This window comes from Pseudomonas sp. GW822-FHT06D10 (genome assembly GCF_058799535.1).
This window is the reverse complement of record NZ_JBXALN010000004.1, coordinates 718,368-772,868: the sequence shown is the minus strand read 5'-3', so window position 1 is coordinate 772,868 and position 54,501 is coordinate 718,368. Positions and strand designations below refer to the sequence as shown.

Here is a 54,501-nt window from a genome sequence, read left to right as displayed (position 1 = left end):
TTTCCAGGAAGAAGACCTGGAACTGCAAGTGGAAAAAGGCGTGTTGACCGTGAGCGGTGGCAAGCGCGATGCCAATGAAAGCGTCACTTACCTGCACCAGGGCATTGCCCAGCGTGCATTCAAGCTGTCCTTCCGCCTGGCCGACCATATCGAGGTCAAGGCCGCGGCCCTGAGCAACGGTCTGTTGAATATCGACCTGCTGCGGGTCGTGCCGGAAGAGGCCAAAGCCAAGCGCATCCCGATCAACGGTGCGCAGCAAGCGGCTCTGCAACACTAAGACCGCTGCAATAAAAGGGCGCCCTGGTGGCGCCCTTTTTCGTGCCTGTCATTCCAGCAGCTTCTTGAATTCGCTCAGCGGCAACGGCCTGCTATGGAGGAAACCCTGGTACAGGTGGCACTCCAGTCCCTGGAGGAACTCGAGCTGCTGCGGGGTTTCCACGCCTTCGGCGATGACCTTGAGGTTCAGGCTGCGGGCCATGGCGACAATGGCCCGGATGATTTCCGCATCGTTGGGGTCGTGGGTCGCATCGCGGACGAAGGACTGGTCGATCTTCAAGGTGTCCACCGGCAAGCGCTTGAGGTAGGTCAGGGACGAGTAGCCGGTGCCGAAATCGTCCATGGCAAAGCTCACTCCGAGTTTCTTCAGCCGGCGCATCTTGTTGATGGTGTCTTCCAGGTTCTGGATCACGATGCCTTCGGTGATCTCCAGCTTCAGCAGGCTCGAGGGCAGTGCGTAGGCGTGCAGGCTGTGTTCGACCCGCTCGACAAAGTCGGTCTGGCGGAACTGCCGCGGGCTGATGTTGACGCACAGGCTGAAGTGCTGGGGATCCACCAGTTTCTGATCGATCAACTGGCTGAAGGCCAGGCAGGCCTCGTCGAGAATCCAGGTGCCCACCTCGAGGATCAGGCCGCTGTCCTCCAGCACCTTGATGAACTCGGTCGGCGACTGTGCGCCCAACTCCGGGTGTTGCCAGCGCACCAAGGCTTCGGCGCCGACGATGCGGTTGTCGCGGGCGTCCACCTGGGGCTGGAAGTGCACGCTGAATTCGCCCCGGGACAGGGCCAGGCGCAGGTCGGTTTCCATGCGCAGGCGTTCGCTGGCGGCTTTTTGCATGGTGTTGTGGAACATCTGGGTGGTGTTGCGCCCTGAATCCTTGGCCCGATAAAGGGCGATGTCGGCGCGTTTGAGCAGGTCGGTGGGGGTCGAGCCGTGGTCGGGAATCAGTGCCACACCGATGCTCGGGGTGACCTGCAGGCGCTGACCATCGAGGAACATCGGTTCGGACAGCAATTCGCGCAGGGTGTCGGCCAGTTGGCGGACCTGTTCGCTGACTTCGTTGCGCGTGCCCTCAAGGCCACTCAGCAGGACCACGAACTCATCGCCGCCCAGGCGTGCCACGGTGTCTTCCATGCGCACGCTGGCTTCGAGCCGGGCGGTGATGATTTTCAACACGGTGTCGCCCACCGGGTGGCCCAGGGAATCGTTGATGTGCTTGAAGTGATCGAGGTCGAGAAACAGTAGGGCGCCGCGCAGGTTATGACGCTTGAGCAGGGCAATCTGCTGGCTCAGGCGGTCCATCAGCAGGGCGCGGTTGGGCAGGTTGGTCAGGGGGTCGTGGTAAGCCAGGTGGCGGATCTGCGCCTGGGCGTTCTTCAGCAGGCTGACGTCCCGGGCGGTCATTAGCAGGCAGGGCGTTTCGTTGAGGGTGATGGGCTCCACCGAGACTTCCAGGGTGAGGATTTCCCCGCGCTTGTTGCGTCCGAGCATTTCCAGGTGGTGCACCCGGCCCTTGATCTGGAGCTCCGCCAGCAAGGTGGAGAGTTGCGCTTCTTCGGCCCAGATGCCGATCTGGTACATGGTGCGGCCGATCACCTCGTCGTTGCGGTGGCCGGTCAGGCGGCAGAAACCATCGTTGACTTCCAGATAGCGGCCCGTGTCGCGCTCGGTGATGCTGATGGCATCGGGGCTGGAGTGAAAGGCCTTGGCGAACTTCTCTTCGCTGGCCTTGAGGGCCGCCTCCGAGCGCTGCTGCTGGGTGATGTCCCGCAGGTTGGTGACGATGCAGGGCTGCTTGTCCACGGTGATCAGGCGGCTGGAAATGATGCAGGTCAGCGGCTGGCCGTTCTTGTGGTGGACCACCACTGCCACATTATTCAGCGCCTGTTCACGAATCACCTGCTCGATGCGCCGCAGGCGCGGCGCGGCGTCTTCCCAAAGGCCGATCTGTTCGGCGCTGCGGTTGAGCACTTCGTCCAGGGTCCAGCCGAAGGTCTGGGTGAAGCTGGAGTTGATCTCGATGAACTGACCGGTTTCCAGCAAGGTCACGCAGATTGGGTCGGGGCTGACCTGGAACAGGCTGGCGAACTTCTCTTCGGAGGTGATCAGGCGCTGTTCCCGTTCCACCTGCTCGGTGATGTCCAGCAGAGTGCCGGCCATGCGCAGCGGGCTGCCCTGTTCGTCGCGGTAGAGGCGGGCGCGGCTTTCCAGGTAGCGCGAGCTGCCGTCCTCCAGTTGCACCCGGTAGGTCAGTTGATAGTTGCCCGCCGGCCCTTCGCGCAGGCTGCGGTAGGCATCGCGCATGGAGTTGCGCTCTTCGGTGGGTACGCCTTCGAAGAAGGCGTCGAAGGATTCATGGAAAGGGATGGGTTCCAGGCCGTGCAATTGCGCGGCGCGGGCCGAGCCGTAGAGCATGCCGCTGGGAATGTGCCAGTCCCAAGTACCCAGTTGCGCCGAATCCAGGGCCAGGTCCAGGCGCTCCTGGCTGTCCTTGAGTGCCTGTTCGGATCGTTTGCGCTCGCTGGTGTCGAGAAAGGTGCTGAGCAGGTAGGCCTTGCCCTCCAGTTCAACCTTCTGGGCACTGAGGATGCCGTCATGGATCTGCCCGTTGCTGGCGCGAAATTGCACTTCGAGGCTGGCGGCCTGGCCCTTCTTCTGGACCGCCTTGATCAGCTGGGGGCGCTGTTCGGGGTTGACCCAGAGGCCGATCTCCAGGGTGGTACGGCCGATCACGTGCTCGGCGGGCCAGCCGAACTGGCTTTCGAAGTACTGGTTGGCCTCGCTGATCAGGCCATCTTCCAGGCGGGTCAGCAGCACGGTGTTGGGGCACAGGTGAAACAGCGTGGCAAAGCGCTTTTCCGAACTGCTGAGGGCTTCTTCGCGTTGGCGTTGGTGGGTGATCTCGCGGATTACCCCGATCATTCGCGGCTTGCCGTGCTTGTCCGGTAACACGCTGCCGTTGATCTCCAGCCAGTGCAGGCTGCCATCGGGCCAGCGAATGCGGTGGTGCATGGCGTGTTCCAGCGGCGCGCCGGCCAGCACTGAATGAAAGGCGCGAATCGTCCTGGCCCGGTCCTCGATGGGCAGCAGGTCGAGGTATTCGAGGTTTTCCGGCAAGGGCTGGCGCGGATCGAAGCCGAACAGCGCCTGGGTGCCCCGGGACCAGCTGATCTGCCCGCTTTCAATATCCCAATACCAGGCCCCCAGGCGCGCACCATTGAGGGCGGCGAGCAACTGCGGTGCGCTTTCCCAGCTTTGCTCCGACTCCCGGGGGTCGACAGCATGGATACGCGGCAAGGGCGGAATACGGTCAGCGGGTTTGGGCATGGAGGTCAGGCCTTGAGCTGAGTCATTCGTCGGGTGCGGGATACTCATGGCGCTGCAGCGTGGCACGGGCGATACCCGGAGTGTTATGCCGGGTTCCCTGGCCAATCGACTTGTGCATCCAGTAAGGCCATGAAAGCCCGCGCAGCGTTCGAAAGTGTCCGTTCGGTATGCAGGATATAGCCTAGCTGGCGGTGCAGCTGTATGCCCGGTAAAGGAATGCGCGCCACCTGGTCGTCGAGCATGGTGCGTGGCAGCACGCTCCAGGCCAGGCCGATGGACACCATCATCTTTATAGTTTCCAGATAGTTAGTACTCATGGCGATGTTCGGCGTCAGGCCCTGGGCTTCAAACAGGCGTTGGACAATATGGTGGGTAAAGGTATTGCCGCCGGGGAAAACCGCGGGATGCAGGGCAATATCCGCCAGGCTCACCTGGCCGCTGCTGACCAGCGGGTGTTCCGGCGCGGCGACGAAGTCCAGCGGGTCGTCCCAGACCGCAGTGGCCTTGACCAGGGAGTGGGGCTCGGGGGCCAGGGTGATCACTGCCAGTTCGGCGCGGCCATGGAGGATTTCCTCGTAGGCCACTTCGGAGTCGAGGAACTGGATGTCCAGGGCCACTTGCGGGTAGCGCCGGGTGAAGGCCCGCAGCAATGGCGGCAGGCGGTGCAGACCAATGTGATGGCTGGTGGCCAGGGTCAGGCGCCCACTGACTTCGCCGGTGAGGTTGGTCAGGGCGCGGCGGGTGTCATCCAGCACATTGATGATCTGGTAGGCCCGGGGTAGCAGGGCACGCCCGGCCTCGGTCAGGCCGATCTCCCGCCCCAGGCGGTCGAACAGCCGCACGTTGAGTTGCTGCTCCAGGCCGGCGATGCGTTTGCTGATGGCTGGCTGGGTCAGGTGCAGGCGTTCGCCGGCGCCGGAAAAGCTGCCGGTCTCGGCGATGGCTATAAAGGCGTTGAGGTTGGCCAGGTCCATAGTTGCATTCCAGTTGGTTATCCAAAGCATGAAAAATATGAATTTGAGTTATTTAATCTAACGCCATAGGATCGGCCTCACAAGCCAAAGGGTTATTGATCGGCGCACGATCGGAGCCCGGGGCATAGAAACAAGCTGATGAGGAATGGTCCGATGGCCGGCAAGACGCTCTACGACAAGCTCTGGGATTCGCATTTGGTCAAGCAGCGCGACGATGGTTCGGCGCTGATCTATATCGATCGTCACATCATCCACGAAGTGACCTCGCCGCAAGCCTTCGAAGGCCTGCGTCTGGCCGGGCGCAAGCCATGGCGCATCGATGCCAACATCGCCACCCCGGACCACAACGTACCGACCACGCCGGAGCGCAAGGGCGGGATAGAAGCGATCGCCGACCAGGTTTCCCGCCTCCAGGTGCAGACCCTCGACGACAACTGCGATGAATACGGCATTGTCGAATTCAAGATGAACGACGTGCGCCAGGGCATCGTCCACGTGATCGGCCCGGAGCAGGGCGCCACCTTGCCGGGCATGACCGTGGTCTGTGGTGACTCCCACACCTCGACCCACGGTGCTTTCGGCGCCCTGGCCCATGGCATCGGCACCTCCGAGGTAGAGCACGTCCTTGCCACCCAGTGCCTGGTGGCCAAGAAAATGAAGAACATGCTGGTGCGCGTGGAAGGCACCTTGCCTTTCGGCGTGACCGCCAAGGACATCGTCCTGGCCGTGATCGGCAAGATCGGCACCGCCGGCGGTAACGGCCATGCCATCGAGTTCGCCGGTAGCGCGATTCGCGAGCTGTCCGTCGAAGGCCGCATGACCATCTGCAACATGTCCATCGAAGCCGGTGCCCGTGTCGGCCTGGTGGCGGCGGACGAAAAGACCGTGGCATACGTCAAGGGACGTCCGTTCGCCCCCAAGGGCGCCGAATGGGACTTGGCCGTCGAGGCCTGGAAGGACCTGGTGTCCGATGCCGACGCCGAGTTCGATACCGTGGTCGAGCTCGATGCCGCACAGATCAAGCCGCAGGTCAGCTGGGGTACGTCCCCGGAAATGGTCCTGGCGGTGGATCAGAACGTACCGGACCCGGCCAAGGAAATGGATCTGGTCAAGCGCGATTCCATCGTCCGCGCCTTGAAGTACATGGGCTTGAGCGCCAACCAGGCGATCACCGACATTCAGTTGGACCGCGTCTTCATCGGCTCCTGCACCAACTCGCGGATCGAAGACTTGCGCGCCGCCGCGGTCATCGCCAAGGGCCGCAAAGTGGCTTCCACCATCAAGCAGGCGATCGTGGTGCCGGGCTCGGGCCTGGTCAAGGCGCAGGCCGAATCGGAAGGCCTGGACAAGATCTTCCTCGAAGCCGGTTTCGAATGGCGTGAGCCGGGCTGCTCGATGTGCCTGGCGATGAACCCGGACCGCCTGGAGTCCGGCGAGCATTGCGCCTCGACCTCGAACCGCAACTTCGAAGGGCGCCAGGGTGCCGGTGGGCGTACCCACCTGGTCAGCCCGGCCATGGCCGCCGCCGCCGCTGTCAGCGGTCGTTTCGTCGACGTCCGTGAATTGATCTAAGGAGCGCAGCATGAAAGCTTTCACTCAGCACAATGGTTTGGTCGCGCCTCTGGATCGTGCCAACGTCGACACCGACCAGATCATCCCCAAGCAGTTTCTCAAGTCGATCAAGCGCACCGGCTTTGGCCCCAACCTGTTCGACGAATGGCGCTACTTGGACGTGGGCCAGCCCTACCAGGACAACTCCAAGCGCCCGTTGAACAAGGATTTCGTGCTCAACGCCGAGCGTTACCAGGGTGCCAGCGTGTTGCTGGCCCGGGAGAACTTCGGTTGCGGTTCCAGCCGCGAGCACGCGCCGTGGGCCCTGGAGGAGTACGGTTTTCGCAGCATCATCGCGCCCAGCTACGCCGACATCTTCTTCAACAACAGCTTCAAGAACGGCTTGTTGCCGATCATCCTGAGCGACGCTGAAGTCGACGAGCTGTTCCAGCAGGTCGAGGCTACTCCGGGCTACCAATTGCGCATCGACCTCCAAGCGCAGACCGTGACCCGCCCCGACGGCAAGGTGCTGAAGTTCGAGATCGATGCCTTCCGCAAGCATTGCCTGCTCAACGGTCTGGACGACATCGGCCTGACCCTGCAGGACGGCGACGCCATCGCCGCCTTCGAGGCCAAGCATCGCGCCAGCCAGCCCTGGCTGTTCCGCGACGCCTGATTGCCTGATCGACGGCAAGCCGGCCCCTACGGATGGCGTTGTAGGAGCTGGCTTGCCAGCGAACGCCGTTTCCCTTGCCCAAAAGGATCGCCCCATGACCAGCAACGCCCACAGCCAGGTAGTACAGAAGCAATTTGGCGAGCAGGCTTCGGCTTACCTGAGCAGCACCGTGCACGCTCAGGGTGCCGAATTCGCCTTGCTGCAGGCCGAGGTGGCAGGCAAGGGCGCAGCCCGGCTCCTGGACCTGGGTTGCGGTGCCGGCCACGTCAGCTTTCATGTCGCGCCGCAGGTCAGGGAAGTGGTGGCCTACGACCTCTCCCAGCAGATGCTGGATGTGGTGGCAGGGGCGGCGCAGGAGCGCGGGCTGGGTAACATCCGCACCGTACTGGGCGCCGCCGAGCGCCTGCCGTTCGCCTATGGCGAGTTCGACTTCGTCTTCAGCCGTTACTCGGCCCACCATTGGAGCGATCTGGGCCTGGCCCTGCGGGAAGTGCGCCGGGTCCTGAAGCCGGGCGGCGTGGCGGCGTTCATCGATGTCTTGTCGCCGGGCAGTCCGCTGCTGGACACTTACCTGCAAAGCGTCGAAGTGCTGCGCGATACCAGCCATGTGCGCGATTATTCGGCGGGTGAATGGCTGCGCCAGGTCAGCGAGGCCGGCCTGCACACCCGCAGTACCAGCCGCCAGCGCTTGCGCCTGGAGTACAGCTCCTGGGTCGAGCGCATGCGCACTCCCGAGCCGTTGCGGGTGGCGATCCGCCAGTTGCAGCAGGCAATGGGTAACGAAGTGCGTGAATATTTTGAGATTGCCGCCGATGGTTCGTTCAGTACAGATGTACTGGTGCTGTGGGCCGAGCGATAGACTTTTTCCGGGTGCGCCTGCGGGCGTGCCGACAGAGCAAACGAGGAACGCATGAGCAAGCAGATTCTGATTCTCCCCGGTGACGGTATTGGCCCGGAAATCATGGCCGAGGCGGTCAAGGTCCTGGAATTGGCCAACGACAAGTACAGCCTGGGCTTCGAGCTGAGCCACGACGTGATCGGCGGTGCGGCCATCGACAAGCACGGTGTGCCCCTGGCCGATGAGACCCTGGATCGTGCCCGGGCCGCCGATGCGGTGCTGCTGGGCGCCGTGGGCGGCCCGAAGTGGGACAAGATCGAGCGTGACATCCGCCCTGAGCGCGGCCTGCTGAAGATTCGTGCGCAACTGGGCCTGTTCGGCAACCTGCGCCCGGCGATCCTCTACCCGCAATTGGCCGATGCTTCGAGCCTGAAACCGGAAATCGTCTCCGGCCTGGACATCCTCATCGTTCGGGAGCTGACCGGTGGCATCTACTTCGGCGCGCCACGGGGCACCCGCGAACTGGAAAACGGAGAACGCCAGTCCTACGACACCCTGCCGTACAGCGAGAGTGAAATCCGCCGTATTGCCCGGGTCGGCTTAGACATGGCCCGCGTGCGCGGCAAGAAGCTGTGCTCGGTGGACAAGGCCAACGTCCTGGCGTCCAGCCAACTGTGGCGTGAAGTGGTCGAGCAAGTGGCCAAGGACTACCCGGATGTCGAGTTGAGCCACATGTACGTGGACAACGCCGCCATGCAACTGGTGCGTGCGCCGAAGCAGTTCGATGTGATCGTCACCGACAACATGTTCGGCGATATTCTTTCCGACGAAGCCTCGATGCTCACCGGTTCCATCGGCATGCTGCCGTCGGCGTCCCTGGACGCCAACAACAAGGGCATGTACGAGCCATGCCACGGTTCGGCGCCGGACATCGCCGGGCAGGGCATTGCCAACCCGCTGGCGACCATCCTCTCGGTGTCGATGATGTTGCGCTACAGCTTCAACCTGACCGAGGCCGCGGACGCCATCGAGCAGGCCGTGAGCCGGGTCCTGGACCAGGGTTTGCGCACCGGCGACATCTGGTCGGCCGGTTGCACCAAAGTCGGTACGCAGGAAATGGGCGATGCAGTAGTCGCCGCGCTGCGGAATCTGTAATCTTTCGGGCCCACTGCACAGACAGTGGCCCACTTTTGTATAGGTGTAGTTGCGATGAAACGTGTAGGTCTGATCGGTTGGCGCGGTATGGTCGGTTCCGTGCTCATGCAGCGGATGCTGGAAGAGCAGGACTTCGATCTTATTGAACCGGTGTTTTTCACCACTTCCAATGTCGGTGGCCAGGGGCCGTCGGTGGGCAAGGATATTGCTCCGCTGAAGGACGCCTACAGCATTGAAGAGTTGAAAACCCTCGACGTGATTCTGACCTGCCAGGGTGGCGACTACACCAGCGAAGTCTTCCCCAAGCTGCGCGAAGCGGGTTGGCAGGGCTACTGGATCGATGCCGCATCCAGCCTGCGCATGGAAGATGACGCGGTGATCATCCTCGATCCGGTGAACCGCAAGGTCATTGACCAGCAGCTGGATGCGGGCACCAAGAACTACATCGGCGGCAACTGCACCGTCAGCCTGATGCTGATGGGCCTGGGCGGCCTGTTCGAAGCCGGCCTGGTGGAGTGGATGAGCGCCATGACCTATCAGGCCGCCTCCGGCGCCGGCGCGCAGAACATGCGCGAGCTGATCAAGCAGATGGGCGCCACCCACGCTGCCGTCGCTGATGAACTGGCCAACCCGGCCAGTGCCATCCTCGACATCGATCGCAAGGTGGCCGAGGCCATGCGCAGCGATGCCTACCCGACCGAGAACTTCGGCGTGCCACTGGCCGGCAGCCTGATTCCATGGATCGACAAGGAGCTGCCTAACGGCCAGAGCCGTGAAGAGTGGAAGGCCCAGGCCGAGACCAACAAGATCCTCGGTCGCTTCAAGAGCCCGATCCCGGTGGACGGCATCTGCGTGCGCATCGGCGCCATGCGCTGCCACAGCCAGGCGCTGACCATCAAGCTCAACAAGGATGTGCCGATCGCCGATATCGAAGGGCTGATCAGCCAGCACAACCCTTGGGTCAAGCTGGTGCCGAACCAGCGTGATATCAGCATGCAGGAGCTGAGCCCGACCAAGGTCACCGGCACCCTGAACATTCCGGTGGGCCGCCTGCGCAAGCTGAACATGGGCTCGCAGTTCCTGGGCGCCTTCACTGTCGGCGACCAGTTGCTGTGGGGGGCGGCCGAGCCGCTGCGCCGCATGCTGCGGATCCTGCTGGAGCGTTGATTCTCTGAGCGCTTGAAATAGCCCGCCCCTTGCACAAGGCGCGGGCTTTTTCATGCCCACCGCAGGAGTGGGCTTGCCCGCCAAGAGTGCTTCGTTCCAGCCACAGCTCCCCCCGCGAATTGCCTCGCCACCCCGTGCCGGGTAAAGTGCCGCTCCCCCCGTTTCGCCTGAGGTAGCACCATGACTCCTTCCCTTGATATTGCCGTGATCGGTGCCACCGGTACTGTCGGCGAAACCCTGGTGCAGATTCTGGAAGAACGTGACTTCCCCGTTGCCAACCTGCACCTGCTGGCCAGTAGCGAGTCGGCCGGTCATTCGGTGCCGTTCCGCGGCAAGAACGTGCGGGTGCGTGAAGTCGACGAGTTCGATTTCAGCAAGGTCCAGCTGGCGTTCTTCGCGGCCGGCCCGGCGGTGACCCTGAGTTTTGCCCCGCGTGCCACGGCGGCCAACTGCGCGGTGATCGATCTTTCCGGTGCCTTGCCTTCGGCCCAGGCGCCCAATGTCGTTCCCGAAGCCAATGCCCAGGTGCTGGCCGGCTTGAAAAAACCATTGCAACTGAGCAGCCCGAGCGCTTCGGCTACCGCCCTGGCCGTGGCGCTGGCGCCGTTGCAAGGCTTGCTGGACATCCAGCGGGTCAACCTGACCGCCAGCCTGGCGATCTCCAGCCAGGGCCGTGAGGCCGTCAGCGAACTGGCCCGGCAGACGGCCGAACTGTTGAATGTGCGCCCCATGGAGCCACGCTTTTTCGATCGGCAAGTGGCCTTCAACCTGCTGGCCCAGGTCGGCACTCCAGACGCCCAGGGCCATACCCTGCTGGAAAAGCGCCTGGTCCGGGAGTTGCGCGAGGTGCTGGGGCAGCCTTTATTAAAGATTTCTGTCACTTGCATTCAAGCGCCGGTATTTTTTGGCGATAGCTATAGCGTGACTCTGCAGTCAGGCAGCGCCGTTGACCTGGCGGCAGTCAATGCGGCGCTGGAAGCGGCCCCCGGCCTGGAGCTGGTGGAGGCGGGCGACTATCCGACTGCCGTGGGTGACGCCGTGGGCCAGGATGTTGTCTATGTGGGGCGGGTTCGTTCCGGGGTCGACGACCCGACGGAACTGAATCTGTGGCTGACCTCGGATAACGTACGCAAAGGTGCGGCCTTGAACGCTGTGCAGCTGGCTGAATTGTTGATAAAAGACCTGCTGTAAAAGATACTTGGCAACAATTTGCAGAATGAATCTAGCCGGGCGCTATGCTTGGCAAGTTGCTGGAGGTGAGTGGCCGTCAGGTGCTCCCGGGGCATGCAAGAAATAATCGCGCGTCGTGGTCGTTGATGGTCCCGCGCAATGCCTGTTGGCAGCCGCTACAAAACCTTCTCGCTGGCCGAGGAATGTTCAAACAAAGGATGAGGCTATGGTTCAAGTTCGCAAACTGGTGTTAGCAATAGCGGCCGCCTCGGCGCTGTCCTCCGGTATGGCGCAGGCGCTTGGGCTTGGGGAGCTGACCCTGAAGTCGAGTCTGAACCAGCCTCTGGTAGCAGAAATCGAATTGCTCGATGTCAAGGACCTCACTGCCGCCGAGGTAGTGCCCAGCCTTGCGCCGGCAGAAGAGTTCGCCAAGGCCGGCGTTGATCGCCAGGCCTTTCTCAACGACCTGCGTTTCACCCCGATTCTCAATCCCGGCGGCAAGAGCGTGCTGCGGGTGACCTCGAGCCAGCCGCTGTCGGAGCCGATGGTCAAGTTCCTGGTGCAGGTGATGTGGCCCAACGGCCGCCTGCTGCGCGACTACAGTGTGCTGCTGGACCCTTCGAAATTCTCCCCGCAGGCCGCCGCCGCTGCGCAGAGCGCGCCAGTGGGCGCCCCGGCGGTGAGTGCCCCGGTCACCCGCGCCAACAAGTCCGGCAAGCCGGAGCAGTACACCACCTCGGCCCGTGACACCTTGTGGGAAATCGCCGCCAAGAACCGCAACGGTGCCTCGATCCAGCAGACCATGCTGGCGATCCAGGCGCTGAACCCGGATGCCTTTATCGATGGCAACATCAATCGGCTGAAGACCGGCAAGGTGCTGCGCCTGCCCGATGTGGTGCAGAGCACCGCGCTGCCGCAGCCCAAGGCAATTGCTGAAGTGGCGGCGCAGAATGCTGCCTGGCGCCAGGGCCGCCGTGCCGGTGCCCGTGGCCAGCAGCAGGTGGACGCGACTCGTCGCGCCGGTGCCGACAAGGCGCCCAAGCAGGTCAACACCAAGGACAACCTGAGCCTGGTGTCCGCTGAGAACGGCAAGACCCGGGGCAAGGGCGCGGCCGGCGATGCCAAGGCGCTGAACAACAAGCTGGCGGTGACTCAGGAAAGCCTCGACGCAACCCGTCGTGACAACGCCGAGCTCAAGGAGCGCATGGCGGACCTGCAAAGCCAGCTGGACAAGCTGCAGCGCCTGATCGAATTGAAGAACAACCAGTTGGCCAAGATGCAGGCCGAGGGCGCAGGTACTGCGGTACCTAATGCCCAGCCAGCTCCGGCAATGCCAGCTGAGTTGGTGGCCAAGCCCGAAGCGCCAGCCCCAGTGGTGGCGCCAGCGGCCCCGGCCAGCGAGCCGGCTGCCAAGCCTGCTGAGGATGCCGTTCCCGCCAAGAGCGACGAGGATAAATACTCCGATCTGCTGTCCAACCCGATCCTGCTGGGGCTGGTGGGTGGCGGTGCGGTATTGGCCTTGTTGCTGCTGTTGCTGTTGCTGGCTCGTCGCCGCAAGGCTCAGCAGGAAGCGGAGAAGCACTTGCGCATGGCGCGGGCACTGTCGGAGGAAAGCGATTTCACCGAGGAAATGGACCTGCCGGAAAGCAGCTTCGAAGGCCTTGAGGTTCCAGCCCCAAGCGTTAATCTCGCTCCAGCTCCAGCTCCAGCTCCAGCTCCAGCTCCAGCTCCAGCTCCAGCTCCAGCGCCGGTGGCGGCGCCCGCTCCGGTAGTCCCGGTCGAGCGGGCCACCGATGTGCTGGGCCAGGCTCAGAATCACATCGATGCCGGCCGCCTGAACCAGGCCGCGGCGATTCTCGAAGAAGCGGTCAAGTTGGAGCCGCAACGCAGTGATCTGCGCCTGAAGCTGATGGAGGTCTACGCGCATCAGGGTGACCGCAGCGCCTTTGTCGCCCAGGAACGGCAGTTGGTGGCCAATGGCGATAACCACGCTCAGGTCGAGCAACTGAAAAGTCGCTTCCCGGCAATGGTCGCGGTAGCGGCGGCAGCTGGCCTGGCCACTGCGGCCGTGGCAGCCGAACTGGATGCCGAGTACGTCAAGGAGCTGCTGCAGGACGAGCCGCCAGCGCCTGAGCCGGCTGTTCCGGTAGAAGGCCTGGATGCGGATTTTGACCTGAGCCTGGATGACCTGGAGGCGGCTTCGCCGGCAGTGCTCACCCCTGAACCTGAAACCGAGCTGGAAGACTTCCCGCTGGATGACGACCTGAGCTTTGGCTCGGTGCTCGAGCAGCAGCTTGCTCCCGAGGAAAACCTGGACGACCTGGGTGATTTCGATCTGGACCTGGGGGCTGATCTACCGGCGGCGAAGCCGAGCGATGAAGATTTCCTGCTGAGCCTGGACGACGACCTCAAGGACCTGCCGGCAGGCGACGTGCCTACCGTCACCGACCCGGCCCTGGACGACCTGGACCTGTCGGCGGACTTCGATCTGTCCCTGGCCGATGAGCTGGATGCTGGCGCGGACTCCAAGGACGCCTTCACTTCCGAGCTGGATGATGTCAACGCTGAACTGGACCGTCTGAGCCAGAGCCTTGATCAGCCGGAGCCGGCGATCCCCAGCTTCACTGCCGAGGATGCCGCAGCAGCGCCTGATGAGGCGGACTTCGACTTCCTCTCCGGCAGCGACGAGGTGGCCACCAAGCTCGATCTGGCCCAGGCCTATATCGATATGGGGGATAACGACGGTGCGCGGGACATCCTCGGTGAGGTGCTGAACGAAGGTAACGAAGGGCAGAAGAGCGAAGCCCAGGAGATGTTGGGGCGACTGGCCTGAAGCAACCTGATGCTTGAACAGAACGGCAGCCGATGAGGCTGCCGTTTTTGTTGGTGGCGCTGCGGTGGCGGTGAGGCTCAGGCCAGCAGGTCTTCGTAAAAGGCGCCGAAGGGCCGGGTAGGGTGGGCGATCTGGATTTCCAGGATCCACAGACCCACTTGCGGGCAGGCGGCGAAATCTCCCAGGTCCCCGGCGCGGTAGATGGCGTGGGGAAAGTCGCTGACCCGATGGCCCTTGATATCCAGATTGAGTACCCAGCCCATGGCTCGGGCCTGTTCCTGTGCGTAGCGATAGAGTTCAGGGCCAGCCACCTGGTGGCTCTGCCAGTGGTCGTGGACCTGGTCGAACAGGCTTTTCGCCGCGGCGGCACAGGCATGCATTTCAGCGTCGTCGCCGACCACGAACGTCGCCCCGCAATCACCTTCATGGCGATCCCAGACTACGCCCAGGTCGATGAAGAACAGATCGTTTTCCTGGAGTAGCGGATCGCCATCGGAGCGTTGCTTGAAGGTTTTCAGGGTATTGGCTCCAAAGCGGATCAGCAGCGGATGCCAGATTCGCTCCATACCCATCTCCCGCAGGACTTGCAGGCCCATTTCCCTGGCGGCGGATTCCTGCATGCCCGGCTTGACCTGCAGGGCGATCTGCCCGATGGCCTCCCAGGTCATGCGCTTGGCATGGAGCATGCCCTCCAGGCTGTAGGCCAGGCCTACGGCTTCTTTGCTGGTTGCGATCATTCATCGGTTCTCGATCAGGGGGGGGGCTTTGTTGTTTTCGATATATAAAAAACTATATAGCGTTTGCCTGGGGGCGGATGCAATCGCCCTGTGGGCGGCTGTATGGCTGATCAATCTGCAAACAAAGCCCGACAGCCCGTGGCGTCTATTATCTACGGCCCTATAATGAGCGCCTTTGCGCATATCAGCAGGCTGTAAGTTCTTGGCAAATATAGATAACCCGGCCGCCGAAATGGCAGCCGAAGGCTTTTCCCGAATCGCCCTGGGTGTGGAATACAAGGGCTCGCGCTACCGCGGCTGGCAGCGTCAGGCCTCCGGTGTGCCCAGTGTCCAGGAAACCCTGGAGAAGGCCCTGTCCCGGGTCGCGGATTCTCCGGTGGTGGTGTCCTGTGCCGGACGCACCGATGCCGGGGTGCATGCCTGCGGGCAGGTGGTGCATTTCGATACTCAGGCCGTGCGTTCGATGAAGGCCTGGGTGATGGGGGCCAATATCAATTTGCCCCATGACATCAGCGTCAGCTGGGCCAAGGAGATGCCCGCGCATTTTCACGCACGGTTCAAGGCGATCGCCCGGCGTTACCGTTATGTGATCTACAACGATCAGATCCGTCCAGCCCATCTCAACGAAGAAATCACCTGGAACCACCGGCCGCTGGATATCGAGCGCATGGCCCAGGGCGCCGCGTTCCTGGTGGGCACCCATGATTTCAGCGCGTTCCGGGCCGGGCAGTGCCAGGCCAAGTCGCCGATCAAGGAGATCCATCACCTTCGAGTCACCCGGCACGGCAAGATGATCGTCCTGGATATTCGTGCCAGCGCCTTCCTGCATCACATGGTGCGCAACATCGCCGGGGTGCTGATGACCATCGGTGCCGGCGAGCGGCCGGTGGAGTGGGCGCGAGAAGTGCTGGAAAGCCGGATCCGGCGTACCGGCGGCGTCACCGCCCATCCTTTTGGTCTGTACCTGGTGCAGGTCGAATACAAGGACGAGTTCCAGTTGCCCGAGCGATACATCGGGCCACATTTCCTCAGCGGATTCTCGGAACTTGACGGCTGACGCCCGGAAAAGCATTTGCTACCATCCGGGACTTTCCGGATTTGCCCCCGAGGTTCATGACATGCCAGCTGTTCGCAGCAAGATCTGCGGGATTACCCGCATAGAAGATGCGCTGGCAGCAGTGGCGGCGGGGGCCGATGCCATCGGCCTGGTGTTCTATGCCAAGAGCCCGCGGGCGGTGAATGTGCAGCAGGCGCGGGCAATCATCGCCGCCTTGCCGCCGTTCGTGACCAGCGTTGGCCTCTTCGTCAATGCCAGTCGTTGCGAGCTGGGGGAGATCCTCGACGCCGTACCGCTGGACTTGCTGCAGTTTCATGGCGATGAGTCGGCGGCTGATTGCGAGGGCTATCACCGGCCCTATATCAAGGCGTTGCGGGTCAAGGCCGGGGATGACATCGCGGCGGCCTGCCTGGCCTATCCGCGGGCCAGCGGGATTCTGCTGGATACCTATGTCGAAGGCGTGCCGGGTGGAACCGGCGAGGCGTTCGACTGGTCCCTGGTTCCTCAGGGGCTGAGCAAGCCGATCATTCTTGCCGGTGGCCTCACGCCAGATAACGTGGCGGCAGCCATCGCCCGGGTGCGCCCGTATGCGGTGGATGTCAGCGGCGGGGTGGAGCAGGGCAGGGGCATCAAGGACCCGGCAAAGATTCAGGCATTTATGCAGGCAGTGCGTCGCAGCAACGAGTCGATGTGACGGCTGGCAGTCTGCCGCCGTCCATAACACCACTGTACAAAACAGGCAGGCGTCGCCTTCAGGCGGGGTCGGAATCGAGTGGCAACCGCTCTGGAGCGGGTTGTCGGGATGGCTGAGGAAAGGTTCGTTGCAGGCAGGTCGAGCCCGGTGCTGACCGCGGCAGCGAACTGATCATCGCCGCACACATGAATTTAGCTCAAGGGCATACGCGGGGCTGCGAACCAGAGCGTTCGGGCCGCCGGTACTGGAGAAAGAAAGCATGAGCAACTGGTTAGTAGACAAACTGATCCCTTCGATCATGCGTTCCGAGGTGAAGAAAAGCTCGGTGCCTGAAGGTCTTTGGCACAAGTGCCCATCCTGCGAGGCGGTGCTCTATCGTCCGGAGCTGGAAAAGACCCTGGATGTTTGCCCCAAGTGCAACCACCACATGCGCATCGGTGCGCGTGCCCGTATCGATATCTTCCTCGACGCCGAAGGTCGTGCCGAACTGGGCGCTGACCTGGAGCCAGTGGACCGTCTGAAGTTCCGCGACGGCAAGAAGTACAAGGACCGCCTGACCGCTGCGCAGAAGCAGACCGGCGAGAAAGATGCGCTGATCTCCATGAGTGGCACCCTGCTGGGCATGCCGGTGGTGGTCTCGGCTTTCGAATTTTCCTTCATGGGGGGCTCCATGGGCGCCATCGTTGGCGAGCGTTTCGTGCGTGCCGCCAACTATGCTCTGGAAAATCGCTGCCCGATGATCTGCTTCTCCGCCTCCGGTGGTGCGCGGATGCAGGAAGCCCTGATCTCTCTGATGCAGATGGCCAAGACCTCCGCGGTACTGGCGCGTCTGCGTGAAGAAGGCATCCCGTTCATCTCTGTGTTGACCGACCCGGTCTACGGCGGCGTTTCCGCCAGCCTGGCGATGCTGGGCGACGTGATTGTCGCCGAGCCAAAAGCCCTGGTGGGCTTCGCCGGTCCTCGAGTGATCGAGCAGACCGTGCGGGAAAAACTGCCTGAAGGTTTCCAACGCAGTGAGTTCCTGCTGGAGCATGGTGCGATCGACATGATCATTTCCCGTCAGGAGCTGCGTCCGCGCCTGGGCAACCTGCTGGCCCAGCTGATGGGCCTGCCGACGCCGGAATTCGTCGCGGCACCGGTCGAGCCGATCGTGGTGCCGCCGGCTCCAGCAAACCTATGACCCAACGTACCCTGGGCGAATGGCTCGCCTACCTCGAGCAGTTGCACCCCTCGGCCATCGACATGGGGCTGGCGCGCTCGCAGCAGGTAGCGTCCCAGATGGGGCTGGGCAAGCCGGCGCCCCGGGTGGTCACGGTCACCGGTACCAATGGCAAGGGCTCTACCTGCGCTTTTGTCGCTTCCCTGCTGCGGGCCCAGGGCCTGCAGGTGGGGGTCTACAGTTCGCCGCACCTGCTGCGTTATAACGAGCGGGTGCAGATCAATGGCGTCGAGGCCACTGACGAGCAGTTGTGCGAAGCCTTTGCTGCGGTAGAGGGGGGGCGCGGCGAAGTCACCCTGACTTACTTCGAGATGGGCACTCTGGCAGCGTTCTGGCTGTTTCAGCAGGCGGCGCTGGATGCCGTGGTCCTGGAGGTGGGGTTGGGTGGCCGCCTGGATACGGTCAATCTGGTGGATGCCGACCTGGCGCTGGTGACCAGTATTGGTGTCGATCACATCGAATACCTGGGCGATTCCCGCGAATCCGTGGCCTTCGAGAAGGCCGGGATCTTTCGTCCTGGCGCTCCGGCGCTATGTGGCGACCTGGATCCGCCGCAACCCTTGCTGGACAAGGCGCGGGAGCTGGGCTGCCCGTTTTTCCTGCGGGGGCGGGACTTTGATCTTGGGGTCACTGACCAGCATTGGCAGTGGCGTGGCCTGGATGCCCAGGGCAAGCCGGTCGAGCTGCAAGGCCTGCCATTGCTGGATCTGCCTATGGAAAATGCCGCTCTGGCGTTGCAGGCCTATCTGCTCACCGGTTTGCCATGGCAGCCGGAGCGGATCAGCGCAGCCTTGCGCCAGACCCGGGTTACCGGGCGTCTGGATCGCCGGCAGGTCGACTGGCAGGGCAAGCGCCTGAACCTGCTGCTGGACGTCGGTCACAACCCCCATGCCGCCCAGTACCTGGCTGAGCGCCTGGCGCGCCGGCCTGTGCCGGGCAAGCGTCTGGCGGTGTTCGGGCTGCTGGCGGACAAGGATCTGGAGGGCGTGATTGGCTGCCTGAAAGGGGCGGTCCGGCACTGGGCGGTAGCGCCTCTGGACACGCCGCGGGCGCGCCCGGTGGAGGATTTGCAGCAGGCTCTGGAGAACCTTGGTGCTCCGGTAGCGTCCTATTCCAGTGTGGCTGCCGCGCTGGAAGCGCAATGCGCGCAAGCCACTGCAGATGACGAAATTCTGCTGTTCGGTTCTTTTTATTGTGTTGCCGAGGCGCTTGAGTGGCTCGCCCGGCGCTCCACGGAGGAAGCTGCACATGGCAATGCTGGATAACGTCTACAAGCAGCGAATGGTCGGAGCACTGGTGTTGGTGGCCTTGGCGGTGATCTTTCTGCCAATGCTGTTCTCGCGCGAGGATGAGCAGCGTCATGTGACGGTGGATGTGCCGTCGGCGCCGCAAGCCGCGGCCATGCCGCAGGTCCAGGTCGAGCCGGTGGTTGTGCCTGAGCCTCAGGTGCTGCCCGAGGGCTCTGTGCCAGCCGACGAGCACGAACCTGTGGTGCAACAAGCGCCATCGACCCCGATCGCACCGGCCCCGGTGGTGGCTCCTGCTCCGACCGTGGCCAGCAAGCCTGCGCCTGTGGCCAAGCCTGCGCCGACACCGGCTCCGGTTCCGCCGCAGCCCGTGGCCAGTGCCAAGCCCGATACCAGCCAGAGCCGGGTCGATGCCAATGGCCTGTCCGTCAGTTGGTCGGTGCAACTGGCCAGTCTGTCGAGCCGTGAAAGCGCGGAAAACCTGCAGAAAACCCTGCGCAGCCAGGGTTATAACGCCTATATCCGTTCCGCCGAAGGCAAGAACCGGGTATTTGTCGGGCCGCTGATCGAGCGCGCCGAAGCTGATCGCCTGCGTGATCTGCTGGGGCGTCAGCATAATCTCAAGGGCTTCGTGGTGCGCTTCCAGCCAGAGCGTGGCTGAGGCTATCCGCTTGATTTTAAAAGCACAGTGAATCGCAGCTTACCGACAGCCAAGCGCTCTGTTAAAATGCGCCGCCTTATCCGTCTGTAGGCTGCACTGTGCCATTTACCTGGGTTGACTGGGCGATCGTTGCAATAATCGCCATCTCCGCTTTGATCAGCTTGAGCCGCGGTTTCGTCAAAGAAGCCTTGTCGTTGCTTACCTGGATCATCGCAGGAGTCGTTGCCTGGATGTTTGGTGGCTCACTGTCCGAGTACCTCGGCGGTTATATCGAAACTCCCTCGGCTCGCGTGATCGCGGGCTGCGCAATCATGTTTGTCGCCACCTTGCTGGTGGGGGCAATGGTCAACTATCTCATCGGCGAGTTGATTCGCGTCACCGGCCTCTCCGGGACCGATCGATTCCTCGGCATGGCTTTCGGCGCTGCGCGTGGCGCGCTGCTGGTGGTCGTGGCGATCGGGCTCCTGAGCCTGGGGCCGGTACAGCAGGATTCCTGGTGGCAACAGTCGCGACTGGTGCCACAATTTCTATTGGTTGCAGACTGGTCCAAGAACCTCATATTGGGGTGGAGCAGTCAGTGGCTGGCCAGCGGTATCAGCGTACCCGCTGAAATACCGTTCAAGGAGCACCTCTTACCGGCCAAAACGCCTCAGTAAGATGGGTTCAGTTCAGTTTCATTAAGTAGGGGTTGCGTCGCATGTGTGGCATCGTCGGTATCGTCGGTAAGTCGAACGTCAATCAGGCGCTGTATGACGCGCTAACCGTCCTCCAGCACCGCGGCCAGGACGCTGCCGGTATCGTGACCAGCCATGATGGCCGGTTATTCCTGCGCAAGGACAACGGCCTGGTGCGTGATGTGTTCCAGCAGCGGCACATGCAGCGCCTGGTAGGCCACATGGGCATCGGCCATGTCCGCTATCCAACCGCGGGCAGCTCGACCTCGGCCGAGGCTCAGCCGTTCTACGTCAACTCGCCTTACGGCATCACCCTGGCGCACAACGGCAACCTGACCAATGTCGAGCAGTTGGCCAAGGAGATCTACGAGTCCGACCTGCGCCACGTCAACACCAACTCCGACTCTGAAGTGCTGCTCAACGTGTTCGCCCACGAGCTGGCCCAGCGCGGCAAGTTGCAGCCTACCGAGGAAGACGTGTTTGCCGCCGTCACCGACGTGCACAACCGTTGCGTGGGTGGCTACGCGGTGGTGGCCATGATCACCGGCTACGGCATTGTCGGTTTCCGTGACCCCCACGGTATCCGTCCGATCGTCTTCGGCCAGCGTCATACCGACGAAGGCGTGGAATACATGATCGCCTCGGAAAGCGTTTCCCTGGATGTGCTGGGCTTCACCCTGATTCGCGACCTGGCTCCGGGCGAAGCGGTCTACATCACTGAAGAGGGCAAGCTCTACACCCGCCAGTGCGCCACCAACCCGCAACTCACGCCGTGCATCTTCGAGCACGTATATCTGGCCCGCCCGGATTCGATCATTGATGGCGTCTCGGTGTACAAGGCGCGCCTGCGCATGGGCGAGAAGCTGGCAGAGAAGATCCTGCGCGAGCGCCCTGAGCACGATATCGACGTGGTGATCCCGATTCCGGATACCAGCCGCACTGCGGCGCTGGAGCTGGCGAACCATCTGGGGGTCAAGTTCCGCGAAGGTTTCGTCAAGAACCGCTACATCGGTCGTACCTTCATCATGCCGGGCCAGGCGGCGCGGAAGAAATCCGTACGCCAGAAGCTCAATGCGATCGAACTGGAATTTCGCGGCAAGAACGTGATGCTGGTGGACGACTCCATCGTCCGTGGCACCACCTGCAAGCAGATTATCCAGATGGCCCGTGAAGCGGGCGCGAAGAACGTCTACTTCTGCTCGGCTGCACCTGCCGTGCGTTACCCGAACGTGTATGGCATCGACATGCCGAGCGCCCACGAGTTGATCGCCCACAATCGTTCGACCCAGGACGTGGCAGACCTGATCGGCGCCGACTGGCTGATCTACCAGGACTTGCCGGACCTGATCGAGGCGGTCGGTGGTGGCAAGATCAAGATCGAGAACTTCGACTGCGCGGTGTTCGACGGCAAGTACGTTACCGGCGACGTCGACGAGGCCTACCTGAACAAGATCGAGAACGCTCGTAACGATGCGTCCAAGGCCAAGACCCAGGCGGTCAGCGCCATCATCGATCTGTACAACAACTGATCCGAGCATTTTAAGAAGACATTAGGAGTAGGCGGCATGAGTCAGGATTGGGATGCCGGTCGGCTGGACAGCGACCTTGAAGGCGTAGCGTTCGATACCCTGGCGGTGCGCGCCGGCCAACACCGCTCGCCGGAAGGCGAGCACGGTGACCCGATGTTCTTTACCTCCAGCTATGTGTTCCGCACGGCCGCCGATGCGGCGGCGCGGTTTGCTGGCGAAGTGCCGGGCAACGTCTATTCGCGCTATACCAACCCCACGGTGCGTTCCTTCGAAGAGCGCATCGCGGCGCTGGAAGGGGCTGAGCAGGCTGTGGCGACCGCCACTGGCATGGCGGCCATTCTCTCGGTGGTCATGAGCCTGTGCAGCGCCGGCGATCATGTGCTGGTGTCGCGCAGTGTGTTCGGCTCCACCATCAGCCTGTTCGAGAAGTACTTCAAGCGCTTTGGTGTTGAAGTCGATTACGTGCCCCTGGCGGACCTGTCCGGCTGGGATGCGGCGATCAAGAGCAATACCAGGCTGCTGTTCGTCGAGTCGCCCTCCAATCCGCTGGCCGAGCTGGTGGATATCGCCGCGTTGGCGGAGGTGGCCTATGCCAAGGGCGCAATGCTGGTGGTGGATAACTGTTTCTGCACTCCGGCCTTGCAGCAGCCGTTGAAGCTGGGGGCGGACGTGGTGGTGCATTCGGCGACCAAGTTCATCGACGGCCAGGGTCGTTGCATGGGCGGCGTGGTGGCCGGGCGCAGCGAGCAGATGAAAGAAGTGGTGGGTTTCCTGCGTACCGCGGGGCCGACCCTGAGCCCGTTCAACGCCTGGATCTTCCTCAAGGGCCTGGAAACCCTCAACCTGCGGATGCGTGCTCATTGTGCCAATGCCCTGGCCCTGGCTGAGTGGCTGGAGCAGCAGGATGGCGTCGAGAAGGTGCACTACGCAGGCCTTGCCAGCCATCCGCAGCACGAACTGGCCAAGCGTCAGCAGCGTGGTTTTGGCGCGGTGGTGAGTTTTGAGGTCAAGGGCGGCAAAGAGGGCGCCTGGCGCTTTATCGATGCCACGCGACTGATCTCCATTACCGCCAACCTCGGCGACAGCAAAACCACCATCACCCATCCGAGCACCACGTCCCACGGGCGCCTGGCGCCTCAGGAGCGTGAAGCGGCGGGCATTCGCGACAGCCTGATCCGCATTGCGGTGGGGCTGGAGGACGTGGTCGACCTGCAAGCCGACCTGGCTCGCGGCCTGGCAGCCTTGTGATCGAGTTGTCCACGCCCCAGGGCGGCGGCAACGGGCGTGTCGCGCTGGTGACCGGCGCGGCCCGGGGTATCGGCCTGGGTATTGCTGCCTGGCTGATCAGCGAAGGCTGGCAGGTGGTGTTGACCGACCTCGATCGTGAGCGCGGCTCCAAGGTGGCTAGGGTGTTGGGTGAAAGTGCCTGGTTCATCACCATGGACGTGGCCGATGAAGTGCAAGTGGCCCAGGGGGTGGCTGAGGTGCTGGGGCAGTTCGGGCGCCTCGACGCCCTGGTCTGCAATGCCGCTGTGGCTGACCCGCACAACATCACCCTGGAAAGCCTGGATCTGGCCTACTGGAATCGGGTCATGGCGGTGAACCTGGGCGGGCCGATGCTGCTGGCCAAGCACTGTGCGCCGTATTTGCGCGCCCATGGCGGCGCCATCGTCAATCTGGCCTCTACCCGCGCCAGGCAATCGGAGCCTGACAGCGAAGCCTACGCGGCGAGCAAGGGGGGGCTGCTGGCCTTGACTCATGCCCTGGCGATCAGCCTGGGGCCGGAGATTCGGGTCAATGCGGTAAGCCCCGGCTGGATCGATGCCCGGGATCCTGCGGCGCGTCGCGCAGAGCCATTATCCGATGCCGATCATGCCCAGCATCCGGCAGGCAGGGTAGGGACGGTGGAAGATGTGGCCTCCATGGTGGCCTGGCTGCTCTCCCGCAATTCGGGCTTTGTCACCGGCCAGGAATTCGTGGTGGACGGTGGCATGACCAAGAAAATGATTTATCAGGAATAAGGGTGGTAGCGAGTTTGTGGCTGCAAGCCCAAGAGGAGCGCCTCTGGCTCTTGGTGCGAAGTTTCTGCTTGCTGCTGTTTTTGAAAAAAACTTCAAGCCTGCTATTGACTTAGCTTCGTTACCTGCGTAAATTTCGCGGCCTCAGCGAAGCAAAGGGTGATTAGCTCAGCCGGGAGAGCGTCTGCCTTACAAGCAGAATGTCGGCGGTTCGATCCCGTCATCACCCACCATTCCCTGAGTCTCTTTCGCAAGAAAGAGGGAAGCTTCCAAGGAAGCCTCCAACCGACGCGCAGCGGTAGTTCAGTCGGTTAGAATACCGGCCTGTCACGCCGGGGGTCGCGGGTTCGAGTCCCGTCCGCTGCGCCATATTTTCCAAGTCGGGTTCGCCTGGCTTGAGATTGAGGAAGCCTCGAAGCTCTTCAATCAGATGATTTAAACGGTTCACATGGACGCAAGTCCAAGCGATACGCAGCGGTAGTTCAGTCGGTTAGAATACCGGCCTGTCACGCCGGGGGTCGCGGGTTCGAGTCCCGTCCGCTGCGCCATATCAGCCTCAAGGATCACTGAACGCCTTGAAGCAACGAAACAAGCCAACAGCTTGTTTCGCATCGATAGCAAAGACCCTGGTCGCAAGACCGGGGTTTTTTGTTTTCGGGATTCGCTCTTTGGCAGCGTCTTTTGCTTGCTGCTGATCGAACACAAAAAAACCGCCTGCTCGGCGGTTTTTTTGTGCTTGTGAGGTTTGGCTTTCAGAAGCCGAGCTTGTCCCGAAGGCTGTAGTACCAAGCGCCCAGGGCGGTGAATGGCGTGCGCAGCAACTGGCCGCCGGGGAAGGGGTAGTGAGGCAGGTCGGCAAAGGCGTCAAAGCGCTCAGCCTGGCCGCGCAGGGCCTCTGCCAGGACTTTCCCGGCCAGGTGGGTGTAGGTCACGCCGTGGCCGCTGCAGCCTTGGGAGTAGTAGATATTGTCCCCCAGGCGCCCAACCTGGGGCAGGCGCGACAGCGTCAGCAGGAAGTTGCCGGTCCAGGCGTAATCGATCTTCACGTTCTGCAGTTGCGGAAAGGCCTTGAGCATCTTCGGTCGGATGATGGCCTCGATGTTCGCCGGGTCGCGGGCGCCATACACCACGCCGCCACCGAAAATCAGGCGCTTGTCGCCGGAGAGACGGTAGTAGTCCAGCAGGTAGTTGCAGTCTTCGACGCAGTAATCCTGGGGCAACAGGCTGGCTGCCAGCTCATCGCTCAGGGGTTCTGTGGTGATGACCTGGGTTCCGCAAGGCATGGACTTGGCTGCCAGCTCCGGAACCAGATTGCCCAGGTAGGCATTGCCGGCAATGATGATGAATTTGGCGCGGACCTTTCCTTGGGGCGTGTGGACCACCGGATTGGCGCCGCGCTCGATGCGGATTGCCGGGGACTGCTCATAGAGGGTGCCGCCCAGCGACTCCACGGCAGCCGCTTCACCCAGTGCCAGGTTCAGTGGATGGATGTGGCCGCCGCTCATGTCGAGCATGCCGCCCTTGTATTGATCGCAGGCCACGATTTCGCGGATACGCCGCTCATCCAGCAATTCCAGCTGGGTGTGGCCATAGCGCTCCCACAGGCGCTTCTGCGACTCCAGATGACCCATCTGCTTGCTGGTCAGCGCTGCGAATACACCGCCGTCCTTCAGATCGCACTGGATCTTGTATTTGGCCACCCGTTCACGAATGATCCGGCCACCCTCAAAGGCCATCTGCCCCAGCAATTGTGCCTGCTTGGGGCCGACGCTGCGTTCAATCACGTCGATATCGCGGCTGTAGCTGTTGACGATCTGCCCGCCATTGCGCCCTGAAGCGCCAAAGCCGACCTTGGCGGCCTCCAGTACGGTCACACGAAAGCCGTTTTCCAGGAGGAACAGGGCGCTGGACAGGCCGGTATAACCCGCACCGATCACGCAGACATCGGTTTCAATCTCGCTTTGGAGCATCGGACGTTCCGGAGCCGCATTGGCCGATGCCGCGTAATAGGACTGTGGGTAGGGAATGTTCGCCATCCTGCGACCTCATGTGTTTAATATATTTTACGAGTGCGCCGATGCTACCTGAGTTGCAAATGAGCTGCCAGACAGAAGAAAAAACTTCTTCATCCCGCGAAAATTAAAAAATTCGCATATTCATAGGCTTAGCTGCAAAAAAGGTGTTGACACCCCTTTGGAATTCCGTAGAATGCCGCCTCACAGCAGGCACGTAGCTCAGTTGGTTAGAGCACCACCTTGACATGGTGGGGGTCGTTGGTTCGAGTCCAATCGCGCCTACCAAACAAAATCCGCTCTGCTGGGCGGTCTAGAAGGGGTTCACCGAAAGGTGAGCCCCTTTTTTGTTTCTGGCCATTTTGATGGCTTTGCACGATCCGCCAAGAAGCCCACTGGCATTGCAGCGCTCACTGCGATCTTGGCCAGTGATCAGTCGGGGCGGATGTGCTCCTGCCAATGTTCAAACAGCGCCTCGACATTGGCACTGGTCATCAGTGGCATCACTGCTTTCAACTGCTCGCTGCTCCAGTTCCACCACTGCATTTCCACAAGCATTTCGATACGCCGATCATCGAAGCGCTTGCGAATCGTCTTGGCGGGGTTACCGCCGATGATTGCGTAGGGCTCCACGTCCCGTGTCACCAGGGCTCGAGTGCCTATCACGGCGCCATCGCCAATCCTGATGCCCGGCATGACAATGGCTTCGGAACCGATCCAGACGTCATTGCCGATCACCGTGTCGCCTGCGGCTTGATATCCATTCTGCGCGCCCGCGAAGACCGGCTCCTCGGGCATCCAGTAGAGCGGAAAGGTGCTGATCCACTCGCTTCTATGCCCCTGGTTGCCAGCCATGATGAATGCGGCTCCCGAGCCGATTGAGCAGAAGGAGCCGATTATCAGCTTGTCCGCGCCTTCCTCGTGGGGCAGGTAACGCGCGCACTCATCGAAACTATGGCCGTGGTAGTAGCCTGAGTAGTAGCTGAAACGACCTACTCGAATATTCGGGTGGGTGACTTGCCGATCAAGCGTGATGCCCTTGAAGGGGCTTTCGAAGTAGTTGTTCATCGGGACTCTGCTCCATGTCTTCAGCGTCCTCTGCATTTGCCGCATCGGTCACCGGTTCAAGATCTTTTACGTATTGCCCTCTGTAGCCACCAACCTGGTTCGGGGAGCCGTCGTGACGAGCGGCTTCCCGTACCAGGGCGGGTCAGTCCAGAGGGGTGAAGGCGCTGCCACTGAAGGTGCGCACGGCATTGCCCCGTTCAACCCGGTGATGGGCGTCACGACGCTGCAAGCGCAGTTCCTGTACGGATTGCTCTTGCCGATCGGCAAGCCGTTGCTGGATCAGTAGACGAGCCAGGCGCTTGTTATCGTGCTGGCTGCGTTCGGACTGCACCTTGACGCTGATGCCGGTCGCTACATGGGTGGCACGTACCGCGGAGTCGGTCTTGTTCACGTGCTGCCCGCCGGGGCCGGAAGCGCGCATGGCCTCGAAGCGGATCTCGCCGCCCTCGGCTTCTTCCAGGGCGCAGAATGGTTGGCCGGCGAAATACCAGTTCTTGCGTCGATGTGCGGGCCGCAGAGGGCTTTTGCAGATCCACAGCAGGGTGCCTGTCCAGCGTCGAGCCAGGTTTGCGGCGTGCTCGCCATCCAGGCTGACCAGTACCGAGCGATGGGCGTCGCGAGCCTGGCTGGCAACCTGCTCGATGATGCCGAGGCGCACGTTCTGCGCTTCGGCTTCGTGATGCAGGCGGCGTAATGCGTGGGTTACTGCCAATTCGCATTCGGCAGGCCCTTGGGCGGAGGACAGCTGTAGCAACATCATCATCAGCAGCACCCCCGGCGTTTGTAAGTCAGTACCGGTTTGAGTCGGGCGATGATCTTCACCAGGCCGGCGTCGCGCAGGCTGCCCACCACGCTGTCGATGCTCTTGTAGGCTTCGGGAGCCTCTTCGTACATCAGGCCGCGGTCCTCGCAGATCACTCGGCTGCCCAGCCGGGTGCGCTTGAGTTGATCGAAGCTCAAGCGCGTTGCCAGCCGGCCCTTGCAGTCGCTGCGCAGCCACTTGCGCCCGGCGCCGTGCGCCAGGGAGTAGAGGCTGAACGATTGGGGGAGCGGTTGCACCAGGTAGCTGTAGTCGCCACGAGAGCCGGGAATCACCACCGGACCCTGGTCCGATGGTGTGGCGCCCTTGCGATGCAGCCAGCCCGATACGCCGTCGACCTGCGCCGCAGACACCAGGTTGTGATTGATATCCAGCAGCGGATGGCCCTTGGCCCGCAGATTGTGCAGCAGGCGCTCGGCGATCAGCCGTCGATTGGCCTCGGCAAAGCGCAAGGCCTGGTCGTGCTGCTCCAGGTACTGGGCGCCGGCGGTGCTGGTCATCAACAGGCCGTTGTGGCCGTGTTGGTCGACGTGGCTGCGCAAAATGGCCTCTCCCAGGCCTCGGGAGCCGCTGTGCACCAGCAGCAGCAAGGCTTTCGGGTCCAGTGCCAGCGCTTGCAGGGCGTCGGCGTCATGGACCTGATCGAGTTGTTGCAGTTCGGCGAAGTGGTTGCCGCCGCCGATGGTACCCAGGGAGTGCTCATGACCGCTGACGGGCAATGCCAGTTGCGCGCGTTGTTCATCCCACTGCTCATCCAGAGGCAGGTCGATATTGCCGATTTTCTTTTCCAGCTTGTCGAGGTTGAGGCGAGTGCTGGAGAGGTCGGTTTGCCACAGCGCCATGCCGCAGCCGATGTCGTTGCCCACCAGTGCCGGGTAGGCCACTTCGGTGGAAAAAAATGCCGCGCCCACCGGATAGCCCCGGCCTGGATGCAGGTCGGGCATGCCGACGACCTGGCGCATGCCGGGCAGTTGTGCGGTGGTGTGCAGTTGCTGGAGCGCTTTGTCTTCGATCCAGGTGGTGTCGGAGGCGATTAGAGAGACGCCGTTCGACAAATGACGGATGCAAGTGTCCATGTCCAATTCCTGATTGGAAAAAATATTCAGGTAGTGGCAGGACGAAGCGGGGGTTAAGCGAAGGCGCTAGCGGGTAGCGGTTGCAGCGTTTAAACCAGGCACGTCCTGCAAGGGGTGATCAGCTGTTGCATGGTGGATCTCCTTGGCAAAAGTGTGGAAAGGGCGCGCAGGTTAATCTTTTGCCCGGGGACTGGCAATGGTGTGGGCAAACAAAGTGCACCTTCTGCGGCCGTTACGGTCGTAAAACCATCACCTTGTTGAATGAGGATGGTTATGCAGACCTTTGGTGAGCGCTTGAAAGAACAGCGCAAGGCGTTGGGGCTCTCCCAGCAGGAATTCGGTGCCATTGGCGGTGTTGAAGCCAACGCCCAGGGCCGTTACGAGAGCGGTGAGCGGGTGCCCAAATCGGATTACCTGATGGCCATCGGGCGCCACGGCGTTGACCTGCTTTATGTGTTGACCGGCGAGCGCTCGCGCTTGTCCGAGGGCAGCCTGAGCCTGGATGAAAGCACCATTATTCAGAACTACCGCCACCTCGGAGATGAGGACCAGGAGGCGATCGCCCAGCTGGCGTCCTCCCTGGCGGAGTGCTGAGTGGGCGCGGGGGAGTTTTTCTGCTGTTCGCGCGCCTTTTTAACGCGGCCTGAGCGATACTCTCGCGTTTTCAGGACGAGGAGGCAGCATGCGGGTTTTGATGGCGGTAATGGTGGCGGCGCTATTGGCTGGCTGTGCGAGCTCTACCATGGATGAAGCTCGGGCCCGAACGCCCAACAAAACCCTGGCCTCGGCCAAGGCTGATCAACTGGTAGCGCAATGTGTGCAGTTCGCCTGGCAGGACGAGTCGGTCTTTGGTGTCGATGCCGCTGCCTATCTGCAACCGGGCAAGGCTGGGGGGTACACCGTGTATACCCGTTCCGCCGAGACTTTTGTCGATATCAAGGCCGAGGCCGCGACGACCACCGTCCACTTTTATGCGGTTGCAGACGGCTATGTCTCGAAGCGCCGCCTGGCGGCGCTAGCGACCTGTCTGTAACGCAGCGGATAGTCACTGGCGTTGGCATTTGACGCTATCAGGTACAAACCCGGCATCGGCCGGGTTTTGTCATTTCTGGGGAAGGGTTTCCAGCTGGTCAGGCCAGCTGTTATTGGCGATCTGTGGAAACACCCAATAAGCCTGTAGCAAAGCGTGTAATACATTGCCTCTTCAAACTGTCAGTTGAAATAAGGAAGTCCAGGGATTAAGGGGGCTAGGGCGGACTTTTGTAAATTGTCCTGAATGGTTAGTTTTTGTGGTGATGAAAAAAGCAGGGAAAAGTGCGCTAAGTTGAGGGTGCTCAATAAGGAGCAGTAGTTAATTAATCAATGGAGTGAAAGATATGAATAAGCCACAGGCTCAACTAAAACATGGTCGCGTTGTTTCTCCGTCCAGCCGCGGTGCGGTAGCGGTGGAACTGGGGCTGCTGGGAACCTGGCAGGTCAACGAGATGGAAGGCGGGAAAAACTTTCCGGCCCTCGCCGCCGGTCCTTTCCCAAAGCCTTACGACAGCGATGTGGCCAGTGTTGCGCCACCCGCCGACGGTCATATTCTCAGTGGCGGCAAGGTTGATGATCGCGATTGCATCAACTTCACCAACGAGGAAATGTCGAAAAAGATCAACCGGCCCTTCACTTGGCCGCTGGTGAACGTGAACCCGGGCCAGGTGTTCCAGGTGCAGTGGGAATACACCGCCCCTCACGTTACCCGGGGCTACAACTGGTTCATCACCAAGGACGGCTGGGACCCGAAACAGCGCATCAGTCGCGCCCAGCTGGAACCCCAGGCTTTTTATCAGGACTTCTATACCGAAGTGCCTTTCGACAAGTTTGGTTCGGTATTGAAAGCCAAGACTCATCATGAGGTTGTGCTGCCCAAAAATAAAAAGGGTCACCATGTTGTAGTACTGGTGTGGATTGTTGCCAATACCGGCAATGGCTTTTATCAGGCTTTCGACCTGGACTTTAAATAAGTTTCAGGTAGTTAACATTTTCTGACAGTTCTGAAGGATTAGAACGTGGATAAGATCGATTTTGCATTAATCAAGAGTCAGGCCGCAGATGCTGCTTCCCTGATGCCGAGCATTGCCGGCAAAAAGGTGCTCATGGGCTTCTGGCACAACTGGGCCGCCGGTCACAGCGACGGCTACCAGCAGGGGCAATTCGCCAACCTGGATCTGGTGGACGTGCCCAAGGAATACAACGTGGTTGCAGTAGCCTTCATGAAGGGCAACGGTATTCCCACCTTCAAGCCCTACAACCTTTCGGACGCCGAGTTCCGGCGCCAGGTGGGCGTGCTCAACAGCCAGGGCCGGGCGGTATTGATCTCCCTGGGCGGCGCCGATGCCCATATCGAATTGCACAAGGGCAACGAACAGCCCTTGGCCAACGAAATCATCCGTCTGGTGGAAACCTACGGCTTCGATGGCCTGGATATCGACCTGGAGCAGAGCGCCATCGACTTTGCCGACAACAAGAGTGTGCTGCCTGCCGCCTTGAAGCTGGTGAAGGATCATTACGCCGGCCAGGGCAAGCACTTCATCATCAGCATGGCGCCTGAGTTTCCCTACCTGACCAGCAATGGCAAGTACGTGGCCTACCTGCAGGCCCTGGAAGGCTACTACGACTTTGTCGCGCCGCAGTTCTATAACCAGGGAGGCGACGGGCTCTGGGTGCAGGAGGCCAATGGCGGGCAGGGCGCCTGGATCGCCCAGAACAATGACGCGATGAAAGAGGATTTCCTCTACTACCTGAGCGAAAGCCTGGCCTCCGGTACCCGCGGTTTCACTCGCATTGCCGCGGACAAGCTGGTGATAGGCCTGCCAAGCAACGTCGATGCCGCGGCCACTGGCTATGTGATCGACCCGTCGGCGGTGAGCAATGCGTTCAAGCGCTTGCAGGGCGCCGGTCACGCCATCAAGGGGTTGATGACCTGGTCGGTGAACTGGGATGCCGGCGTCAGTCGGCAGGGCGTGCCCTACAACTGGGAGTTTCGTCATCGCTATGCGCCGCTGATCCATGGCGATGGCGGTGAGCCGGAGCGCCCAGGTGCTCCTGGAAACCTGATGGTGCTGGGCACCAGTCGCAGCAGCGTCAACCTGAGCTGGGGCGTTTCCGGTAGTGTGCGGCCGGTGGAGTTCTACACCTTGTACCGCGACGGCAATGCGGTCGCTCGCACTCCCTCTCCGGGCTTCGAGGATCAGGGGCTGAGTGCGGACACCCAATACAGCTATTTTGTGACCGCTACCGACACTCAGGGCCAGGAGTCGCTCCCCAGCCGCAGTGTGAGTGCCAGGACCGCAGGCGGTGCGGTCGATCCGAGCTTTCCCGAGTGGCGCACCAGCCAGCACTACCTCAGGGAGGATGGAGTGACTTACGAAGGCAATCGTTACCTGTGCCTTCAGGAGCACACCTCCAACCCGGGCTGGACGCCGCCCGTAGCGTTCACCCTGTGGAGCAAGGTGCTGCAGGAGCGTCATGGCTGAGTTGTGACGGCCATTGTTGAAGTTGAGTGGCCAGGCGGTTCTCGCGGAAGTTGTCGATCCGTGCGAGCCGCCTTTTTCGTTTCCGCTGGCCGGCAACAGCCCGGGTTATGAGCTATTACTGAGCTGCCCGGATGTGTCGATCAATCAAGCGGAGATGAGCTCGATGTTGCAGCAATGGTTGCTGGCGGCTGTGCATTTGCTGGCGTTTGCCAGTGCCTTTGCCGGGGTACTGGCGCGCGCTTCGGCATTGCGTCGCCTGAGCGGCGGCGCTGCGGCGCCCGGGCAGGTGTTGCGGGCCGACAATGTCTGGGGGCTGATGGCCGCGGTGTTGTTGATCACCGGGTTGTTGCGGGCTTTTGGCGGTTATGGCAAGGGTACGGAGTATTACCTGCACCAGCCGCTGTTCCATCTGAAGATGACGCTGTTCGTGATCATCCTGTTGCTGGAGATCATGCCGATGCTGACCTTGATCCGCTGGCGCATGGCCCTGGGGCGAGGGGTGGCGCCACAGATCGGGCGGGCGCTGCTGTTCGCCCGTATCAGCGATGTGCAGGCCCTGCTCATGGTGTTGATGGTCATCGCCGCCAGCGGCATGGCGCGTGGGGTGACCTGGGCTCAGTTGTAATCATTGGTAAGTGGGGCTGCACTGAGTGGCTGCTTGAGAGTAGGCTCGCGGCTCTATCAATGAGCAATGGAAGCCTTCGATGTTTCAAATGAATGACCTGGTGCCGGAGATGCTGGTCACCGACCTGCAGCGCAGTCTGGCCTTCTACTGCGATCTTCTGGGCTTCAAGGTGGAGTATCAGCGGCCGGAACACTTCTTTGCCTTCCTCTCCCTCAATGGTGCCCAACTGATGCTGGAGCAGGATGACCAGCAGGAATCGGAGTGGCGCGTGGGGCCCTTGCAGGCTCCATTTGGCCGCGGCATGAACCTGTCCATCGAGTGCCCGGATATTCGCCAGTTGGCATCCGCCCTGGCCCGGGCGGGCATTGCCTTGCGTCGAGAGATTCAGGAGTGCTGGTACCGTCACGACGAATTGCTGCACGGCGAGTTGAACCTGCTGGTACTCGATCCGGATGGTTACCTGCTGCGCTTTACCCAGGACCTGGGCTTCAAGCCTGTGGAGCCTGCAGCGGGCGCCTGACCGCCGAACCGGTGCGCCGCCTGCAATGCAGCGGCGGCGTGTGTCGGGAATCAACGGTCGGGCTCGCTATCGCGAAAGGGCGATAATCAGTGGTTGACGACAGTCTGATGGGCGGGAATCTGCTGTGGCTGCAACCGGGCGAGGGTGTGCGGGCCGTCTGCGGGGAAAAGCTCAAGGCAAACAAGACAGGCGCTGCGCCAGCCGTTGTGCGCGGGCAAAAGGCTGGTGCTCATGCTATTCAAGGGGTTTCGCGTTTGTCCGGAGCGGTCAGGCCTGCCTGAATGCGTTGATAGATTTCTTCACGGTGTACCGCGACGTCTTTTGGCGCGTTGATACCAATGCGCACTTGCTGGCCGCTGACGCCGAGAATGGTGATCGTAATGTCGTCACCGATGTTTATGCTTTCACCGACTTTGCGGGTGAGTATCAGCATGATCTTCTCCTTGATAGCTTTGTAGGGCACCAGATTCAAACAGTGCAGAGGTCGGTCTTAGGTATAGATTAGTGCGAAGTTCCACTGAGTGGGTGCCTCTTTCTGACGCGCAGAAGATCTATTAATTCCCAAGGCGCAACTATACATAGGCAATAAATATCATTCTTCCTGTTTCGGTCCGATTTTGTGACGAGGTCTCTCGGGTCATGAGTGCTAAAATCGCCACCTCAGACTTTCTAGGGGTTAGGTTGTGCGCACAGTAGCGATGATGATGGCGGTATTGGCGTTGGCCGGTTGTGGGGAAGGCAAGCGGGTCGAAGCGAATAAGAGCACGGCGGTGGCAGTACAGACCCAGCCGGCCTCGACCGAGCCGCAATGGGATGTGCTGGTGGGCAGCCCGCTCCCCCTGGCGGTGAGTGACCTGACCGGCTGGCTGATCGAGCACGGGGTGATTTCCAATGTGGTGACCGTGGACGGCAAGCGTCTGGTCGTGGTCGGTCCGTTTGCTTCCCAGGCCGAGGCCGAGGCGAAGAAGAATGAAGTGACCGAAAAGTTGGTCAAGGCCAAGAAGCGTGACATCGAAGTCACGGTCATCGAGCATCAAGCCGCGCAGTAAGCCCGTTTCCATAGGCTCAATGATCGCCCGCCACTCGCGGGCGATCTGCGTTCAGCCACAAGCCTTGAGGTTGACTGCGCCGACGAATTCATTGCCGCGCCCCATCACGCAAGCCACGCTCTGATTGCGCTGGCGCTCCCAGGCCTGTACTGGATAAGTTTTGTTCCAGGCTTCGAAGAGCTGCCGATCCTGTTTGGAAAGGCGCAGGCCGTACTGCTTGCTCATGTAGAAGTAGGTGCGGGCGATCATCCCGCGAATCGAAGGGCGAGGCATGACCTTCTTGGCCTTGAAGTCGACCTGGGTCAGGCACGAACCGTACTGGCCCGATTGTTCCGGCAGCCAGCCGAAGCTGAAATTGCTGCGATCACCATTCACTTCGCCAATGCTCGGTACCAGATTGTGCAGGTCGGCCTCGGCGCGCTGATAGACCGAATCGGTGCGTGTGCAGTTCTTGCGACCGCCTTGTTGCCAGCACTGGCGCTGATGGCCGATCTGCCAGGCCGGCACTATATGCTCCCATTCAATGCGTTCGGCGCGTTTGGCGTTCTTGCGCGGAACATAGCCGCAGGCCGCCAGGTTCACCCGGTTGCCGTTGTATTTGCAGCCGCAATAGAACTCGGTGGATTGGGGAGCGTAGAGCTTCCAGGCGACTTTCTTGGCTTCGCTGAAGGTGCGGGGCGCATCGGCTTGGGCGGAACAGGCGAGAAACAGCAACAGCAAGGCAAAACAACGGACACTCATCGACTCAATCTTCCTTCGGCACGACCCAGAAAATCTGCACACCGCCATCGTCGCGGTAGGCGAGGGTGACGTTGTCGTTTTCGGCGATCTCCTCCAGCAGGCGTTCCCACTCATCCTGTGGCTCATCGGCGAGGCGGAAGATCAGCGCTGCCTTGGCCTTTTGTGCGGTGGGAGAGTTGATGATTTTCTGGATGCGCACACCCAGGCGTTCGTAGGAGCTGAGGGGCGTTTGGGTCGTGGCCACGGAACATTCCTTATTAAGCTGTACGTGCATACAGTATTTAACTGTAGGGCATTTCGCAACTGCTTAAAATTCAAGAAGTTCCTCTGACAACGCTTTATGCATTTGTCTCACGAGGAGAGCAGATTTTTTTGCATGGGGGAAAGGGGGGAACCACCCGCCCGGGCGGGCGAGTGGTTGCAAGCATGCTCGACCGGGGCCGGTCGAGCAGAGGGGCTGTCAGTATTCCCAGAACATGCGTTGCAGTTCCTTGCTGTCCTGGGTCTTGGTCAGGGCGACCATGGCCAGGATGCGGGCTTTCTGCGGGTTCAGGTCATGAGCCACGACCCAGTCGTACTTGTCGTCAGGCTGTTCGGCGTTGCGCAGTACGAAACCGCCGGCATTGACGTGGGAAGAACGAATGATCTGTACGCCATTCTTGCGCAGTTCCTGCAGGGCAGGGACCACACGGGAAGACACCGAGCCGTTGCCGGTACCGGCGTGGATGATGGCTTTGGCGCCACCTTGGGCCAGGGCCTTGTAGGCGGTGTCGCTGACGTTGCCGTAGCCGTAGGCGATTTCTACGTCAGGCAGGCTCTTGATGTTCTTGATGTCGAATTCCGAATCCATGGTGTGGCGCTTGGCTGGCAGGCGGAACCAGTAGGATTTGCCTTCCACCACCATGCCCAGCGGGCCCCATGGGCTCTTGAAGGCTTCGGTCTTGATGTTGATCATCTTGCTGACATCGCGGCCGGACTGGATTTCGTCGTTCATGGTCACCAGTACGCCTTTGCCGCGGGCGTTCTTGCTGCCGGCCACAGCCACAGCGTTGTACAGGTTGAGCATGCCGTCAGCCGACATTGCGGTACCTGGGCGCATGGAGCCGACCACAACGATTGGTTTGTCGGTCTTTTCCACCAGGTTGAGGAAGTAGGCGGTTTCTTCCAGGGTATCGGTACCGTGGGTGATGACGATGCCATCGACGTCCTTGCTGTCGGCCAGTTCGGCAACGCGGCGGCCCAGTTGCAGCAGGTTTTCGTTGGTGATGCTTTCCGAGGCGATTTGCATGACTTGCTCGCCACGCACGTTGGCCAGTTGGCTCAACTCGGGAATGCCGGCGATCAATTGTTCGATGCCGACCTTGGCCGCCTGGTAGGTGGCGCTGTTGGCCGCGCTGGCGCCGGCGCCGGCGATGGTGCCGCCGGTGGCGAGAACCACGACGTTGGACAGTTTCTGTTGGGTTTCAGCTTCTTTGGCTTGCAGGGCTGCCGGTAGAAGCAGGAGGAGGGCCAAAGCGCCCGGGGCGAAGGATTTGAAGGCAGATTTCATTATTTTCTCTCTAGTAGTGAGACGGTGCTGATGCAGGTTCATCTAGAAACACCCCGGCGGCAGATCTGTATGCGCCGGGGCAGCGAGGGTGGAGCAGGATCTGTACCAGCGCTACCTTGGCTGGGAGGTTATTTTAAGTTACTGATTTATATCAATTTTATTTCTGTTTTTATGCGTAAGAAGTCATGTGGCGTCCGGGTTTCCGAACGTTTTCACGGTGGCGCGTTCGGCAATCCGAAAATGCTCGTCACAAGTCTCGTGATGACTTCTCGCTCATCCATTAAAGATTGTTCTGCAGCGGTCGATGATCCTTCTAGGATTTTTCACCAGGAGTTCCCATGTCACTGTCAGTAGGATTTCCAGGGGCAGGAGCCATTCTGATCAATGGCAAGTCGCCCGCGACCATCGATGCGTTGAGTAATGCCGCCGCCGAACAGGCGTCTGCGGCGTTGGGTACCGACGAGTCGGGCACTTTGCGGGTCGGTTCCAGCAAGCAGGCCGAACAGTCTGAAAGCGAAAGCCCAAGCGAAGACAAGCACGGCATCGTGGTAAAGATGCTGCTCAAGCGCATGCAGGAGCTGCAGCAGCAACTTCGCGAGCTGCAACAGCAACTGGCTGCCGCCCAGGCCGCCAACTACCCAACCCCTGAGGCCAAGCAGACGGCAGTGATGGCCATTCAAGGGCAAGTCGCCGATACCAACGGCGCGCTGGCGGAAGTCTCTGGCAACCTGGTCCGGGAGTTGGCCAAGGAGTCGTCTTCCGGTGGCCTGGTGAACACCACTGCCTGAATCATCAGCCTGTCCGGGAGCATTTTTCGGGCAGGTTTTTCTCCTCGTGGCCGGCTGCGGATGGCTACCCACTCTCTCTGATCGCACTTTGAACAGCGTTGACAAACGCTGGCAAGGTTCGCATAGTTTGTTTTACGCAAACGTTTGCGCGGCCTTCGGACAAGGATAATCGTCTATCTTTGCAAGGTTCGCCGTCGGCCAATGGTGCTGCCAATCAGGCGGTTCCGTCTGACGAACGCTGCTCACAATAATCATAAGATCGGAGTGAACCCATGAAGCTGCCCTTTGCTGGACGTCTCCTCGCTGTCGCCGTTCTCGCCGCTGCATCCGCGGCCCTTCCTTTCTCCTCGGCTCAAGCCGATACCCCGCAGAAACCCAAGGTCGCCCTGGTCATGAAATCCTTGGCCAACGAGTTCTTCCTGACGATGGAAGATGGTGCCAAGGCCTATCAGAAAGAGCATTCCGCCGATTTCGACCTGGTGTCCAACGGCATCAAGGATGAAACCGATACCGCCAACCAGATCCGCATCGTCGAGCAGATGATCGTCTCCAAGGTCAACGCACTGGTGATCGCCCCGGCTGACTCCAAGGCCATGGTTCCGGTGATCAAGAAGGCCGTGGACGCCGGGATCACAGTGATCAACATCGACAACCAGCTCGACCCCGGCGTGCTGAAGAGCAAGAACATCAGCGTGCCTTTCGTTGGCCCGGACAACCGCAAGGGCGCGCGTCTGGTGGGTGAGTACCTGGCCAAGCAGCTCAAGGCCGGTGACGAAGTGGGAATCATCGAAGGGGTTTCCACCACCACCAACGCGCAGCAGCGCACCGCCGGCTTCAAGGATGCAATGGAAGCCGCGCAGATCAAGGTGGTGTCGCTGCAGTCGGGCGACTGGGAAATCGACGCCGGCAATCGTGTGGCCTCGGCCATGCTCAGTGAATACCCGAACCTCAAGGCATTGCTGGCCGGTAACGACAGCATGGCGGTAGGCGCGGTTTCGGCAGTCCGGGCTGCCGGCAAGGCAGGCAAGGTGCAGGTCGTGGGCTACGACAACATCAACGCCATCAAGCCGATGCTCAAGGATGGCCGGGTCCTGGCCACTGCCGATCAGTTCGCTGCCAAGCAGGCGGTGTTCGGTATCGAGACCGCGCTGAAGGTCCTCAAGGGCGAGAAAGTCGACAGCGGCACCAATGGCGTGATCGAAACTCCGGTTGAACTGGTCACTCAGTAGTCATTGCGGCGGTACAACGGCGCTCGCCCGGTTGGGCGGGCGCATGGAGAGTTTCCTATGTCAGTTTCTGCTGCCAACGCTGTCCTATCGGTCAGTGGTATCGGCAAGACTTATGCGCAACCGGTGTTGACCGGCATCGACCTGACGCTGTTGCGCGGTGAAGTGCTGGCGCTCACCGGCGAGAACGGCGCCGGCAAGAGCACCCTGTCGAAGATCATCGGTGGCCTGGTCAGCCCCACCACTGGGCACATGCAGTTCAATGGTCAGGATTATCGTCCGGGCAGTCGCGCCCAGGCCGAGGATCTGGGCATTCGCATGGTGATGCAGGAGCTCAACCTGCTGCCGACCCTGTCGGTGGCCGAGAACCTGTTCCTCGACGACCTGCCCAGCAGTGGTGGCTGGATCAGCCGCCGGCAATTGCGCAAGGCGGCGATCGAGGCCATGGCCCAGGTCGGTCTGGATGCCATCGACCCCGACACCCTGGTGGGCGAGCTGGGCATCGGCCACCAGCAGATGGTGGAGATCGCCCGTAACCTGATCGGCGACTGCCATGTGCTGATTCTCGATGAGCCCACCGCCATGCTCACGTCCCGCGAGGTAGAAATGCTCTTCGAGCAGATCACCCGCCTGCAGGCCCGCGGCGTGTCGATCATCTATATCTCCCATCGCTTGGAAGAGTTGGCCCGGGTTGCCCAGCGCATCGCGGTATTGCGTGACGGCTGCCTGGTCTGTGTCGAGCCGATGGCCAACTACAACAGCGAGCAACTGGTGAACCTGATGGTGGGCCGCGAGTTGGGCGAGCACATCGACCTGGGCGAGCGCCGGATCGGCGCGCCGGCCTTGACGGTGAGCAACCTCAGCCGCTCGGACAAAGTCCGCGATGTGTCCTTCGAGGTCCGCAGTGGCGAGATCTTCGGGATTTCCGGGTTGATCGGGGCAGGGCGCACCGAGCTGCTGCGCCTGATCTTCGGTGCCGATGTCGCCGACAGCGGCACCATCGCCCTGGGCACCCCGGCACGCCCGGTAAGCATCCGCTCGCCAGTGGATGCGGTGGCCAACGGCATCGCCCTGATCACCGAGGACCGCAAGGGTGAGGGGCTGCTGTTGACCCAGTCCATCAGCGCCAATATCGCCCTGGGCAACATGCCGGCGATTTCCAGCAGCGGCCTGGTCAATGGTCAGGACGAGGAGCATCTGGCGCGACGCCAGATCGACGCCATGCGTATCCGCAGTTCCAGCCCGGCGCAACTGGTCAGCGAGCTGTCCGGTGGCAACCAGCAGAAGGTGGTGATCGGCCGCTGGCTGGAGCGCGACTGTTCGGTGCTGCTGTTCGATGAGCCGACCCGTGGCATCGATGTCGGTGCCAAGTTCGATATCTACGGCCTGTTGGGGGAGTTGACCCGGCAGGGCAAGGCCCTTGTGGTGGTGTCCAGCGACCTGCGCGAGCTGATGCTGATTTGCGATCGCATCGGCGTGCTCTCGGCCGGGCGGCTGATCGATACCTTCGAGCGCGACAACTGGACCCAGGATGAACTGCTTGCCGCGGCATTTGCCGGCTATCAAAAACGAGATGCGCTGATCGATGGAGCGGCGCCTAGGAATGCATCATGAAAACTGCAGCAAGCGGCAAGCGAGGCGGCCACTACTACGGCCTCGGCACTTACCTGGGGTTGGCGGGGGCGCTGCTGGGGATGATCGTGCTGTTCTCCCTACTCAGTAGTCATTTTCTGTCCTATGACACCTTCAGTACCCTGGCCAACCAGATTCCCGACCTGATGGTGCTGGCGGTGGGCATGACCTTCGTCCTGATCATCGGTGGCATCGACCTGTCCGTGGGCTCGGTGCTGGCCCTGGCGGCGTCGACCGTCAGCGTGGCGATTCTCGGCTGGGGCTGGAGCGTGGTGCCCGCGGCGTTGCTGGGCATGGCTTGCGCGGCGCTGGCGGGAACGGTGACCGGTTCGATCACCGTGGCCTGGCGCATTCCTTCGTTCATCGTGTCCCTGGGTGTACTGGAAATGGCCCGCGGCGTGGCCTACCAGATGACGGGCTCACGCACCGCCTACATCGGTGACGCCTTCGCCTGGTTGTCGAATCCGATTGCCTTCGGCATTTCGCCGTCGTTTATCATTGCCCTGCTGATTATTTTCCTGGCCCAGGCGGTGCTGACTCGCACCGTGTTCGGTCGCTACCTGATCGGCATCGGTACCAACGAAGAGGCGGTGCGTCTGGCGGGGATCAACCCCAAACCCTACAAGATCCTGGTCTTTAGCCTGATGGGGTTGCTGGCAGGTATCGCTGCACTGTTTCAGATTTCTCGCCTGGAGGCGGCAGACCCGAACGCGGGCTCCGGTCTGGAGTTGCAAGTCATCGCTGCGGTGGTGATCGGCGGCACCAGCCTGATGGGCGGGCGCGGTTCGGTGATCAGTACCTTCTTCGGTGTCTTGATTATTTCCGTGCTGGCTGCGGGCCTGGCGCAAATCGGCGCATCCGAACCGACCAAGCGCATCATCACTGGTGCGGTCATCGTGATTGCCGTGGTGCTGGACACCTATCGCAGCCAGCGCGCCAATCGGCGGGTTTGATTCATGGCAACAATCAAGGATGTGGCGGCGCTGGCGGGGATTTCCTACACCACGGTGTCCCATGTGCTGAACAAGACGCGGCCAGTCAGTGAGGAAGTTCGGGTCAAGGTCGAGGCCGCTATCGCGCGCCTGGACTATGTGCCCAGCGCGGTGGCGCGTTCGCTGAAGGCCAAGACCACGGCGACCATCGGCTTGCTGGTACCCAACAGCCTCAACCCGTACTTCGCCGAGTTGGCTCGGGGGATCGAGGATTATTGCGAACGCAACGGCTACTGCGTGATCCTCTGCAACTCCGACGACAACCCGCAGAAGCAGCGCAACTACCTGCGGGTATTACTGGAAAAACGTATCGACGGGTTGATTGTCACCTCGGCCGGTGGCGATAGCGGCCTGGCCCAGGGGCTGGCCGGCGTGCGCACGCCGATGGTGATTGTCGACCGTGGGCTGGAAGGGGTGAACGCCGACCTGGTGCGTATCGACCACCAGCACGGTGCCTACCTGGCCACCCGACACCTGCTGGAGCTGGGGCATCGGGACATTGCCTGCATCGGCGGCCCGGGCAATACCAGTGTGGCGCAGATGCGCCTGGCGGGATTCCAGCAGGCGCTGCGTGAGGCCGGTGTCGAGGTGCCTGCCGAGCGCATTCTGGAAAGTGATTTCAGTAGCACTGGTGGTTATCGCGCAGCCGCGCAGTTGCTCGATGGCGGACAGCCGCCGAGCGCGATTTTCGCTGGCAACGACATGATGGGCATCGGGGTGCTGCGCGCGGCAGCGGAGCGCAATATCCGCGTGCCCAGCGAGCTTTCGGTGATCGGCTTCGACGACATCCTCATGAGCCGCTACGTCTACCCGGCGCTGACCACGGTCGGCCAGTCGATCCTGCAACTGGGGGAAACCGCGGCAGAGTTGCTGCTGCGGCGGATCGCCTGCCGGGAGCTGCCGGTCGACCAGCGCATCGTTACGCCGAATATCGTCTTGCGGGAGTCGACGGCGCCGCTCGGTGGCGCTTTCGCCGAATACCGCTGAACCCAACTGATTGAGTACCGATGTATGTCAGCAAAAGTAGTGGTAGTGGGTAGCCTCAACATGGACCTGGTGACTCGGGCCGAGCGCCTGCCCCGAGGGGGCGAGACGCTGATTGGCAAATCCTTCGCCACGGTATCCGGTGGCAAGGGCGCCAATCAGGCGGTGGCTGCGGCCAGGCTGGGAGCGCAGGTGTCGATGGTCGGCTGTGTCGGCGACGATGCCTATGGCGAGCAACTGCGAGGTGCCTTGCTGGCCGAGCAGATCGATTGCCAGGCGGTGAGTGTGGTCGAAGGCTCCAGTGGGGTGGCGCTGATCGTGGTGGATGACAGTAGCCAGAATGCGATTGTCATCGTCGCCGGCGGCAATGGCCAGCTCACTCCCGAGAAGGTCGCCGGGTTCGATGGGGTGCTGCAGGATGGGCAAGTCATCATCTGCCAGCTTGAAGTGCCGCTGGCGACTGTGGGCTACACCCTCAAGCGCGGGCGCGAACTGGGCAAGACGGTGATCCTCAATCCGGCGCCGGCCAGTGGCCCGCTGCCGGCGCAGTGGTATGGCGCGATCGACTACCTGATTCCCAACGAGAGCGAGGCTTCGGCTTTGAGCGGGGTAGCGGTGGACTCCCTGGAGAGCGCTGAAGTGGCTGCCGGTCGCTTGATCGCTGCGGGTGCTGGCAAGGTGATCATCACCCTCGGTGCACAGGGCTCGCTGTTTGCCGATGGCCAGCGTTTCGAGCATTTCCCGGCGCCCAGGGTCAAGGCAATCGATACCACGGCGGCCGGGGACACCTTTGTCGGCGGATTTGCCGCGGCCCTGGCTGCCGGCAAGAGCGAAGCCGAGGCCATCCGCTTTGGCCAGTTGGCTGCGGCGCTGTCGGTGACGCGCGCCGGTGCGCAACCTTCCATTCCCACGCTGTCCGACGTTCAGGCGTTTATCCCTTCATGAAAAAGACACCTTTGCTCAACATTGCCCTGTCACGCTTGATCGCGTCCCTGGGCCACGGCGATATCGTGGTGATCGGCGATGCCGGCTTGCCGGTGCCCCCGGGCGTGGAGTTGATCGACCTGGCGCTGACCCACGGCGTTCCCGACTTTCTCACTACCTTGAAGGTGTTGCTCAGCGAGATGCAGGTGGAGCGTCATGTGCTGGCCGAAGAAATTCTGCTCAAGCAGCCTACGCCGCTGGCGGCGCTTGAAGGCATGACCGCCGGTGGTGAGCTGGGGCAGCGGCAGCTCATGAACCACGAGGGTTTCAAGGTGCTCAGCCGCCAGGCCCGTGCGGTGATCCGCACCGGGGAGTGCCAGCCGTATTGCAATATCGCCCTGATTGCCGGGGTGACCTTCTAGGCCGCTGTCGGGCCTTTTCCATCTTGCACAAGGAGTGCGCCATGCGCCGCTATGCTCAGTTGTTTCACCACTGGTTCCGGAGTCTGCTGCTTTTGTCTCTGCTCACTGCTACCGGCGCTCAGGCGGCGGAAAAAATCGATCTGATCATCGACACCGATCCGGGGGCTGACGATGTGGTAGCCCTGCTGTTCGCCCTGGCTTCCCCCGAGGAGCTGCAGATCCGCGCCCTGACCACGGTGGCGGGCAACGTGCGGTTGGACAAGACCTCGCGCAATGCGCGTCTGGCCCGTGAGTGGGCGGGCCGCGAGGAGGTGCCGGTATACGCCGGAGCGCCCAAGCCGCTGCTGCGTACCCCTATCTATGCCGAGAATATCCATGGCAAGGAAGGCATTTCCGGGGTGACGGTGCACGAGCCCAAGGCGCCTCTGGCCAAGGGCAATGCGATCAACTACCTGATCGATACGCTGCGGGCGGCCAAGCCCCACAGCATCACCATCGCCATGCTCGGCCCGCAGACCAACCTGGCGCTGGCGCTGATCCAGGCACCGGACATCACCCAGGGCATCAAGGAAGTGGTGGTCATGGGCGGTGCGCACTTCAACGGTGGCAACATCACGCCGGTGGCCGAGTTCAACCTGTTCGCCGACCCCCAGGCGGCCGAAGTGGTGCTCAAGAGCGGCGTCAAACTGACCTATCTGCCGCTGGACGTGACCCACAAGGTGCTGACCAGCGATGCGCGGCTGCAGAAGATCGCGGCGTTGAACAACAACGCCAGCAAGGTGGTGGGGGACATCCTCAACGAGTACGTCAAGGGCGACATGGAGCACTACGGTATTCCCGGCGGCCCGGTGCATGACGCTACAGTGATTGCCTACCTGCTCAAGCCCGAGCTGTTCACCGGCCGGCAAGCCAATATGGTCATCGACAGCCGCGAGGGGCCGACCTTCGGCCAGACCATCGTCGATTGGTACGACGGCCTGAAGCAGGAAAAGAACGTGTTCTGGGTTGAGAACGGCGATGCCCAGGGCTTCTTCGACTTGCTCACCGAGCGCCTGGCGCGTCTCAAGTAAACCTTGCCCCCGCAGGTACCTGCCTGCGGGGTTCTATTCCCGTTCCGGGTCCTGTACGCCCAGGTGGTCGGCCGGGTATTTCTCGAAGACTTGTTCAATGAAGGCTCGGGCGGACTGGGTGCCCAGTTCCTTGACCAGCAGGTCTATGCCAATGATCGCCAGCTCCTCCGGGCTCCCCGGGCTGTAGGAGCATTGGCCCTGGGGCCATTTGGCTTTGATGTCGGCGTCGATACTCACGGTGGCCATGAAAGTCTCACGAATTCGGATAAGGCGGGCGCCAGGGCAGGGCTCTGGGCGGGTATTTGCTGCGTTGCAGAGTTAACCATGTTGCCGGGCGTTTGGCACTCCGACTTAGGCATCAGGCGAGTGCTGTGCGACACTGCGGCTTTTCCTGTGCTCAAGGAAGCCTCCGTGCAAATCGATTTGAACCAGCCTGATGCCCTGACCCTGGAGGCGGTGCGTCAGCTGCTGGCGTCTGCCAGCGACAACGTGCATACCCAGTTGCGCGTGAGCAAAACCGGAATTGCCTATATCTCTTCGGGGGTAGTGGGCGGCGCCGAGATAGAAGGTTTGCTATTTCGCCTGGAAACCTGGGCGGCCGGATCCGGGTATGTCGGCAAGGTGGCTGCCGCCGACGAGGTCTGGGTGATGCAGATCTTCAATGCGCTCAAGCAGAACTGGCCCAAGCCGGCGTTCGACTACATCGACATCTATTGAGCGTCGCTCATATCCGGTGACGATTGTCCCGTGAAAGAGTGGCACCGGCTGAGGCAGACTTGCCCGCTGTTCACCTGATACGGCAAATGGCCATTTGTTTTGAAACCAAAAGCCAAATCGGCTGTCGCACGATCTCTGCTTAATTTTGAAAAGGAGGCTTCATGCCTTGGAAGCTCGCTTCATTCGGAACCTTGTTGGCCGCTGTCGTCCTTGGTGGGTGCAGCACTGCCGGGTCGACAAAGGAGCCTGTGGCCGCTGAGTCCGGGCACACTCGTTGTGAAGCATCGGCCGCCGAATTCGCTGTCGGCAAAAAGGCTTCTCCCGAGTTGCTCGAGCAGGCCCGTACACGCGCAGGCGCGCAGTACGCACGGTTCCTCAAGCCTAGCGACATGATCACCCTGGAGTACCGCTCGGATCGCCTGAACCTGAACACTGATGCCGGCCTGGTGGTGACCCGGGTCAACTGTGGTTGAGGGCTGAGGCCTTTGGATCACGCATAAAAAACCCCGTCACATGGACGGGGTTTTTTTAGCTCGCTGAGAAATTACTCAGGGCGAACTTGTGCAGCTTGCATACCCTTTTGGCCTTTCTCAGCCACGAAGGAAACGGTCTGGCCTTCTTTCAGGCTTTTGAAACCGTCGCTTTCAATAGCTTTGAAGTGTACGAACAGGTCGTCACCGCCACCTTGAGGAGTGATGAAGCCGAAGCCTTTTTCATCGTTGAACCATTTTACGGTGCCGGTTTGGCGATTAGACATGGTGTATCTCCAAGAAACATATATTTTCAGTAGTGCTGTGCTGCTCAGGCCAACTGGGCACACCGAGCTATCATAGTCGAAATGTTCGGCTTGGGAGCCCCCCAGAGGCGCTCTTTGCCCGATGTACCTGTGTATTTTGCCATCTGAGTTGGCTGCAGGCCCCGGTTTAAGGGGCTTTGGCGTAAAACAGAGGGTAATAAAAAAACCCGTAAAAGCTGCGTAAATTGTGAAAAAGACCGCGTTTCAGGCTCTGTGGCGAGCACTGGCGCAGCCTGTTCCGGGCATCAGCAGCTTATTTGACCACCCGGCAAGCAGCGATGGCGTCCAGTGCTCGGGTTCGCAGATCTGCGCTGGGTTGCTTGGTTTTGCTCATCAGCTCCTTGATCTCCTCGGTGGTGAATTTTTCATTTAGCTTGTCGGCGCCGCAGGCACAGTGCTTTTCGGCGCTCTTGGCGTCGATGTTCTGGCTGGCCGCCGCGGTGCAGTCCTTCATGTAGTCGGCGCGTGCTCCGGCAGGCCATGCCGCCTGTGCACTCAAAGGCAGTAGCAGGGTGAGCGGTGCGGCAAGGGCGAGCAGTTTGATAAGGCGCATGAGTCGGGTTCTCCTGAAGTCGGTAGCAAGGACGACGATTCTCCGGTTATTTGAGGCTCGACGTACATCTCAAGTTCACTTTCAACAATAAAAGACTGTAAACCAGGCTCGCGATAATTTGCTGCACGGCGATTGCGATGTATCTGTGCTAGCATGCCCGGCTTCGGTGTTTTCAAGCTTTGGGCCTTTTCTAGCCCTTGCCGTCTATGCCTCATTAATCTTGATGTGAACCCCAGTCACTCTGGTTCGGTTTTTCGGTTGGCCGCAAGGCTCTTGCCACTGTGAGGCAGGCGTTCGTAGCAGAACGGCCGGACTGAATCGCGTACTGGCTCATCCCAACCCACGTGACCTTTGGTAGGGGTCACCACTAGGAGAGGAGGCGCCATGCCCACTATTACTCTTCCCGACGGCAGTCAACGTTCATTCGATCACGCAGTATCCGTAGCCGAGGTCGCCGCTTCCATTGGCGCGGGCCTGGCCAAGGCCACATTGGCTGGCAAGGTCAACGGCAAGCTGGTCGACGCCTGCGACGTGATCGACGGCGATGCAACCCTGCAAATCATCACGCCAAAGGACGAAGAGGGGCTGGAGATCATTCGCCACTCTTGCGCTCACTTGGTGGGGCATGCGGTCAAGCAGTTGTATCCGACCGCGAAAATGGTCATCGGTCCGGTCATCGATGAAGGCTTCTATTACGACATCGCCTATGAGCGTCCTTTCACGCCTGAGGATATGGCCGCCATCGAGCAGCGCATGCAGCAGCTGATCGAGAAGGACTACGACGTGATCAAGAAGGTCACGCCGCGCGCCGAAGTGATCGAGGTGTTCAAGGCCCGTGGCGAGGACTACAAGCTGCGTTTGGTCGAAGACATGCCGAACGAGCAAGCGATGGGCCTGTACTACCACGAAGAATATGTCGACATGTGCCGCGGTCCGCACGTGCCGAACACGCGTTTCCTGAAGTCCTTCAAGCTGACCAAGTTGTCCGGTGCCTACTGGCGCGGTGATGCCAAGAACGAGCAGTTGCAGCGGATCTACGGTACTGCCTGGGCGGACAAGAAGCAGCTTGCTGCCTACATCCAGCGTATCGAAGAGGCCGAGAAGCGCGATCATCGCAAGATCGGCAAGCGCCTGGGCCTGTTCCATACCCAGGAAGAAGCGCCGGGCATGGTGTTCTGGCACCCTAATGGCTGGACCCTGTACCAGGTGCTCGAGCAGTACATGCGCAAGGTGCAGCGTGACAACGGTTACCTGGAGATCAAGACTCCGCAGGTGGTTGACCGCAGTCTCTGGGAAAAATCCGGGCACTGGGCCAACTACGCCGAGAATATGTTCACCACCGAGTCGGAAAGCCGCGACTACGCAATCAAGCCGATGAACTGCCCTTGCCACGTGCAGGTGTTCAATCAGGGCCTGAAGAGCTACCGCGAGCTGCCGATGCGCCTGGCCGAGTTCGGTGCCTGCCACCGTAATGAACCCTCGGGCGCTCTGCACGGCATCATGCGTGTGCGTGGCTTCACTCAGGATGATGCTCACATCTTCTGTACTGAAGACCAGATGCAGGCCGAGTCTGCGGCGTTCATCAAGCTGACCATGGATGTCTATGCCGACTTCGGCTTCAAGGACATCGAGATGAAGCTGTCCACTCGCCCTGAAAAGCGCGTGGGCTCCGATGATCTGTGGGACCGTGCGGAAAGCGCACTGGCAGCGGCTCTGGATAGCGCCGGCCTGCCATACGACCTGCAGCCGGGCGAGGGCGCATTCTACGGTCCGAAGATCGAGTTCTCGCTGAAGGACTGCCTGGGTCGTGTCTGGCAGTGCGGTACCTTGCAGTTGGATTTCAACCTGCCGATCCGTCTGGGTGCCGAGTACGTTTCCGAAGATAACAGCCGTAAGCATCCGGTGATGTTGCACCGGGCGATCCTCGGTTCCTTCGAGCGTTTTGTCGGGATTCTGATCGAGCATTACGAGGGCGCATTCCCTGCGTGGCTGGCTCCGACTCAGGCCGTGGTGATGAATATCACTGATAAACAGGCAGATTTTGCCCTCGAAGTGGAAAAAACACTCAATCAAAGCGGATTTCGTGCCAAGTCCGACTTGAGAAATGAAAAGATCGGCTTTAAAATCCGCGAGCATACTTTGCTCAAGGTTCCCTATCTCTTGGTTATTGGAGATCGGGAGGTCGAGATGCAGACTGTCGCTGTGCGTACCCGTGAAGGTGAAGACCTGGGCTCGATGCCTGTCGCCCAATTCTCGGCGTTCCTCGCACAAGCGGTTTCCCGGCGTGGTCGCCAAGATTCGGAGTAATTATTATTAAGCGTGATATGAGACAAGATAAACGAGCTGCACCGAAAGCCCCGATCAACGAGAATATCTCGGCACGCGAGGTTCGGTTAATTGGCGCTGACGGCGAGCAGATTGGCATCGTCTCGATTGATGAAGCGCTTCGTATAGCTGAAGAAGCCAAGCTGGATCTGGTGGAAATTTCCGCCGACGCAGTCCCACCTGTTTGCCGGGTGATGGATTACGGCAAGTCGATCTTCGAAAAGAAGAAGCAGATTGCTGCTGCGAAGAAGAACCAGAAGCAGATTCAGGTTAAAGAAATCAAGTTTCGTCCAGGGACGGAGGAAGGGGATTACCAGGTAAAACTGCGCAACCTGGTACGTTTCCTGAGTGACGGGGACAGGGCCAAGGTATCCTTGCGATTCCGCGGCCGTGAGATGGCCCACCAGGAGCTGGGGATGGAACTCCTCAAGCGGGTTGAAGCTGACCTGCAAGAGTACGGTTCGGTCGAACAGCATCCTAAGATGGAAGGACGCCAGCTGATCATGGTCATCGCCCCGAAAAAGAAGAAGTAATCAACAGGGCACGGCAGGCCTTCTGATTATGTTTATCAACTGAATGCGGAGTATCCGAACATGCCAAAGATGAAAACCAAAAGTGGTGCTGCTAAGCGGTTTCTGAAAACTGCTAACGGTATCAAGCACAAGCACGCTTTCAAGAGCCACATCCTGACCAAAATGTCGACCAAGCGTAAGCGTCAACTGCGCGGTAGCAGCTTGCTGCATCCGTCTGACGTGGCAAAAGTCGAGCGCATGCTGCGCCTTCGTTAATTTTTGGATCAAGAATAGAGGAAGTAACTCATGGCTCGTGTAAAGCGTGGCGTCATTGCCCGTAAACGTCACAAAAAAATTCTGAAACTTGCTAAAGGCTACTACGGCGCTCGCTCGCGCGTATTCCGTGTTGCCAAGCAAGCGGTAATCAAGGCAGGCCAATACGCCTACCGTGACCGTCGTCAGAAAAAACGTCAGTTCCGCGCTCTGTGGATTGCTCGTATCAACGCTGGTGCTCGTAATAACGGCCTGTCGTACAGCCGTCTGATCGCTGGCCTGAAAAAGGCGTCCATCGAGATCGACCGTAAGGTTCTGGCTGATCTGGCAGTGAACGAAAAAGCGGCGTTTGCTGCGATTGTCGAGAAAGCTAAAGCCACCTTGGCTTAAGTACCCCCGACAGTCATCCGGGCTCACCTTTCGTGAGCCCAGATGTTAAACGTCATAAATAGGGGAAGAGCCTTCAAGCTCTTCCCCTATTTTGTATCTGGAGTCTGTACATGGAAAACCTGGATGCGCTGGTTTCTCAAGCACTTGAGGCCGTGCAACACGCTGAAGACATCAATGCCCTGGAACAGATCCGGGTTCACTTCCTTGGCAAGAAGGGCGAGCTGACTCAGGTGATGAAGACCCTGGGCAACCTGCCTGCCGAAGAGCGTCCGCAAGTCGGTGCGCTGATCAACGTTGCCAAGGAGCGTGTAACAGAGGTTCTCAATGCTCGCAAAGCGGCTTTCGAGGAGGCGGAACTCAGCGCCAAGCTCGCCGCCGAGTGCATTGACGTCACTCTGCCGGGCCGTGGCCAGACCTCGGGCGGTCTGCACCCGATTACGCGGACCCTGGAGCGTATCGAACAGTTCTTCACTCATATTGGCTACGGCATCGCCGAAGGCCCTGAGGTTGAAGACGACTATCACAACTTTGAAGCGCTCAACATCCCAGGCCACCACCCGGCCCGGTCGATGCACGACACCTTCTATTTCAACGCGAACATGTTGTTGCGCACCCACACCTCGCCGGTACAGGTCCGCACCATGGAGTCGCAGCAGCCGCCGATTCGCATTGTCTGCCCAGGCCGTGTGTACCGTAGCGACTCCGATATCACTCACTCGCCGATGTTTCACCAGGTCGAAGGCCTGCTGGTCGATCGTGACATCAATTTCGCCGACCTGAAGGGCACGATCGAAGAGTTCCTGCGGGTGTTCTTCGAGAAGGAACTGGCGGTGCGTTTCCGTCCTTCGTACTTCCCGTTCACCGAGCCTTCCGCCGAAGTCGATATGGAATGCGTGATGTGCAGCGGTAAAGGCTGCCGGGTCTGCAAGCAGACTGGCTGGCTGGAAGTCATGGGATGCGGCATGGTTCATCCGAACGTGCTGCGTATGTCCGGGATCGATCCGGAAGAGTTCCAGGGCTTTGCCTTCGGCATGGGCGCCGAGCGTCTGGCCATGCTGCGTTACGGTGTCAATGACTTGCGCCTGTTCTTCGACAACGACTTGCGGTTCCTTGCGCAATTTCGCTAGTCGCGCGTCCGTAACGAATCTATTAGGAGAGCAGGATGAAATTCAGTGAACAATGGCTGCGCGGCTGGGTTAGCCCGCAGGTAAGTCGTGACGAGCTGGTAGCCCGTCTATCGATGGCCGGTCTTGAGGTCGACAGCGTAACGCCGGCCGCCGGTGATTTCAGTGGCGTGGTAGTGGGCGAGGTGTTGAGCACCGAGCAGCACCCGGATGCCGACAAGCTGCGCGTTTGCCAGGTCAGCAATGGTTCGGAGACCTTCCAGGTTGTCTGCGGCGCGCCGAACGTGCGCCCGGGCCTGAAGGTCCCGTTCGCCATGATCGGTGCCCAGTTGCCGGGCGACTTCAAGATCAAGAAGGCCAAGCTGCGTGGAGTGGAATCCAACGGCATGCTGTGCTCCCAGGCTGAGCTGCAAATCGGTGAGGGCAATGACGGCCTCATGGAGTTGCCGGTCGATGCGCCGGTGGGTGAGGACGTTCGCACCTACCTGAGCCTGGACGATGCCAGCATCGAGGTCGACCTGACCCCTAACCGCGGGGACTGCCTGTCCCTGGCCGGCATGGCCCGTGAAGTGGGTGCCTTGTACGCGGCCAAGGTGCAGCGTCCGGAAGTGCCGGCGATTCCTGCGGCGCATGACGAAGTGCGTCCAGTGGAAGTGCTGGCTCCGGCTGCCTGCCCACGTTACCTGGGGCGTGTCGTCCGCAATGTCGACCTGTCCAAGCCTACTCCGCTGTGGATGGTCGAGCGCCTGCGTCGCGCCGATGTGCGCAGTATCGATGCTGCAGTGGACATCACCAACTACGTGATGCTCGAACTGGGCCAGCCGCTGCATGCCTTCGATCTCGCCGAGATCAATGGCGGCATCCGTGTACGAATGGCTGAAGAGGGCGAGAAGCTGGTATTGCTCGACGGTCAGGAAGTGTCCCTGCGCAGCGATACCCTGGTGATTGCCGACCATACCCGAGCCCTGGCGATTGCCGGCGTGATGGGTGGGGAGCACAGTGGTGTCACTGCCAATACCCGTGACGTATTTCTGGAAAGTGCCTTCTTCGACCAGATCGCGGTTGCTGGCAAGGCGCGTTCCTATGGCCTGCATACCGATGCTTCCCATCGCTACGAGCGTGGTGTGGACTGGCAGCTTGCTCGCGAAGCCATGGAGCGGGCTACTGGCTTGCTGCTGGAAATTACGGGCGGCGACGCGGGGCCGATCATTGAAACGCTCAGCGAGCAGCATCTGCCATCCGTTGCGCCTGTCACCTTGCGCGCTGAACGCATCACTCAGATGCTGGGCATGGAAATCGACGGCCTTGAGGTAGAGCGTTTGCTCACCGCCCTGGGCCTGACTGTAACTGCCGATGGGGCAGGGCAGTGGCGTGTTGAGGTGCCGAGCCATCGCTTCGATATCAGTCTTGAGGTTGACCTGATCGAAGAGCTGGCACGTCTTTATGGTTACAACCGTCTTCCGGTTCGCTATCCGCAGGCTCGTCTGGCGCCTCAGGCCAAGGCCGAGGCCGAGGGTGACCTGCCTGCTCTGCGTCGTTTGCTGGTTGCTCGTGGCTATCAGGAAGCGATCACCTACAGCTTCATCGATCCGAAGCTGTTCGAACTGTTCAACCCAGGCGTCGAACCGCTGTTGCTGGCCAATCCGATCTCGGCCGACATGGCAGCCATGCGTTCCTCTCTGTGGCCGGGCCTGGTCAAGGCGCTTCAGCATAACCTGAACCGTCAGCAGGATCGTGTCCGCATGTTTGAAAGCGGCCTGCGTTTTGTTGGTCAGCTGGAAGGTCTGAAGCAGCAGCCGATGCTGGCAGGTGTTGTATGTGGCAGCCGCCTCCCTGAAGGCTGGGCGCAAGGTCGCGATGGCGTGGACTTTTTCGACGTCAAGGCGGATGTCGAAGCGGTACTGGGTTTTGCCGGTGCTCTTGATGCATTCACCTTTGTGCCGGGCAAGCATCCAGCGCTTCATCCTGGTCAGACGGCTCGCATCGAGCGTGATGGTCGTGAAGTCGGTTTCCTGGGGGCCATTCACCCAGAGCTGGCGAAGAATCTCGGCCTGGACCGCCCTGTCTATGTGTTTGAACTGGTCCTGAGTGAAGTGGCTCAAGGGCGTTTGCCGAAATTCCATGAGCTGTCGCGCTTCCCGGAAGTACGTCGCGACCTGGCATTGCTGGCGGATCGTGACGTGGCGGCCAGCTCCGTTCTGGACGTAATCCGTGAAAATGCAGGTGAGTGGCTGACAGACCTCAGGCTGTTTGACGTCTATCAGGGTAAAGGCATTGATCCGCATAGAAAAAGCCTTGCCGTCGGCTTGACCTGGCAGCATCCATCGCGCACTCTTAACGACGATGAGGTGAACTCTACGACGCAAAATATCCTCACCTCGCTCGAACAAAGGTTGAACGCCACGTTAAGGAAGTGACGTATGGGGGCTCTGACGAAAGCTGAAATGGCCGAACGTCTCTACGAAGAGCTGGGCCTGAATAAACGCGAGGCCAAGGAATTGGTCGAGCTATTCTTTGAAGAAATCAGGCACGCTCTCGAAGATAACGAACAGGTCAAATTGTCCGGTTTCGGTAACTTCGACCTTCGGGATAAACGCCAGCGTCCTGGCCGTAACCCGAAAACGGGTGAAGAAATTCCGATCACGGCGCGCCGTGTGGTCACCTTTCGTCCAGGGCAGAAGTTGAAGGCCCGAGTTGAGGCTTATGCTGGAACCAAGTCATAACGACGAGCTCCCGGTCATTCCGGGCAAGCGCTACTTCACCATTGGTGAGGTCAGTGAGCTCTGTGCGGTCAAGCCGCATGTGCTGCGTTATTGGGAGCAGGAGTTTCCTCAACTCAACCCCGTCAAGCGCCGCGGAAATCGCCGGTATTATCAGCGCCAGGATGTGCTGATGATCCGGCAGATCCGCGCGTTGCTTTATGACCAGGGGTTCACCATCGGCGGGGCGCGCCTGCGTCTTTCCGGTGATGAGGCCAAAGACGATACGACC

Annotated in this window: 57 protein-coding genes and 4 tRNA genes (2 of these 61 running past the window's edge); 46 read left to right on the top strand and 15 right to left on the bottom strand. The window is 60.8% G+C overall.

From position 1 onward, the window contains the following. A protein-coding gene (locus AC1RL5_RS17350) for an Hsp20 family protein (protein WP_072451537.1) crosses the window boundary here: on the top strand, nt 1–277 show its 3' portion. Its footprint begins 170 nt before the window's first position; only the last 277 of its 447 coding nucleotides appear in the window; its start codon lies beyond the left edge, outside the window; the stop codon is at nt 275–277. 48 nt (nt 278–325) lie between these two features. On the opposite strand, the gene AC1RL5_RS17345 is transcribed toward AC1RL5_RS17350, so the two are convergent. Continuing rightward, complete coding sequence (locus AC1RL5_RS17345; RefSeq protein ID WP_492589821.1) at nt 326–3,604, bottom strand: EAL domain-containing protein; 3,279 nt, start codon at nt 3,602–3,604, stop codon at nt 326–328. Nucleotides 3,605–3,687: 83 nt separating this feature from the next. Further along, nucleotides 3,688–4,578, bottom strand: a complete 891-nt coding sequence (locus tag AC1RL5_RS17340; protein WP_011060374.1) for a LysR family transcriptional regulator — start codon at nt 4,576–4,578, stop codon at nt 3,688–3,690. 153 nt (nt 4,579–4,731) lie between these two features. Here AC1RL5_RS17340 and leuC point away from each other — a divergent pair, with 153 nt between their 5' ends. From leuC to AC1RL5_RS17305, 7 genes are all read left to right on the top strand, one after another. Beyond that, the gene (gene leuC, locus AC1RL5_RS17335; protein ID WP_072451535.1) at nt 4,732–6,150 is read left to right on the top strand and encodes a 3-isopropylmalate dehydratase large subunit; all 1,419 of its coding nucleotides are present in this window, start codon (nt 4,732–4,734) and stop codon (nt 6,148–6,150) included. 10 nt (nt 6,151–6,160) lie between these two features. Continuing rightward, nucleotides 6,161–6,805 (top strand): 3-isopropylmalate dehydratase small subunit, encoded by a 645-nt coding sequence (gene leuD, locus AC1RL5_RS17330; protein ID WP_011060376.1) that lies wholly within the window; start codon nt 6,161–6,163, stop codon nt 6,803–6,805. Nucleotides 6,806–6,899: 94 nt separating this feature from the next. Continuing rightward, complete coding sequence (locus AC1RL5_RS17325) at nt 6,900–7,664, top strand: class I SAM-dependent methyltransferase (protein WP_492589819.1); 765 nt, start codon at nt 6,900–6,902, stop codon at nt 7,662–7,664. 51 nt (nt 7,665–7,715) lie between these two features. Next, the gene (gene leuB, locus AC1RL5_RS17320; RefSeq protein ID WP_093406154.1) at nt 7,716–8,798 is read left to right on the top strand and encodes a 3-isopropylmalate dehydrogenase; all 1,083 of its coding nucleotides are present in this window, start codon (nt 7,716–7,718) and stop codon (nt 8,796–8,798) included. A gap of 54 nt (nt 8,799–8,852) precedes the next feature. After that, complete coding sequence (gene asd, locus AC1RL5_RS17315; protein ID WP_015634899.1) at nt 8,853–9,965, top strand: aspartate-semialdehyde dehydrogenase; 1,113 nt, start codon at nt 8,853–8,855, stop codon at nt 9,963–9,965. A 180-nt stretch (nt 9,966–10,145) separates the two neighbouring features. After that, nucleotides 10,146–11,156, top strand: coding sequence for an aspartate-semialdehyde dehydrogenase (locus AC1RL5_RS17310; protein WP_072451533.1), 1,011 nt, complete (start codon nt 10,146–10,148; stop codon nt 11,154–11,156). Nucleotides 11,157–11,361: 205 nt separating this feature from the next. Next, nucleotides 11,362–13,968, top strand: a complete 2,607-nt coding sequence (locus AC1RL5_RS17305; RefSeq protein WP_492589816.1) for a FimV/HubP family polar landmark protein — start codon at nt 11,362–11,364, stop codon at nt 13,966–13,968. 77 nt (nt 13,969–14,045) lie between these two features. Here AC1RL5_RS17305 and AC1RL5_RS17300 read toward each other — a convergent pair whose 3' ends face one another. Then, on the bottom strand, nt 14,046–14,705 hold the full coding sequence (locus AC1RL5_RS17300; protein ID WP_492589814.1) for a M24 family metallopeptidase: 660 nt from the start codon (nt 14,703–14,705) through the stop codon (nt 14,046–14,048). A 232-nt stretch (nt 14,706–14,937) separates the two neighbouring features. Here AC1RL5_RS17300 and truA point away from each other — a divergent pair, with 232 nt between their 5' ends. The 12 genes from truA to AC1RL5_RS17240 all read left to right on the top strand — a co-directional run bounded on the left by truA (nt 14,938) and on the right by AC1RL5_RS17240 (nt 24,352). Then, the gene (gene truA / locus AC1RL5_RS17295; protein ID WP_072451530.1) at nt 14,938–15,762 is read left to right on the top strand and encodes a tRNA pseudouridine(38-40) synthase TruA; all 825 of its coding nucleotides are present in this window, start codon (nt 14,938–14,940) and stop codon (nt 15,760–15,762) included. 61 nt (nt 15,763–15,823) lie between these two features. Continuing rightward, nucleotides 15,824–16,456: a phosphoribosylanthranilate isomerase gene (locus AC1RL5_RS17290; protein ID WP_072451529.1), complete on the top strand. Its 633-nt coding sequence runs from the start codon at nt 15,824–15,826 to the stop codon at nt 16,454–16,456. A gap of 259 nt (nt 16,457–16,715) precedes the next feature. Next, entirely contained in the window at nt 16,716–17,636 is a 921-nt protein-coding gene (gene accD, locus AC1RL5_RS17285) for an acetyl-CoA carboxylase, carboxyltransferase subunit beta (protein WP_019094939.1), read from the top strand. Beyond that, nucleotides 17,633–18,940, top strand: a complete 1,308-nt coding sequence (gene folC / locus AC1RL5_RS17280; RefSeq protein ID WP_093406144.1) for a bifunctional tetrahydrofolate synthase/dihydrofolate synthase — start codon at nt 17,633–17,635, stop codon at nt 18,938–18,940. The genes accD and folC overlap by 4 nt, the downstream gene beginning before the upstream one ends. After that, complete coding sequence (locus AC1RL5_RS17275) at nt 18,924–19,583, top strand: SPOR domain-containing protein (protein WP_015634906.1); 660 nt, start codon at nt 18,924–18,926, stop codon at nt 19,581–19,583. The genes folC and AC1RL5_RS17275 overlap by 17 nt, the downstream gene beginning before the upstream one ends. A 98-nt stretch (nt 19,584–19,681) precedes the next feature. Next, the gene (locus AC1RL5_RS17270; RefSeq protein WP_019094938.1) at nt 19,682–20,239 is read left to right on the top strand and encodes a CvpA family protein; all 558 of its coding nucleotides are present in this window, start codon (nt 19,682–19,684) and stop codon (nt 20,237–20,239) included. Between the two features lie 41 nt (nt 20,240–20,280). Then, nucleotides 20,281–21,786, top strand: coding sequence for an amidophosphoribosyltransferase (purF, locus tag AC1RL5_RS17265; protein ID WP_011060388.1), 1,506 nt, complete (start codon nt 20,281–20,283; stop codon nt 21,784–21,786). 36 nt (nt 21,787–21,822) lie between these two features. Next, nucleotides 21,823–23,034: an O-succinylhomoserine sulfhydrylase gene (locus AC1RL5_RS17260; protein WP_492589811.1), complete on the top strand. Its 1,212-nt coding sequence runs from the start codon at nt 21,823–21,825 to the stop codon at nt 23,032–23,034. Next, a complete protein-coding gene (locus AC1RL5_RS17255; protein ID WP_492589810.1) occupies nt 23,031–23,807 on the top strand; it encodes an SDR family oxidoreductase in 777 nt (258 codons plus the stop codon). Before AC1RL5_RS17260 ends, AC1RL5_RS17255 begins: the two co-directional genes overlap by 4 nt. 154 nt (nt 23,808–23,961) lie before the next feature. Next, a tRNA-Val gene (locus AC1RL5_RS17250) sits at nt 23,962–24,037 on the top strand. A 59-nt stretch (nt 24,038–24,096) separates the two neighbouring features. Continuing rightward, nucleotides 24,097–24,173 (top strand) — tRNA-Asp (locus AC1RL5_RS17245). A gap of 102 nt (nt 24,174–24,275) precedes the next feature. Then, nucleotides 24,276–24,352: transfer RNA gene (locus tag AC1RL5_RS17240), tRNA-Asp, on the top strand. A gap of 8 nt (nt 24,353–24,360) precedes the next feature. On the opposite strand, the gene AC1RL5_RS17235 is transcribed toward AC1RL5_RS17240, so the two are convergent. Both AC1RL5_RS17235 and AC1RL5_RS17230 read right to left on the bottom strand, forming a co-directional pair. Next, a complete protein-coding gene (locus tag AC1RL5_RS17235) occupies nt 24,361–24,507 on the bottom strand; it encodes a hypothetical protein (protein ID WP_155246649.1) in 147 nt (48 codons plus the stop codon). Between the two features lie 49 nt (nt 24,508–24,556). After that, the gene (locus tag AC1RL5_RS17230) at nt 24,557–25,840 is read right to left on the bottom strand and encodes an NAD(P)/FAD-dependent oxidoreductase (RefSeq protein WP_072451525.1); all 1,284 of its coding nucleotides are present in this window, start codon (nt 25,838–25,840) and stop codon (nt 24,557–24,559) included. Nucleotides 25,841–26,027: 187 nt separating this feature from the next. Here AC1RL5_RS17230 and AC1RL5_RS17225 point away from each other — a divergent pair. After that, nucleotides 26,028–26,104 (top strand) — tRNA-Val (locus tag AC1RL5_RS17225). 144 nt (nt 26,105–26,248) lie between these two features. Here the strand turns inward: AC1RL5_RS17225 and catB are convergent. The 3 genes from catB to AC1RL5_RS17210 all read right to left on the bottom strand — a co-directional run bounded on the left by catB (nt 26,249) and on the right by AC1RL5_RS17210 (nt 28,780). After that, entirely contained in the window at nt 26,249–26,884 is a 636-nt protein-coding gene (gene catB / locus AC1RL5_RS17220; protein WP_072451722.1) for a type B chloramphenicol O-acetyltransferase, read from the bottom strand. Nucleotides 26,885–27,026: 142 nt separating this feature from the next. Next, entirely contained in the window at nt 27,027–27,647 is a 621-nt protein-coding gene (gene prfH, locus AC1RL5_RS17215; RefSeq protein WP_105625689.1) for a peptide chain release factor H, read from the bottom strand. Continuing rightward, nucleotides 27,647–28,780 (bottom strand): RNA ligase RtcB family protein, encoded by a 1,134-nt coding sequence (locus AC1RL5_RS17210; protein WP_093406139.1) that lies wholly within the window; start codon nt 28,778–28,780, stop codon nt 27,647–27,649. The genes prfH and AC1RL5_RS17210 overlap by 1 nt, the downstream gene beginning before the upstream one ends. 273 nt (nt 28,781–29,053) lie before the next feature. Between AC1RL5_RS17210 and AC1RL5_RS17205 the strand changes: the two genes are divergently transcribed. The 6 genes from AC1RL5_RS17205 to AC1RL5_RS17180 all read left to right on the top strand — a co-directional run bounded on the left by AC1RL5_RS17205 (nt 29,054) and on the right by AC1RL5_RS17180 (nt 33,443). After that, nucleotides 29,054–29,374, top strand: a complete 321-nt coding sequence (locus AC1RL5_RS17205) for a helix-turn-helix domain-containing protein (protein WP_011060395.1) — start codon at nt 29,054–29,056, stop codon at nt 29,372–29,374. Nucleotides 29,375–29,462: 88 nt separating this feature from the next. Then, nucleotides 29,463–29,813, top strand: coding sequence for a hypothetical protein (locus AC1RL5_RS17200; RefSeq protein ID WP_072451523.1), 351 nt, complete (start codon nt 29,463–29,465; stop codon nt 29,811–29,813). A gap of 343 nt (nt 29,814–30,156) precedes the next feature. After that, nucleotides 30,157–30,786, top strand: coding sequence for a lytic polysaccharide monooxygenase auxiliary activity family 9 protein (locus AC1RL5_RS17195; RefSeq protein WP_011060397.1), 630 nt, complete (start codon nt 30,157–30,159; stop codon nt 30,784–30,786). A 45-nt stretch (nt 30,787–30,831) separates the two neighbouring features. After that, nucleotides 30,832–32,298 carry a glycosyl hydrolase family 18 protein gene (locus AC1RL5_RS17190; RefSeq protein ID WP_072451522.1) on the top strand — a complete coding sequence of 489 codons (1,467 nt, stop codon included), beginning with the start codon at nt 30,832–30,834 and terminating at the stop codon, nt 32,296–32,298. A 163-nt stretch (nt 32,299–32,461) separates the two neighbouring features. Then, nucleotides 32,462–32,923: a DUF2214 family protein gene (locus AC1RL5_RS17185; RefSeq protein WP_072451721.1), complete on the top strand. Its 462-nt coding sequence runs from the start codon at nt 32,462–32,464 to the stop codon at nt 32,921–32,923. Nucleotides 32,924–33,002: 79 nt separating this feature from the next. Further along, nucleotides 33,003–33,443, top strand: coding sequence for a bleomycin resistance protein (locus AC1RL5_RS17180; RefSeq protein WP_072451521.1), 441 nt, complete (start codon nt 33,003–33,005; stop codon nt 33,441–33,443). A 238-nt stretch (nt 33,444–33,681) separates the two neighbouring features. Here AC1RL5_RS17180 and csrA read toward each other — a convergent pair whose 3' ends face one another. Further along, a complete protein-coding gene (csrA, locus tag AC1RL5_RS17175) occupies nt 33,682–33,876 on the bottom strand; it encodes a carbon storage regulator CsrA (protein ID WP_007920550.1) in 195 nt (64 codons plus the stop codon). Nucleotides 33,877–34,141: 265 nt separating this feature from the next. On the opposite strand from csrA, the gene AC1RL5_RS17170 reads away from it, so the two are divergent. Then, complete coding sequence (locus AC1RL5_RS17170; RefSeq protein WP_011060401.1) at nt 34,142–34,492, top strand: hypothetical protein; 351 nt, start codon at nt 34,142–34,144, stop codon at nt 34,490–34,492. 51 nt (nt 34,493–34,543) lie between these two features. On the opposite strand, the gene AC1RL5_RS17165 is transcribed toward AC1RL5_RS17170, so the two are convergent. From AC1RL5_RS17165 to AC1RL5_RS17155, 3 genes are all read right to left on the bottom strand, one after another. Continuing rightward, a complete protein-coding gene (locus AC1RL5_RS17165) occupies nt 34,544–35,233 on the bottom strand; it encodes an endonuclease (RefSeq protein WP_011060402.1) in 690 nt (229 codons plus the stop codon). Between the two features lie 4 nt (nt 35,234–35,237). After that, nucleotides 35,238–35,507 (bottom strand): DUF1654 domain-containing protein, encoded by a 270-nt coding sequence (locus AC1RL5_RS17160; protein ID WP_015634917.1) that lies wholly within the window; start codon nt 35,505–35,507, stop codon nt 35,238–35,240. Between the two features lie 186 nt (nt 35,508–35,693). Beyond that, nucleotides 35,694–36,782 (bottom strand): asparaginase, encoded by a 1,089-nt coding sequence (locus AC1RL5_RS17155; protein ID WP_011060404.1) that lies wholly within the window; start codon nt 36,780–36,782, stop codon nt 35,694–35,696. A 338-nt stretch (nt 36,783–37,120) separates the two neighbouring features. Between AC1RL5_RS17155 and AC1RL5_RS17150 the strand changes: the two genes are divergently transcribed. The 8 genes from AC1RL5_RS17150 to AC1RL5_RS17115 all read left to right on the top strand — a co-directional run bounded on the left by AC1RL5_RS17150 (nt 37,121) and on the right by AC1RL5_RS17115 (nt 44,820). Next, nucleotides 37,121–37,570, top strand: a complete 450-nt coding sequence (locus AC1RL5_RS17150; protein ID WP_072451520.1) for a hypothetical protein — start codon at nt 37,121–37,123, stop codon at nt 37,568–37,570. A 272-nt stretch (nt 37,571–37,842) separates the two neighbouring features. Further along, a complete protein-coding gene (locus AC1RL5_RS17145; RefSeq protein WP_072451519.1) occupies nt 37,843–38,799 on the top strand; it encodes a sugar ABC transporter substrate-binding protein in 957 nt (318 codons plus the stop codon). 57 nt (nt 38,800–38,856) lie between these two features. Next, nucleotides 38,857–40,410, top strand: a complete 1,554-nt coding sequence (locus AC1RL5_RS17140) for a sugar ABC transporter ATP-binding protein (RefSeq protein ID WP_145713055.1) — start codon at nt 38,857–38,859, stop codon at nt 40,408–40,410. Beyond that, complete coding sequence (locus tag AC1RL5_RS17135) at nt 40,407–41,381, top strand: ABC transporter permease (protein WP_011060408.1); 975 nt, start codon at nt 40,407–40,409, stop codon at nt 41,379–41,381. Before AC1RL5_RS17140 ends, AC1RL5_RS17135 begins: the two co-directional genes overlap by 4 nt. Before the next feature lie 3 nt (nt 41,382–41,384). Continuing rightward, nucleotides 41,385–42,407, top strand: coding sequence for a LacI family DNA-binding transcriptional regulator (locus AC1RL5_RS17130; RefSeq protein WP_093406130.1), 1,023 nt, complete (start codon nt 41,385–41,387; stop codon nt 42,405–42,407). A gap of 24 nt (nt 42,408–42,431) precedes the next feature. After that, nucleotides 42,432–43,349 carry a ribokinase gene (rbsK, locus tag AC1RL5_RS17125; RefSeq protein ID WP_492589806.1) on the top strand — a complete coding sequence of 306 codons (918 nt, stop codon included), beginning with the start codon at nt 42,432–42,434 and terminating at the stop codon, nt 43,347–43,349. Beyond that, nucleotides 43,346–43,750 (top strand): D-ribose pyranase, encoded by a 405-nt coding sequence (rbsD, locus tag AC1RL5_RS17120; protein WP_072451517.1) that lies wholly within the window; start codon nt 43,346–43,348, stop codon nt 43,748–43,750. The genes rbsK and rbsD overlap by 4 nt, the downstream gene beginning before the upstream one ends. 41 nt (nt 43,751–43,791) lie before the next feature. After that, on the top strand, nt 43,792–44,820 hold the full coding sequence (locus tag AC1RL5_RS17115) for a nucleoside hydrolase (protein ID WP_011060412.1): 1,029 nt from the start codon (nt 43,792–43,794) through the stop codon (nt 44,818–44,820). 33 nt (nt 44,821–44,853) lie between these two features. Here AC1RL5_RS17115 and AC1RL5_RS17110 read toward each other — a convergent pair whose 3' ends face one another. Further along, nucleotides 44,854–45,066 (bottom strand): hypothetical protein, encoded by a 213-nt coding sequence (locus AC1RL5_RS17110; protein WP_011060413.1) that lies wholly within the window; start codon nt 45,064–45,066, stop codon nt 44,854–44,856. Between the two features lie 165 nt (nt 45,067–45,231). On the opposite strand from AC1RL5_RS17110, the gene AC1RL5_RS17105 reads away from it, so the two are divergent. Both AC1RL5_RS17105 and AC1RL5_RS17100 read left to right on the top strand, forming a co-directional pair. Beyond that, nucleotides 45,232–45,537: a hypothetical protein gene (locus tag AC1RL5_RS17105; RefSeq protein WP_011060414.1), complete on the top strand. Its 306-nt coding sequence runs from the start codon at nt 45,232–45,234 to the stop codon at nt 45,535–45,537. A gap of 161 nt (nt 45,538–45,698) precedes the next feature. Further along, nucleotides 45,699–46,010, top strand: a complete 312-nt coding sequence (locus tag AC1RL5_RS17100) for an I78 family peptidase inhibitor (protein WP_093406125.1) — start codon at nt 45,699–45,701, stop codon at nt 46,008–46,010. 71 nt (nt 46,011–46,081) lie between these two features. Here AC1RL5_RS17100 and AC1RL5_RS17095 read toward each other — a convergent pair whose 3' ends face one another. Next, nucleotides 46,082–46,294, bottom strand: a complete 213-nt coding sequence (locus AC1RL5_RS17095) for a cold-shock protein (RefSeq protein ID WP_003179963.1) — start codon at nt 46,292–46,294, stop codon at nt 46,082–46,084. A gap of 292 nt (nt 46,295–46,586) precedes the next feature. Continuing rightward, complete coding sequence (locus AC1RL5_RS17090) at nt 46,587–46,886, bottom strand: hypothetical protein (protein WP_011060416.1); 300 nt, start codon at nt 46,884–46,886, stop codon at nt 46,587–46,589. Nucleotides 46,887–47,270: 384 nt separating this feature from the next. Between AC1RL5_RS17090 and thrS the strand changes: the two genes are divergently transcribed. From thrS to AC1RL5_RS17050, 8 genes are all read left to right on the top strand, one after another. Further along, nucleotides 47,271–49,193, top strand: a complete 1,923-nt coding sequence (gene thrS, locus AC1RL5_RS17085; protein ID WP_011060417.1) for a threonine--tRNA ligase — start codon at nt 47,271–47,273, stop codon at nt 49,191–49,193. Further along, on the top strand, nt 49,193–49,744 hold the full coding sequence (infC, locus tag AC1RL5_RS17080) for a translation initiation factor IF-3 (protein ID WP_169893379.1): 552 nt from the start codon (nt 49,193–49,195) through the stop codon (nt 49,742–49,744). Before thrS ends, infC begins: the two co-directional genes overlap by 1 nt. A 60-nt stretch (nt 49,745–49,804) precedes the next feature. Then, a complete protein-coding gene (gene rpmI / locus AC1RL5_RS17075; protein ID WP_002553160.1) occupies nt 49,805–49,999 on the top strand; it encodes a 50S ribosomal protein L35 in 195 nt (64 codons plus the stop codon). 30 nt (nt 50,000–50,029) lie between these two features. After that, nucleotides 50,030–50,386, top strand: coding sequence for a 50S ribosomal protein L20 (gene rplT, locus AC1RL5_RS17070; protein WP_011060418.1), 357 nt, complete (start codon nt 50,030–50,032; stop codon nt 50,384–50,386). A gap of 110 nt (nt 50,387–50,496) precedes the next feature. Further along, entirely contained in the window at nt 50,497–51,513 is a 1,017-nt protein-coding gene (pheS, locus tag AC1RL5_RS17065) for a phenylalanine--tRNA ligase subunit alpha (RefSeq protein ID WP_011060419.1), read from the top strand. Between the two features lie 35 nt (nt 51,514–51,548). Next, nucleotides 51,549–53,927 carry a phenylalanine--tRNA ligase subunit beta gene (pheT, locus tag AC1RL5_RS17060; protein ID WP_492589804.1) on the top strand — a complete coding sequence of 793 codons (2,379 nt, stop codon included), beginning with the start codon at nt 51,549–51,551 and terminating at the stop codon, nt 53,925–53,927. Between the two features lie 3 nt (nt 53,928–53,930). Then, nucleotides 53,931–54,233 (top strand): integration host factor subunit alpha, encoded by a 303-nt coding sequence (gene ihfA / locus AC1RL5_RS17055; RefSeq protein ID WP_002553164.1) that lies wholly within the window; start codon nt 53,931–53,933, stop codon nt 54,231–54,233. Then, nucleotides 54,214–54,501: the 5' portion of a MerR family transcriptional regulator gene (locus tag AC1RL5_RS17050; protein WP_007920509.1), read on the top strand. The gene runs 69 nt beyond the window's last position; the window shows 288 of its 357 coding nt (coding positions 1–288); it begins with the start codon at nt 54,214–54,216; the stop codon falls past the right edge of the window. The genes ihfA and AC1RL5_RS17050 overlap by 20 nt, the downstream gene beginning before the upstream one ends.

Excerpts from the sequence above, each read along its gene's own strand:
- leuB (WP_093406154.1), top strand. The coding sequence starts at position 7,716 with ATGAGCAAGCAGATTCTGATTCTCCCCGGTGACGGTATTGGCCCGGAA.
- AC1RL5_RS17135 (WP_011060408.1), top strand. The coding sequence starts at position 40,407 with ATGAAAACTGCAGCAAGCGGCAAGCGAGGCGGCCACTACTACGGCCTC.
- ihfA (WP_002553164.1), top strand. The coding sequence starts at position 53,931 with ATGGGGGCTCTGACGAAAGCTGAAATGGCCGAACGTCTCTACGAAGAG.
- AC1RL5_RS17145 (WP_072451519.1), top strand. The coding sequence starts at position 37,843 with ATGAAGCTGCCCTTTGCTGGACGTCTCCTCGCTGTCGCCGTTCTCGCC.
- AC1RL5_RS17115 (WP_011060412.1), top strand. The coding sequence starts at position 43,792 with ATGCGCCGCTATGCTCAGTTGTTTCACCACTGGTTCCGGAGTCTGCTG.
- AC1RL5_RS17150 (WP_072451520.1), top strand. The coding sequence starts at position 37,121 with ATGTCACTGTCAGTAGGATTTCCAGGGGCAGGAGCCATTCTGATCAAT.
- pheS (WP_011060419.1), top strand. The coding sequence starts at position 50,497 with ATGGAAAACCTGGATGCGCTGGTTTCTCAAGCACTTGAGGCCGTGCAA.
- AC1RL5_RS17155 (WP_011060404.1), bottom strand. The coding sequence starts at position 36,782 with ATGAAATCTGCCTTCAAATCCTTCGCCCCGGGCGCTTTGGCCCTCCTC.
- rplT (WP_011060418.1), top strand. The coding sequence starts at position 50,030 with ATGGCTCGTGTAAAGCGTGGCGTCATTGCCCGTAAACGTCACAAAAAA.
- AC1RL5_RS17170 (WP_011060401.1), top strand. The coding sequence starts at position 34,142 with ATGATGATGGCGGTATTGGCGTTGGCCGGTTGTGGGGAAGGCAAGCGG.
- rbsK (WP_492589806.1), top strand. The coding sequence starts at position 42,432 with ATGTCAGCAAAAGTAGTGGTAGTGGGTAGCCTCAACATGGACCTGGTG.
- truA (WP_072451530.1), top strand. The coding sequence starts at position 14,938 with ATGGCAGCCGAAGGCTTTTCCCGAATCGCCCTGGGTGTGGAATACAAG.
- folC (WP_093406144.1), top strand. The coding sequence starts at position 17,633 with ATGACCCAACGTACCCTGGGCGAATGGCTCGCCTACCTCGAGCAGTTG.
- AC1RL5_RS17340 (WP_011060374.1), bottom strand. The coding sequence starts at position 4,578 with ATGGACCTGGCCAACCTCAACGCCTTTATAGCCATCGCCGAGACCGGC.
- leuC (WP_072451535.1), top strand. The coding sequence starts at position 4,732 with ATGGCCGGCAAGACGCTCTACGACAAGCTCTGGGATTCGCATTTGGTC.
- AC1RL5_RS17095 (WP_003179963.1), bottom strand. The coding sequence starts at position 46,294 with ATGTCTAATCGCCAAACCGGCACCGTAAAATGGTTCAACGATGAAAAA.
- AC1RL5_RS17310 (WP_072451533.1), top strand. The coding sequence starts at position 10,146 with ATGACTCCTTCCCTTGATATTGCCGTGATCGGTGCCACCGGTACTGTC.
- AC1RL5_RS17090 (WP_011060416.1), bottom strand. The coding sequence starts at position 46,886 with ATGCGCCTTATCAAACTGCTCGCCCTTGCCGCACCGCTCACCCTGCTA.
- pheT (WP_492589804.1), top strand. The coding sequence starts at position 51,549 with ATGAAATTCAGTGAACAATGGCTGCGCGGCTGGGTTAGCCCGCAGGTA.
- AC1RL5_RS17210 (WP_093406139.1), bottom strand. The coding sequence starts at position 28,780 with ATGGACACTTGCATCCGTCATTTGTCGAACGGCGTCTCTCTAATCGCC.
- AC1RL5_RS17290 (WP_072451529.1), top strand. The coding sequence starts at position 15,824 with ATGCCAGCTGTTCGCAGCAAGATCTGCGGGATTACCCGCATAGAAGAT.
- AC1RL5_RS17205 (WP_011060395.1), top strand. The coding sequence starts at position 29,054 with ATGCAGACCTTTGGTGAGCGCTTGAAAGAACAGCGCAAGGCGTTGGGG.
- AC1RL5_RS17260 (WP_492589811.1), top strand. The coding sequence starts at position 21,823 with ATGAGTCAGGATTGGGATGCCGGTCGGCTGGACAGCGACCTTGAAGGC.
- AC1RL5_RS17165 (WP_011060402.1), bottom strand. The coding sequence starts at position 35,233 with ATGAGTGTCCGTTGTTTTGCCTTGCTGTTGCTGTTTCTCGCCTGTTCC.
- rbsD (WP_072451517.1), top strand. The coding sequence starts at position 43,346 with ATGAAAAAGACACCTTTGCTCAACATTGCCCTGTCACGCTTGATCGCG.
- csrA (WP_007920550.1), bottom strand. The coding sequence starts at position 33,876 with ATGCTGATACTCACCCGCAAAGTCGGTGAAAGCATAAACATCGGTGAC.
- AC1RL5_RS17345 (WP_492589821.1), bottom strand. The coding sequence starts at position 3,604 with ATGCCCAAACCCGCTGACCGTATTCCGCCCTTGCCGCGTATCCATGCT.
- AC1RL5_RS17180 (WP_072451521.1), top strand. The coding sequence starts at position 33,003 with ATGTTTCAAATGAATGACCTGGTGCCGGAGATGCTGGTCACCGACCTG.
- AC1RL5_RS17275 (WP_015634906.1), top strand. The coding sequence starts at position 18,924 with ATGGCAATGCTGGATAACGTCTACAAGCAGCGAATGGTCGGAGCACTG.
- asd (WP_015634899.1), top strand. The coding sequence starts at position 8,853 with ATGAAACGTGTAGGTCTGATCGGTTGGCGCGGTATGGTCGGTTCCGTG.
- AC1RL5_RS17160 (WP_015634917.1), bottom strand. The coding sequence starts at position 35,507 with ATGCACGTACAGCTTAATAAGGAATGTTCCGTGGCCACGACCCAAACG.
- AC1RL5_RS17195 (WP_011060397.1), top strand. The coding sequence starts at position 30,157 with ATGAATAAGCCACAGGCTCAACTAAAACATGGTCGCGTTGTTTCTCCG.
- accD (WP_019094939.1), top strand. The coding sequence starts at position 16,716 with ATGAGCAACTGGTTAGTAGACAAACTGATCCCTTCGATCATGCGTTCC.
- catB (WP_072451722.1), bottom strand. The coding sequence starts at position 26,884 with ATGAACAACTACTTCGAAAGCCCCTTCAAGGGCATCACGCTTGATCGG.
- AC1RL5_RS17230 (WP_072451525.1), bottom strand. The coding sequence starts at position 25,840 with ATGGCGAACATTCCCTACCCACAGTCCTATTACGCGGCATCGGCCAAT.
- AC1RL5_RS17305 (WP_492589816.1), top strand. The coding sequence starts at position 11,362 with ATGGTTCAAGTTCGCAAACTGGTGTTAGCAATAGCGGCCGCCTCGGCG.
- AC1RL5_RS17140 (WP_145713055.1), top strand. The coding sequence starts at position 38,857 with ATGTCAGTTTCTGCTGCCAACGCTGTCCTATCGGTCAGTGGTATCGGC.
- purF (WP_011060388.1), top strand. The coding sequence starts at position 20,281 with ATGTGTGGCATCGTCGGTATCGTCGGTAAGTCGAACGTCAATCAGGCG.
- rpmI (WP_002553160.1), top strand. The coding sequence starts at position 49,805 with ATGCCAAAGATGAAAACCAAAAGTGGTGCTGCTAAGCGGTTTCTGAAA.
- AC1RL5_RS17130 (WP_093406130.1), top strand. The coding sequence starts at position 41,385 with ATGGCAACAATCAAGGATGTGGCGGCGCTGGCGGGGATTTCCTACACC.
- leuD (WP_011060376.1), top strand. The coding sequence starts at position 6,161 with ATGAAAGCTTTCACTCAGCACAATGGTTTGGTCGCGCCTCTGGATCGT.
- thrS (WP_011060417.1), top strand. The coding sequence starts at position 47,271 with ATGCCCACTATTACTCTTCCCGACGGCAGTCAACGTTCATTCGATCAC.
- AC1RL5_RS17200 (WP_072451523.1), top strand. The coding sequence starts at position 29,463 with ATGCGGGTTTTGATGGCGGTAATGGTGGCGGCGCTATTGGCTGGCTGT.
- prfH (WP_105625689.1), bottom strand. The coding sequence starts at position 27,647 with ATGATGATGTTGCTACAGCTGTCCTCCGCCCAAGGGCCTGCCGAATGC.
- AC1RL5_RS17325 (WP_492589819.1), top strand. The coding sequence starts at position 6,900 with ATGACCAGCAACGCCCACAGCCAGGTAGTACAGAAGCAATTTGGCGAG.
- AC1RL5_RS17110 (WP_011060413.1), bottom strand. The coding sequence starts at position 45,066 with ATGGCCACCGTGAGTATCGACGCCGACATCAAAGCCAAATGGCCCCAG.
- AC1RL5_RS17300 (WP_492589814.1), bottom strand. The coding sequence starts at position 14,705 with ATGATCGCAACCAGCAAAGAAGCCGTAGGCCTGGCCTACAGCCTGGAG.
- AC1RL5_RS17100 (WP_093406125.1), top strand. The coding sequence starts at position 45,699 with ATGCCTTGGAAGCTCGCTTCATTCGGAACCTTGTTGGCCGCTGTCGTC.
- AC1RL5_RS17185 (WP_072451721.1), top strand. The coding sequence starts at position 32,462 with ATGTTGCAGCAATGGTTGCTGGCGGCTGTGCATTTGCTGGCGTTTGCC.